This window comes from Paenibacillus sp. FSL K6-1096, assembly GCF_037977055.1.
Taxonomy (GTDB): domain Bacteria; phylum Bacillota; class Bacilli; order Paenibacillales; family Paenibacillaceae; genus Paenibacillus_AQ.
Map to the genome: position 1 here is coordinate 1,557,130 of NZ_CP150274.1, position 57,671 is coordinate 1,614,800.

44 protein-coding genes (1 of these 44 running past the window's edge) are annotated in these 57,671 nt (G+C 53.0%); 10 read left to right on the forward strand and 34 right to left on the reverse strand.

What is annotated here, in order from left to right; genetic code table 11:
* The 4 genes from MHI24_RS06925 to MHI24_RS06940 all read right to left on the reverse strand — a co-directional run.
* Nucleotides 1-582 carry the 5' portion of a sugar ABC transporter permease gene (locus tag MHI24_RS06925; RefSeq protein ID WP_340024855.1) on the reverse strand. The gene continues 285 nt to the left of window position 1, outside the view, so the window shows 582 of its 867 coding nt (coding positions 1-582); its start codon is at nucleotides 580-582; its stop codon lies beyond the left edge, outside the window.
* 68 nt (nucleotides 583-650) lie between these two features.
* Nucleotides 651-2,033 (reverse strand): extracellular solute-binding protein, encoded by a 1,383-nt coding sequence (locus MHI24_RS06930; protein ID WP_340024857.1) that lies wholly within the window; start codon nucleotides 2,031-2,033, stop codon nucleotides 651-653.
* A 150-nt stretch (nucleotides 2,034-2,183) separates the two neighbouring features.
* On the reverse strand, nucleotides 2,184-3,470 hold the full coding sequence (locus MHI24_RS06935; protein ID WP_340026624.1) for a glycoside hydrolase family 125 protein: 1,287 nt from the start codon (nucleotides 3,468-3,470) through the stop codon (nucleotides 2,184-2,186).
* Between the two features lie 235 nt (nucleotides 3,471-3,705).
* A complete protein-coding gene (locus MHI24_RS06940; protein ID WP_340024858.1) occupies nucleotides 3,706-4,851 on the reverse strand; it encodes a GntR family transcriptional regulator in 1,146 nt (381 codons plus the stop codon).
* A gap of 157 nt (nucleotides 4,852-5,008) precedes the next feature.
* On the opposite strand from MHI24_RS06940, the gene MHI24_RS06945 reads away from it, so the two are divergent.
* Complete coding sequence (locus tag MHI24_RS06945) at nucleotides 5,009-6,670, forward strand: ribonuclease J (protein WP_340024859.1); 1,662 nt, start codon at nucleotides 5,009-5,011, stop codon at nucleotides 6,668-6,670.
* 430 nt (nucleotides 6,671-7,100) lie between these two features.
* Here the strand turns inward: MHI24_RS06945 and MHI24_RS06950 are convergent, their stop codons facing one another.
* Both MHI24_RS06950 and MHI24_RS06955 read right to left on the reverse strand, forming a co-directional pair.
* Nucleotides 7,101-8,408: an MFS transporter gene (locus MHI24_RS06950; RefSeq protein WP_340024860.1), complete on the reverse strand. Its 1,308-nt coding sequence runs from the start codon at nucleotides 8,406-8,408 to the stop codon at nucleotides 7,101-7,103.
* Between the two features lie 45 nt (nucleotides 8,409-8,453).
* Entirely contained in the window at nucleotides 8,454-8,915 is a 462-nt protein-coding gene (locus MHI24_RS06955) for a CBO0543 family protein (RefSeq protein WP_340024861.1), read from the reverse strand.
* Between the two features lie 158 nt (nucleotides 8,916-9,073).
* Here MHI24_RS06955 and MHI24_RS06960 point away from each other — a divergent pair, with 158 nt between their 5' ends.
* Nucleotides 9,074-9,595 carry a DUF3231 family protein gene (locus tag MHI24_RS06960; RefSeq protein WP_340024862.1) on the forward strand — a complete coding sequence of 174 codons (522 nt, stop codon included), beginning with the start codon at nucleotides 9,074-9,076 and terminating at the stop codon, nucleotides 9,593-9,595.
* Nucleotides 9,596-9,660: 65 nt separating this feature from the next.
* Here MHI24_RS06960 and MHI24_RS06965 read toward each other — a convergent pair whose 3' ends face one another.
* The 4 genes from MHI24_RS06965 to MHI24_RS06980 form a co-directional block, all read right to left on the reverse strand.
* Nucleotides 9,661-10,449 (reverse strand): hypothetical protein, encoded by a 789-nt coding sequence (locus MHI24_RS06965; RefSeq protein WP_340024863.1) that lies wholly within the window; start codon nucleotides 10,447-10,449, stop codon nucleotides 9,661-9,663.
* 128 nt (nucleotides 10,450-10,577) lie between these two features.
* A complete protein-coding gene (locus MHI24_RS06970) occupies nucleotides 10,578-11,330 on the reverse strand; it encodes a hypothetical protein (protein WP_340024864.1) in 753 nt (250 codons plus the stop codon).
* Nucleotides 11,327-12,721, reverse strand: coding sequence for an ATP-binding protein (locus MHI24_RS06975; protein ID WP_340024865.1), 1,395 nt, complete (start codon nucleotides 12,719-12,721; stop codon nucleotides 11,327-11,329). Before MHI24_RS06975 ends, MHI24_RS06970 begins: the two co-directional genes overlap by 4 nt.
* Nucleotides 12,718-13,377, reverse strand: coding sequence for a response regulator transcription factor (locus tag MHI24_RS06980; protein ID WP_340024866.1), 660 nt, complete (start codon nucleotides 13,375-13,377; stop codon nucleotides 12,718-12,720). The genes MHI24_RS06975 and MHI24_RS06980 overlap by 4 nt, the downstream gene beginning before the upstream one ends.
* Nucleotides 13,378-13,632: 255 nt before the next feature.
* Between MHI24_RS06980 and MHI24_RS06985 the strand changes: the two genes are divergently transcribed.
* Nucleotides 13,633-14,265, forward strand: a complete 633-nt coding sequence (locus MHI24_RS06985; RefSeq protein WP_340026625.1) for a LysE family transporter — start codon at nucleotides 13,633-13,635, stop codon at nucleotides 14,263-14,265.
* Here MHI24_RS06985 and MHI24_RS06990 read toward each other — a convergent pair.
* Both MHI24_RS06990 and MHI24_RS06995 read right to left on the reverse strand, forming a co-directional pair.
* Nucleotides 14,262-15,704: an amino acid permease gene (locus MHI24_RS06990; protein WP_340024867.1), complete on the reverse strand. Its 1,443-nt coding sequence runs from the start codon at nucleotides 15,702-15,704 to the stop codon at nucleotides 14,262-14,264. The two genes, MHI24_RS06985 and MHI24_RS06990, sit on opposite strands and share 4 nt — an antisense overlap.
* Before the next feature lie 76 nt (nucleotides 15,705-15,780).
* Nucleotides 15,781-16,713: an NAD(P)-dependent oxidoreductase gene (locus tag MHI24_RS06995; protein ID WP_340024868.1), complete on the reverse strand. Its 933-nt coding sequence runs from the start codon at nucleotides 16,711-16,713 to the stop codon at nucleotides 15,781-15,783.
* 222 nt (nucleotides 16,714-16,935) lie between these two features.
* Between MHI24_RS06995 and MHI24_RS07000 the strand changes: the two genes are divergently transcribed.
* Genes MHI24_RS07000 through dmpG form a run of 3 tightly spaced genes read left to right on the forward strand, consistent with a single transcriptional unit; the run spans nucleotide 16,936 to nucleotide 20,605 of the window.
* Nucleotides 16,936-18,705 carry a thiamine pyrophosphate-binding protein gene (locus MHI24_RS07000; protein WP_340024869.1) on the forward strand — a complete coding sequence of 590 codons (1,770 nt, stop codon included), beginning with the start codon at nucleotides 16,936-16,938 and terminating at the stop codon, nucleotides 18,703-18,705.
* A 5-nt stretch (nucleotides 18,706-18,710) separates the two neighbouring features.
* On the forward strand, nucleotides 18,711-19,601 hold the full coding sequence (locus MHI24_RS07005) for an acetaldehyde dehydrogenase (acetylating) (RefSeq protein WP_340024870.1): 891 nt from the start codon (nucleotides 18,711-18,713) through the stop codon (nucleotides 19,599-19,601).
* Nucleotides 19,602-19,603: 2 nt separating this feature from the next.
* Entirely contained in the window at nucleotides 19,604-20,605 is a 1,002-nt protein-coding gene (dmpG, locus tag MHI24_RS07010) for a 4-hydroxy-2-oxovalerate aldolase (RefSeq protein WP_340024871.1), read from the forward strand.
* Between the two features lie 63 nt (nucleotides 20,606-20,668).
* On the opposite strand, the gene MHI24_RS07015 is transcribed toward dmpG, so the two are convergent.
* The 20 genes from MHI24_RS07015 to MHI24_RS07110 form a co-directional block, all read right to left on the reverse strand.
* A complete protein-coding gene (locus MHI24_RS07015) occupies nucleotides 20,669-21,799 on the reverse strand; it encodes a glycosyltransferase family 2 protein (protein ID WP_340024872.1) in 1,131 nt (376 codons plus the stop codon).
* A 97-nt stretch (nucleotides 21,800-21,896) separates the two neighbouring features.
* Nucleotides 21,897-22,412 (reverse strand): hypothetical protein, encoded by a 516-nt coding sequence (locus MHI24_RS07020; RefSeq protein WP_340024874.1) that lies wholly within the window; start codon nucleotides 22,410-22,412, stop codon nucleotides 21,897-21,899.
* A complete protein-coding gene (locus tag MHI24_RS07025) occupies nucleotides 22,409-22,780 on the reverse strand; it encodes a hypothetical protein (RefSeq protein WP_340024875.1) in 372 nt (123 codons plus the stop codon). Before MHI24_RS07025 ends, MHI24_RS07020 begins: the two co-directional genes overlap by 4 nt.
* Before the next feature lie 606 nt (nucleotides 22,781-23,386).
* Nucleotides 23,387-24,262: a glucose-1-phosphate thymidylyltransferase RfbA gene (gene rfbA, locus MHI24_RS07030; protein WP_340024876.1), complete on the reverse strand. Its 876-nt coding sequence runs from the start codon at nucleotides 24,260-24,262 to the stop codon at nucleotides 23,387-23,389.
* 103 nt (nucleotides 24,263-24,365) lie between these two features.
* On the reverse strand, nucleotides 24,366-24,932 hold the full coding sequence (locus MHI24_RS07035; protein WP_340024877.1) for a hypothetical protein: 567 nt from the start codon (nucleotides 24,930-24,932) through the stop codon (nucleotides 24,366-24,368).
* Between the two features lie 70 nt (nucleotides 24,933-25,002).
* Nucleotides 25,003-26,262 (reverse strand): hypothetical protein, encoded by a 1,260-nt coding sequence (locus MHI24_RS07040; RefSeq protein ID WP_340024879.1) that lies wholly within the window; start codon nucleotides 26,260-26,262, stop codon nucleotides 25,003-25,005.
* Between the two features lie 31 nt (nucleotides 26,263-26,293).
* The gene (locus MHI24_RS07045) at nucleotides 26,294-27,496 is read right to left on the reverse strand and encodes a hypothetical protein (RefSeq protein ID WP_340024880.1); all 1,203 of its coding nucleotides are present in this window, start codon (nucleotides 27,494-27,496) and stop codon (nucleotides 26,294-26,296) included.
* Nucleotides 27,497-27,560: 64 nt separating this feature from the next.
* On the reverse strand, nucleotides 27,561-28,799 hold the full coding sequence (locus MHI24_RS07050; RefSeq protein WP_340024882.1) for a hypothetical protein: 1,239 nt from the start codon (nucleotides 28,797-28,799) through the stop codon (nucleotides 27,561-27,563).
* A gap of 126 nt (nucleotides 28,800-28,925) precedes the next feature.
* The gene (locus tag MHI24_RS07055) at nucleotides 28,926-31,247 is read right to left on the reverse strand and encodes a hypothetical protein (protein WP_340024883.1); all 2,322 of its coding nucleotides are present in this window, start codon (nucleotides 31,245-31,247) and stop codon (nucleotides 28,926-28,928) included.
* Between the two features lie 31 nt (nucleotides 31,248-31,278).
* Nucleotides 31,279-32,499 (reverse strand): hypothetical protein, encoded by a 1,221-nt coding sequence (locus MHI24_RS07060; RefSeq protein WP_340024885.1) that lies wholly within the window; start codon nucleotides 32,497-32,499, stop codon nucleotides 31,279-31,281.
* Nucleotides 32,500-32,562: 63 nt separating this feature from the next.
* Complete coding sequence (locus tag MHI24_RS07065) at nucleotides 32,563-33,801, reverse strand: hypothetical protein (RefSeq protein WP_340024886.1); 1,239 nt, start codon at nucleotides 33,799-33,801, stop codon at nucleotides 32,563-32,565.
* Between the two features lie 303 nt (nucleotides 33,802-34,104).
* Nucleotides 34,105-35,292 (reverse strand): collagen-like protein, encoded by a 1,188-nt coding sequence (locus MHI24_RS07070; RefSeq protein WP_340024887.1) that lies wholly within the window; start codon nucleotides 35,290-35,292, stop codon nucleotides 34,105-34,107.
* A gap of 28 nt (nucleotides 35,293-35,320) precedes the next feature.
* Nucleotides 35,321-36,514 carry a collagen-like protein gene (locus MHI24_RS07075; protein ID WP_340024888.1) on the reverse strand — a complete coding sequence of 398 codons (1,194 nt, stop codon included), beginning with the start codon at nucleotides 36,512-36,514 and terminating at the stop codon, nucleotides 35,321-35,323.
* Between the two features lie 196 nt (nucleotides 36,515-36,710).
* Nucleotides 36,711-37,607, reverse strand: a complete 897-nt coding sequence (locus MHI24_RS07080) for a hypothetical protein (RefSeq protein ID WP_340024890.1) — start codon at nucleotides 37,605-37,607, stop codon at nucleotides 36,711-36,713.
* 6,978 nt (nucleotides 37,608-44,585) lie between these two features.
* On the reverse strand, nucleotides 44,586-45,752 hold the full coding sequence (locus tag MHI24_RS07085) for a collagen-like protein (protein WP_340024891.1): 1,167 nt from the start codon (nucleotides 45,750-45,752) through the stop codon (nucleotides 44,586-44,588).
* A 29-nt stretch (nucleotides 45,753-45,781) separates the two neighbouring features.
* Complete coding sequence (locus MHI24_RS07090) at nucleotides 45,782-47,494, reverse strand: glycosyltransferase (protein WP_340024892.1); 1,713 nt, start codon at nucleotides 47,492-47,494, stop codon at nucleotides 45,782-45,784.
* A gap of 224 nt (nucleotides 47,495-47,718) precedes the next feature.
* Complete coding sequence (locus MHI24_RS07095) at nucleotides 47,719-48,768, reverse strand: sugar phosphate nucleotidyltransferase (protein WP_340024894.1); 1,050 nt, start codon at nucleotides 48,766-48,768, stop codon at nucleotides 47,719-47,721.
* 19 nt (nucleotides 48,769-48,787) lie between these two features.
* The gene (locus tag MHI24_RS07100) at nucleotides 48,788-49,561 is read right to left on the reverse strand and encodes a hypothetical protein (RefSeq protein ID WP_340024895.1); all 774 of its coding nucleotides are present in this window, start codon (nucleotides 49,559-49,561) and stop codon (nucleotides 48,788-48,790) included.
* 31 nt (nucleotides 49,562-49,592) lie between these two features.
* The gene (locus MHI24_RS07105) at nucleotides 49,593-50,852 is read right to left on the reverse strand and encodes a glycosyltransferase family 2 protein (protein ID WP_340024896.1); all 1,260 of its coding nucleotides are present in this window, start codon (nucleotides 50,850-50,852) and stop codon (nucleotides 49,593-49,595) included.
* Nucleotides 50,849-51,973, reverse strand: coding sequence for a glycosyltransferase family 2 protein (locus tag MHI24_RS07110; protein WP_340024897.1), 1,125 nt, complete (start codon nucleotides 51,971-51,973; stop codon nucleotides 50,849-50,851). The genes MHI24_RS07105 and MHI24_RS07110 overlap by 4 nt, the downstream gene beginning before the upstream one ends.
* 178 nt (nucleotides 51,974-52,151) lie before the next feature.
* Between MHI24_RS07110 and MHI24_RS07115 the strand changes: the two genes are divergently transcribed.
* The 3 genes from MHI24_RS07115 to MHI24_RS07125 all read left to right on the forward strand — a co-directional run bounded on the left by MHI24_RS07115 (nucleotide 52,152) and on the right by MHI24_RS07125 (nucleotide 56,179).
* The gene (locus MHI24_RS07115) at nucleotides 52,152-53,339 is read left to right on the forward strand and encodes a glycosyltransferase (RefSeq protein WP_340024899.1); all 1,188 of its coding nucleotides are present in this window, start codon (nucleotides 52,152-52,154) and stop codon (nucleotides 53,337-53,339) included.
* A 23-nt stretch (nucleotides 53,340-53,362) separates the two neighbouring features.
* On the forward strand, nucleotides 53,363-55,546 hold the full coding sequence (locus MHI24_RS07120) for a glycosyltransferase (RefSeq protein ID WP_340024900.1): 2,184 nt from the start codon (nucleotides 53,363-53,365) through the stop codon (nucleotides 55,544-55,546).
* Between the two features lie 66 nt (nucleotides 55,547-55,612).
* On the forward strand, nucleotides 55,613-56,179 hold the full coding sequence (locus MHI24_RS07125) for an acyltransferase (protein ID WP_340024901.1): 567 nt from the start codon (nucleotides 55,613-55,615) through the stop codon (nucleotides 56,177-56,179).
* 33 nt (nucleotides 56,180-56,212) lie between these two features.
* Here the strand turns inward: MHI24_RS07125 and MHI24_RS07130 are convergent, their stop codons facing one another.
* Both MHI24_RS07130 and MHI24_RS07135 read right to left on the reverse strand, forming a co-directional pair.
* A complete protein-coding gene (locus tag MHI24_RS07130) occupies nucleotides 56,213-56,776 on the reverse strand; it encodes a hypothetical protein (RefSeq protein WP_340024903.1) in 564 nt (187 codons plus the stop codon).
* The gene (locus MHI24_RS07135) at nucleotides 56,766-57,044 is read right to left on the reverse strand and encodes a hypothetical protein (protein WP_340024904.1); all 279 of its coding nucleotides are present in this window, start codon (nucleotides 57,042-57,044) and stop codon (nucleotides 56,766-56,768) included. The genes MHI24_RS07130 and MHI24_RS07135 overlap by 11 nt, the downstream gene beginning before the upstream one ends.
* 211 nt (nucleotides 57,045-57,255) lie before the next feature.
* Between MHI24_RS07135 and MHI24_RS07140 the strand changes: the two genes are divergently transcribed.
* The gene (locus MHI24_RS07140) at nucleotides 57,256-57,618 is read left to right on the forward strand and encodes a hypothetical protein (protein WP_340024906.1); all 363 of its coding nucleotides are present in this window, start codon (nucleotides 57,256-57,258) and stop codon (nucleotides 57,616-57,618) included.
* Nucleotides 57,619-57,671: the final 53 nt, after the last annotated feature.

The following is a 57,671-nucleotide window of genomic DNA, read 5'->3' on the forward strand; positions in this document are numbered from 1 at the left end:
TGCCCCGTCAATCGTGGCGGCCTCCTCAATATCCTTAGGAATCTCATCCAGCGCAGATTGATAGACCATCATCGAGAACGCGGTGCCGTGCCAGATGTTGGCAATGATGACACTCACCATCGGGAAGCTGAACAGCCAGGAGACCGGGCTAATGCCGAACCAGCCGATGATCTGATTCAAGGTCCCGTTATCACTGAAGAACGCTACCATACAGAAGGCGACTACGATCTCCGGTGTCACCCAGCCCGCAATTACAATAATGCCGATGATCCGGCGGAAGGTTATATTCTTCTCTTTCATTAATAAGGCCAGAATGAAGCCGAGTACAACCTGCCCGATGACCGCTGAGAAAATCAGGAACACCAGCGTTCTCCAGACACTAATCCGGAAATCCGGGTCCTGGAACATATTGGTAAAGTTCTGGAAGCCGATGAATTGCAGATTACGGGCGGCACTGCCCGTCAGAGCCATATTGGTGAAGGCGAAGCAAATGGTCAGAATAATCGGTACGATAAAGAATATCAGCAGCAGCAAGACAGAAGGCGTCAAGAATAAAAATGCGCCCCGTGGCTTCCTTTTCATAGGTCACTCCCCCTCCAAATCCGAAAGAGGAGAATCGCTTCTCCTCTGCGCTCGAATTCTCAATTCCTCTATTTGACTTCTACTTTATCTTCGCCAAGCGCGCGGACTACATTGTCCTTCAGTTGCTTCACAGCATCCTCCGGTGACAGCTTGCCGGAAGCAATGCTCTCGACAATGCTCTGAAGCTGGGCGGATACGGTAGCGTACTCGTCATTGGCCGGGCGGAATTTCGCCACCTCCAGCAAGGCCTGCGCTTCGGCGGTATACGTGCGGTCGGTATAGCCTGCTACGTCCACAGAGTCATTACGCGGGCTCAGGTTCCCCTCGGCCATTACGCGTCCGGTCGCATTCTCCTGGTTCATCAGGAACTCCATGAACTTCCACGCAGCTTCCTTGTTCTGCGATTGTGCCGGAATCGACCAGGCCCAGCCGCCGGACATGGTGATGGCTCCAGGCTCTTGTCCGTTCTGCGTCGGGAATGGCGCGAAGCCCATTTTGTCTGCTACATTCTCAATCGGTGCCGCACCGTTCTCGAACCAGGTCGATCCGGCCCAGCTTCCGTCTACAGCCATCGCCAGCTTACCTTGCGGGAACAGCTGCTGGAAGGCAATGCTGCCGGCTTGTCCGTTCAGCGCTACCTGCATCGTCGGTCCTGTCTTATCTACATTGAACAACTGATCAATGAATTTGAAGGAATCTAATAGTCCAGGGCTGCTGACAACCCATTTCTTGGTTTCATCGTTGTAGAGCGTGTCGTTCGTACCATAGAGAAGCATCTCCAGCGTCTGCATCGTTACGCCTTCACCGCTCGATTTGCCTACGATCATATTCAACGGGGTTACGCCCGGCAGCTTATCCTTGATGGTACGCGCTGCTTCCAGCACCTCATCCCAATTCGCAGGCTTGAACGGTACCGGTAATCCCGCTTGCGCCAGCAGTTCCTTGTTATACCAGATGCCGCGTGTATCTGAGGTCGCAGGAATACCGTAGATTTTGCCGTCCTCACCGGTCACACCAGCCTTAAGATTCTCAATGAACTTGTCCTTCCAGTCACTCCAGCCCGCCACCTGTGTATCGAGCGGCTCCAGATATCCGGCTGCGGCATCCGATTTAATAATGGAGGTATCTTCGGCTACAATGTCCGGCGCGGTATCGGGCGACTTCATCTGCAGGACGATCTTGGAGGTGTAATCCCCTTCACTGGCCAGCACCGGAGCGATCTTGATCTTGATATCCGGGTTGTCCGTTTCGAACTTCTCAATCAGGCCGGATTCAAAATATTTCGTCAATGTATCCTCTGAACCGGACGAACGGAAGGTAATCGTGACCTCCTGCTTTCCTTCGGCTGTGCCCGAACCGGAATTGGAATTGCCGCTTGAACAGGCTGTTGTTAACAGAAGAAGCGAAGCCATTGCCGCAGTCATCGAAACTTTAAGTTTATTTGCTTTCATTTGGTCTGTGCCCCTTTGATTGTAGTTTCACAAGTGGATAAGTTATCGTGTGCAACATATAAATTGTTATATTTTAACGCTTTCATAAAAGCCTCAAGCGGAAACGGCTTTGCCGTCCTTGGAAGGACGACGCCGTTTCAGCGAGGAATTCTACTTCACTACCCGCAATCCGCAAACATCCATAATCAGCTCACTGAACAGCATATTCGACCAGGAGAACCATGGACGGGTGAAGGCTGTAGCATCATCGACGGAGAAGCCTTCATGCGTCAGGCCTGTTCCACCATCTGTGTCCTGGATCAATTGCAGTAAGCGTTCCTTCTCACAGCGCTCCGGCGACGTAAGTCCTTGCATCGACAAGGCGATGTGCCAGATATACCCTTCCGGGGTATGTGGGCTGCCAATGCCTTCAGCGATCTGTCCTTTATAGTAATAAGGATTGTCCTCGCTAAGGATGAATCTCCGGGTATTGCGGTACACCTCGTCATTCTCGTCGGTGTAGCCGAGGTAAGGCAAGGACAGGAGGCTTGGCACATTGGCATCATCCATCAGATTATAGTGGCCCAGCCCATCCGTCTCATAAGCATAGATTCTCCCGTAGACCGGATGATTATAGATGCCATGCTCCTGAATCCCCTGGTTGATCTCCTGGCCCAGCTTCTGGGCAGCGGCCGCAAGCTCCTGATCCCCGTAGATCTCTTGGGCGATCTCTTCAAGATAGCGCAGGACTACCACCGCGAACATATTGGACGGCACCAGATAGCCATACTCACAGCAATCATCGCTTGGCCGGAAGCCCGACCAGGTCATCCCGGTGTAAGCCGTCTCACTGCCCTTGCCCTCCCGGGTCAAGGTATCCGTGAGCGGTGCATCCAGCCGCTGGAACGTATAGGGCGACTCCGTCTCATGATGCTGCTCCACTCTCCACAGCTTGATAATTTCAAGCGCGGCCTTGCGGAAGGCCTCATCAAACTGCGTGACGCAGCCGCTGTTCTTCCAGAGCAGATAGCTGAGCTGGATCGGATATGCCAGCGAATCAATCTCATACTTGCGCTCCCAGATCCACGGATTCATAGCGGTAAGATCCGATTGGTGGCCGTGGCCGTTCGCCTCCTCATTGAAGGCATTGGCATACGGATCGAGCAGAACATAGTTCATCTGCCGCTTCACCAGCCCCGCGATCATCGCTTCCATGTTCGGGTCCTCTGCAGCAAGCAGCAGATACGGACGAACCTGGGCAGCGGAATCACGCAGCCACATAGCTGGTATATCACCTGTTATAACGAAGGTGGTGCCATCCGCTTTCTGCGAAATAGTCGTGCCAATAGTATTGATAATGCAGTCCTCAAACATCTTGGCCAGCTTGGAAGAGTCTGGCAGCTGTCCCTTTACTTTGCCGATCAAATCATGTACAGACTTGGGAATTTCATTCTGCAGCTTCAAGAGTGTATGTTGCACCTCCAAATGGTATATATCATGATTTCAAACGCTTTCATCATAGTAAACAAATAATATTAATATGTCAATATATTATTGGTATATTTATAGAATAGTATGTTCTATTGGTATATTAATAATGTTCGATTGGATGGTGAACGCAGCAAAAAAGCCTTCGTAACGAAGGCTCATTTCATTTCGATTATGATTAAAGCTGTCTGTCGCAGTAAGCTCATTACTTGCGGACCTGCGCGGTAGACCGGCCTGTCACTAATACCGCCGGCAGAAGAATGCGGGTAATCGGCTGTTCATTCCCTTGCATGGTAAGCACATTCTCGAACGCCTGTTTGCCGATGCTGAACTGATTCTGCCGCATATGCGTAATCCGGCAGCCCTCATGCGGCTCGGGACTGTCGAAGCAGATGACCGATAAGTCCTCCGGAATCCGCAAGCCCAGCCGGCCGGCCGCCTCCTCCACCAGCAGCGCGATGTTATATTCGGCAGCGAACAGGGCGGTTATCTGGGGATGCTGGCGGAGATGCTCGACCAGCCTGTCCACATCCTCTATGCGGGCCTGCGGGTCAAACACATTCGGCATCGTAGAGGTGATCGTCTCCATCCATAATTCACGGTTCACCAGTAAGTTCTGCTCCACATGGGCTTCGATAATTCCTTCAATGCGTTCCTCAATAGCCGTTGTATTCGCCGGGGGCGGCGCCAGGAATCCGATATGGCGATGTCCCAGCCCGAACAGATAGCGGGTGGCCTCCTTGGCCGCTTGAATATTGTCGGTGCTCACAGAGGAAGCCGGAATTCCCTTCAAGTACCTGTCAATCATCACGAACGGGAACTTCTGAATCACCAGCTTCAGGATCTCCGCACTGAAATATTCACCTTGTGCCGGGAAAATAATCAGCCCGTCTACACCGAGTCCCAGCAATTGCTGTATCGCCTTCTCCTCCAGCTCCGGAATCCCGAAGGACCGCCGGACGACGAGGAAGGCGTCATGGTCACGCGAGGCCTCTTCCATCCCGTAGATCAGCTCGGTTCCATACATATCACTGAAATGGGTAATCACCAGTCCGATAATCCGTTTCTTGCCGGTTGTCCGCACCGTCTGCGGAAGTTCAAACGGTTTCATAACTAAGGAATTCGCATCCGCTACGAATGATCCCCTGCCCGGCTGGCGGACAATCAGATGTTCATCGGCCAGCATCTTTAGTGCTTTTTTAGAGGTAATCCGGCTCACTCCGAACTCATTGCAGAGCTCTTTCTCCGAGGGCACCCGTTCCCCGGCTTTATATTCATTCTTGTTGATCCGCTCGCGCAGCGTCTGAAAAATCTTCTCGTACATCGGCATCGAGCCTGAGTCGCCCGCCATGGTCAAGCACCTCCATTACCGCTTTCTCTCGGAAAGACATAACCTAATATACCATGTTATATTAGGATTGTGAAGAAACAAGAAACTTCCCCGGTCCCGGATAGTTGGCTCCTCCTCCAAACATAATAAGAAGAACGCTACGAGGAGGTTTGTAACCATGGCAAAAGAACGTTTATGGATTGCCGCCCTGGGCGGTGTCCATGAGATAGGCAAGAATATGTACATGCTGCAATACGGGGACGATATTATCGCCATTGACTGCGGGTCCAAATTCCCTGATGAGAGCCTGCTGGGGATTGACCTGATCATTCCCGACATCGCCTACCTGCTGGACAATAAGGATAAAGTTCGGGCTCTGATTGTCACCCACGGACATGAAGACCATATCGGCGGCATTCCTTATCTGCTTAAGCAGATGAATATCCCGCTCTATGCCTCCCGTCTGACCCTCGGTCTGATCGAGACCAAGCTGAAGGAGCACGGGCTGCTGCGGGATGCCCAGCTTCACTGCATTGATGCCGATTCGGCACTGACCTTCGGTGCGGTGACGGCCACCTTCTTCCGGACCAACCACAGTATTCCGGACTGTCTGGGCGTGGTGTTCGATACGCCTGAAGGCACGGTTGTCCATACGGGAGATTTCAAATTCGATATGACCCCGGTGAACAAGCAATACCCTGATATTCACAAAATGGCTGAAATCGGCACCAGAGGCGTCCGCTTTCTGCTCTCTGAGAGTACGAATGCGGAACGGCCCGGCTTCACCCCCTCCGAGCAGCTGGTCGGCGCGCATATGGAGGAAGCCTTCAAGCACGCCGAGCGCCGGATCTTCGTCTCGACCTTCGCCTCCAACGTCCACCGGCTCCAGCAGATTGTCGATGCTGCCGGACTTACCGGGCGCAAGCTGGCCCTGCTGGGCCGGAGCATGGTCAACGTGGTCAACGTCTCCAGAGATCTGGGCTATCTCAACATCCCAGAGGGAATGCTGGTCGAGCCTGCGGAAGCCGCCAAGCTGCCGCCGGAGCAGGTTGCCGTACTATGTACGGGCAGCCAGGGTGAGCCGATGGCTGCCTTATCGCGCCTGGCCAATGCCAGCAACCGGCAGATGGAGATTCAGGCCGGGGATACGGTGCTGCTTGCAGCGAATCCAATCCCGGGCAATGAACGCAATGTATCGCGGATTGTCGATAATCTCTATATCCTCGGGGCCAAGGTCATCTATGGCTCACGCAGCGAGCTGCATGTCTCCGGCCACGGCAGTCAGGAGGAATTGAAGCTGATGCTGACCCTGATGAAGCCGGAGTATTTCATTCCGATTCACGGCGAATACCGGATGCTGCATCATCACCGGCTGCTGGCTGAAGGGGTCGGGGTGCGGGGCGACCATATTTTCCTGCTGAAGAACGGTGATCTGGTGGAATCGGCAGACGGTGTGGTCCGCCAGTCGGGCCGGATTACAGCGGGACAGATCTTCGTGGACGGGCTGGGAATCGGCGATATCGGCAATGTGGTGCTGCGGGACCGCCGCCAGCTCTCGGCTGACGGAGTGCTGATTACGGTCATTACCTTAAGCCAGGCCGACGGACGGCTGCTGAATGAGCCGGATACGATCTCCCGCGGATTCATCTATGTCCGCAATTCGGACAACCTGATGGATGAGATCAACCAGCTCGTCAAGACCACACTGCAGAAAATGAGCAGTGCCGATCTCGGCCAATGGAGCCTGATCAAGCAGACGCTGAAGGACACGCTCAGCAAATTCCTGTATGAGCGCACGAAGCGCCGTCCGATGATCCTGCCGATTATTATCGAGGTGTGAGTGAAGAAACACTACAAATTAGACTTCAGGTATGCTACTTCACTGTGCTGAACATTTGGAGTTCCAGCCGCTTCTATGCTGAGCAATGTTGCACATTTTGCAGGATTTCTTTATCCATGTTACTGGCTGGGGAGTAATGTTGCATTATTTGCACAAATTCCGGTGTTTAGAGCAAGTTAGCGCTGGATTTGTTGCAATTTGTGCAGGATTTCAGGATAGGCCATTTCTATGGGGGTAGGATGTTGCATTTGTTGCAGGATTTCTTCTCAGCTGTTACTGGCTGTGAAGCATGAGGCGCATCGCTCACCGTATTAGCACCCATTATATTCGGTATTTCGCGTAGATTTTGCCCACGCTCTTGCTGGCAGTAGATTGTATTCACTTTTCCGCATTAAGAAGGGGCGCCCCATATGGGACGCCCCTTCTTACTTTACCGCGCACGCTGCCGCAACACACCGCCCTTTTTTGCCTTGAACGGACTCCGATCCGTTTGCCCCCCGCCTTCTGAATTCTCCTTGCTCGGAGTTACGGCGAAGAAGCTCAGCAGCCCGCCCACAGCACCGACACCGGCCATCGTGCCGAACAGCGTCCAATGCCCCCGGTTCATCAGCAGCGAGACCACCGGCGGGCCCAGCGCCACCCCGATGAACCTCATACTGCTGTAGAGGGAGGTGATGGTGCCCCGGTTCTCTTTCTCGATGCCCTCCGTGATCAAGGCGTCCATGCAAGGGAGAACTACCCCGATCCCGATGCCGGCCAGGCTTAGGAGACCCACCATGAAATAGATGTTCTGGCTGAAGCCGGTGATCAGCATAGCAGCTGTCAGCAGTGCCATGCCGCCGAAGCCGAGCCATTTCATCAGCGGTTTGTTCTTGCCGATGATCTTGCCGCTCCCGTAAGAGGCCAGACAGAGCAGGGCAAGCGGGATGGCCAGCACGAAACCCTTGGAAGCCCCATGCAGATTATATCTGGACTCCAGAATCTCCGATAGATAGAACAGTACCCCGAAGGTTGCAAACATGCAGATGCCGCCGATGGCGAAGATGGCGTACAGCCAGCGGCCCCGTTCGCGGAGAATTTCCTTAATTCCGCTCAGGAATTGCCGCAGGCTCTGCTTATCGGCTTCTTCATCCTTCTTGGGCGTGCGGACAAGAAAGATCACCAGCGCGCAGGAGATTAGGCACAGCACAGGAATCGCGATGAAGGGAGCATACCACAGCAAGGTGCCCAGGTAAGCCCCCAGGATAGGACTAAGCACTTTCCCGAAGGTATTGGAGGTCTCGATGATCCCCAGCCCTTTGCTGACCTCCTTCTCATCTCTGAACAGATCGCCTACGAACGGAATGACTATCGGGAAGGCACCCGCTGCTCCAATGCCCTGGACGAAACGTCCTGCCAGGATAATCCAATAAGCCGTGCTTCCGCTGAAGAACCAGGCCGCGGCCACACATCCGGCTCCACCCAGGGCAGCCAGAATCAGGCTCGGGAGAATGACCATTTTGCGGCCGAAGCGGTCTGACAAATAGCCGGCGATGGGAATCATCAGGATGGCAATCAGGCCATAGACCGTGATGATCATACTGACCTGAAAAGCGCTCACCCCGAGCTGCTTCGAGATCTGAGGCAGAATCGGCAGCAGCATGGAGTTGCCCAGTGTCATAATGAGCGGGATGGATGCCAGCGCAATTAACGCTGCTTTTGAGCCTTTTTCCCCTTTGGACGCTTGAGACGCATTCATGGACGAACCACCTTCATTTATTTTTGCATCCTGCTTATTGTCGGTCTAACCGCTGTATTTATACCCTTGGAGCCTGCCTTTAACAATTAAATACCAGCCGAAGCACAACGAACAGGCGAGCAAATAAGACACGAAGGTCCAGCCCAGGTTCCAGCCATGATCATAGATCACTTTCCCGGCAAGCATTAGACAGAGTTCCATCAAGGTTTTGCAGATCGTAGAGATCAGGAGAAGGAGCAGCGGGTTCAGGGATGACCTCCTCACCGTATAGATGAGCAGACAGGGGATCACCGGAAATACTCCCAGATTATACGGAAGAATAGATAAGACTCCCCACCCGGTTGGCGTAACTCTCCACCACTGCATCTGGTACCCCACCTCGTTGAAGACAAAGGCGATTACAATGGCAATTGGGGCGATATGAAGGAAGACTGCGCTGTCTTTGCGGAGAAAATAACTTCCAATACACCAAGGAATAATCCATCCGAGGATTACATTCATAAGCATTTGCTCCGATGCCTCCATCCGGCTTCACATCTGCCTATTATGGCTTAAAGAGCAGCCCCTTATCCGTGTAAACAAATTCAGGGCGACGCTTTGTAATATCTCCTCCTCCTGCGGGTATGCTACTCCTTGTTCAAATCCAACTGTAAAGGAGCTTACTTATGACAGGAATTCTAGGCGGCAACCCCAAGGATGAACCGTTGCATTATGGTGAGATCTTCACCCTGTGGCAAACCTCAACGGCAGCAAAGGGCGCTTTATCCGGCTACAGAGCTCATATGTATCACGCCGGAGACAGCGATCTGAAGAAAATCATCGCAGCAATGATCGACCAGGCGGAGCTGGAGATTAGCGAATGCGACTCGCTGCTGGCTGAGCAAGGCATCGCTGCTGCTCCGGCGCTCCCGAACCGGCCAGAAGCCAAACTGGAGGATATTCCGGTCGGTGCACGGTTCACAGACCCTGAGATTGCTGCAATGATCGCAGCGAATCTGGCGGTTGGGCTGGTGGCGTGCAGCCAGGCGATGGGCCAGTCCATCCGTGAGGACATTGGCGCATTGTTCGCCAAATATCATCTGACCAAAGCAGCCATCGGCGTGAAGAACCTGCATCTGCTGAAGAAAAAAGGCTGGCTGATTCCTCCGCCGCTGCTCGTCAAGAGACCGGAGCCGGTCCACGCGTAACGCAGCAGTCCCCGGATGGATGCAAAAGACAAGGCCCGCGGTCAGCCGCGGGCCTTTGCCTTGTTTCACTGCTTATCTGCGCCATGAATCCACTGTAATTGGCTATACTCCTTCATGGGGATGCCAGATGTATTAAATACATCCTTGTCATTCACATATTTATGCTCATAAGCTACCGAATACTGCTTCTCCTGCTGTCCATTGTATTCTGCGAAGGCTTCAAGCTTCACCGGCAGGCCCAGATCTGTATCGAGCGTTGCATATTCATGAACAACCACCTTGCTGCCCTCCGGCTGCCGGTCTTCCTCCAGCATGTCCTTGCCGGAGAGCTTTACCTGTTTCGTTCCGTCCTTGGCTGTCGTAACACCTTCGTTCTTCCAGCCGGCCCGGGCGAACTCAGCCTGCCGCTCAGCGAAGGATTTCCAGGTGTCCACACGGAGAGCTTCCTCAGCCGTCAGTTTAACGAATTTCCCGCTTACCGCCTTCCCGCTCTTGTCTCTTGACACCTCTACCCATTTCGTTCCCTTCTCCTTCAGATAATGGCTGACCGGATGGATCGTGCCGTCATCTTCTTTGGCCATCATGTCGATTCTCTTGTCCTGCGTAAGCGGATCAACCCAAGTCTCTACTACAGCGTTGACGCTGCCATTGTCCAGATAGGAAATCTCCTTGGTGTATTCAATCCCCTGTTGCGTCTGCGCGGCGGCGGACCGGGGAGCGGTGATTGCTTTTTTGACAGGCTGAGCTTCGGTTACCGCGTGCATTGTCAGATCTCCTGAGGCTGCGAAGGCTCCTGTTGCAGTAACCGCCAGGGATGCCATAATCGTAGAGGCAATAAGTATTTTTTTCATCATCGTGATCTCCTTTGAGTGAATGATTCAGAAACGGCCGGCCGCCTCTGTAACCCAAGAATATCAGGCGTCTGCATCCAATACTCATCATAAGCCCATCATTTTGGCATCATTTCAGCGGTCCAGCCCCTTTAGGAGGATGAAGACAGGAGAATCGTAAACCGCTTGCCGTCATTGGCCAGGAAAAAAGAATAGGAAATACTCTGCGCACCATCGGTATACTCATAAACCGCCAAAGGTGTAACCTGTGAGTCAGGGGCTCTGGGTCTGACTAACTCACCGGCGGAAGCCTCTGCATCGGACGGTACAAGCTTTAGACCTGTATACGTCTGCCAGTGCAGATAGGCATTGCCGATATCGATGGCCAGCGCCCCTTCGTCTGAATTGATGTTCAGCTCGTATATTTGATTGGTCTCCGCATCCACTGTAAACGAAATCCGGTACGCATGAACCTGTAGCGTTATAGCATAGAACGTCACGACCCGCTCCGGGTTCGTCGTATCATAGACTGTATATGAAGTTCCCGTATATCCAGTATTGCCGAAGCCGTCTTCTATTCCCGGCAACAGTCTTGTCTCCCTCAGCTTCTCCAGTTCGGTCCGGCAATTTGCGCCAAGCTTCTCCATGTCTGCCGCGGATAATTGTGCATTCTGAACGACTACGATGTCCGGGGAACCCATACTTTTCTCATAGAGGAGATGCATCTTGTCTATCATGCTGTAGGACACATTCTGGCCGTCTGGTTGCTCTTCAAGGGTCCGGATCTGGATCTGTCCCAGCACCCGCTGATCATTAATCTTGGTGAACAGCAGCGGAAGCAGCGCAGAGCAGGCCATTAGCAAGAGTGGCACCAGATACAGGATCATCCTTCTGAAGGCGCTCATACGCCACCTCCCTTAAGCAGAATTGAGACGGAGGTTCCCTTACCGGGAGTACTGTCAAAAGCCATCTCGGCCTGATGAATGCCGATAATCTGCGAAGCGATGGTCAGTCCCAGCCCCGCACCGCCCTTGGCTCTGGACCGCGATTGATCCGCCATATAGAAGGCTTCTGTAATTCTGGACAGCTCCTTCTCCTCAATTCCTTTTCCGTTGTCTGATATAGTGATTCGGTATCCTCCGGCCTCAGCCTTGCCCGTAAACGAGATATGCCCGCTGCTCTCGATCGATTTCCTGGCATTATCCAGCAGATTGAGGCACACCGTCTTCATCAGGTCCGGTTCAATCCATAATGGCGCCTCCTCGGCAGCCATGGTCAGCCCGATCCCCTCTTGGTCCAGTATAGGGGCGATTGCTGTCTGCACGGATTCAAACAAGCGGGTGGCCGGGACTTTTTTCAGCGTAAAATGCTGCTTCTTCAGCACAATCAGCTCCATTAAGGTCAGCGACAGGGCTTCCAGTCTTCTTCCTTCCTGAACAATATGATTGGCATACCGGATCACCTGCTCCTGCTCCATATTCCTCGAACGCAGCATATCGGCGTATCCGATGATGGAAGTCATAGGTGTCTTCAGCTCATGTGCGAAGCTGGCAATGAAATTCTCCTGCCGGTGCGCCGCCTCCTCCAGCTCCCCCACCATCCGCTCCAGACTCTTCGACATATGGCTGAAGGCCTTGGAGAGCTGACCGATCTCGTCATTGCTGTTATGGAAGGACGGAAGCCGGAAATCCCCCTCTGCGATCTTCAGGGTGGCCTTGGCCAGCGTATGAATCGGCCTTGTCAGCCAATAGGCGACGAACGAGATCAGCACGAAGCTGATTCCCAGCATCCCGGCGATCAGGCCGTAGACAATCTGATATTGGTTCTCCCTGCTGGTGAAGATGGAGGTAATGTCGCGGTACGTCTCCAGAAAATACGTCTCCCCGCCGGATTCCAGAGAGCTGGCTACCCGGATGAAGTACTTCTGCCCGCCCGCAGGCACGACTTCATGGGCTTGGGTATTGCGTTCCAGCTTACGGAGCAGCTGATGATCCATTGCCGGCGCCCCGGTTGTATACAGGGTCTCATAATTACTGTAGCTGACCCGGAACGGTACGGTACCGCCCGAAGTGCTTACGGTAATCGACTCCAGCGCGCTTTTCATCCGGCTGTCCGGCTGCCCCCGTGCTGCACGCTTCAGAGCCTCCCGCAGAATATCGTTCTCACGGATGGAATAGCCGGTCTCCTGCTTCAAGGCCGACTGAAACAGGGTGTTGATCATGATGGTGCTGCCCAGGCTGAAGAGGAACAGCGCAATGATGCTTGTACTGAAAAAAAACTTCCAGAACAGCTTCATGGATTCACCACAAACCGGTAGCCAACCTTATAGACAGCGATGATTTTATCCTCCCAGCCCATCTTTTTGCGCATCCGCTGCACATGGAGGTCAACGGTCCGGCTGTCGCCCATATATTCGTCGCCCCATATTTTCTCATAGATCTGCTCACGGAACAGGGCGATGTTCTTGCTCCGCACGAAGAGCAGCAGCAGCTCATATTCCTTCAGGGTCAGAGGGATCGCCTCCTCTCCTCTGTTAACGGTCCTCGATAAGGTGTCGATGGTGATACCGGCGATTTCGAGGTAACGGTCACTTTTTTTGTTGCGCCTGAGCACGCTTTCGACCCGGGCCAGCAGCTCAATGATCTCAAAGGGCTTCACCAGATAATCATCCGCTCCCAGCCTAAGCCCCTTCACCCTGTCCTCCACGCCCGCTCTTGCAGTAATGAAGATCACGGGAATATCCCGGGGCTGGATATACTCCAGCAGCTCATACCCGTTAATGACAGGCAGCATAATATCCAGCAGAATCAAGTCGAAGCTGCCGGTCTCAATCAGCCCGGCCGCCGCAGCTCCGTCATAGGCACAGATACAGTGGTACCCGGCATCGGTCAGATTGATCCGGATCAGCTCGGAGATATTCTGCTCGTCTTCCACAATAAGAATAGTAATCATATATATCGTTCCCCCAACGCCGCAGAATAAATATAGTTATACTTCAGAATTGTATCATAGTTGCATCATGATGCAGCCGCATCCCCCCACAAAGTGAGGCTTTGGCTTCGATGATGACTCAGGTACTTTGCGGGGACCCCAAAACATATTTAACAAAAAGCCCGCGATTCTTCGCGGGCCTTCTTCAGGTCTGGTTGTCCTATTCTTCCCTCCTGCGGAATAAGCTTTCTATATAGAATAAAGGAGGAGGACATCATTAACATTTTCATAGGTTATATGGTGCTGGGGTTATCCCTGTCTGCACCCATAGGCCCGATTAATGCTGCCCAATTGGACAATGGGCTGCGCGGAGGGTTCATGCCGGCCTGGGCAGTGGGCCTCGGGGCGATCAGCGCCGATATCATCTACATGCTGCTGGTCTATCTGGGGATGATTCATCTGCTGGATGCCCCGTTCGTCAAGGCCTTCCTGTGGCTGTTCGGCTTCTTCGTGCTGGTCTATACCGGCATCGAGAGCATCATGCACTCTGGGAAAATCACGGCAGCAGAAACGAGGGGCAACGGGGTCTCCCTGTCCAAATCCTTCGTATCGGGCTTCCTGATGTCGCTGTTCAACCCCTTGTCCATCCTGTTCTGGCTGGGCATCTACGGCTCGATTTTAGCCAGAGCAGTCAACGAATACCCGATGCAGCAGCTCCTGATCTACAGCGGAGCCATTGTCCTCGGCATCCTGCTCTGGGATGTGACCATGGCAGCAGCCTCCAGCATGTTCCGCAAATTCCTGACTTCGCGGGTGCTGAAGGCCATCTCCGTCCTGTCCGGCCTGTCGCTGGTCGGCTTCGGCTTCTATTTCGGGATTCAGGCCGCCCGGCTGCTCTTCTTCCATTAGATTTTGTTCTTCCGCAGCCGGATGCCCTTAATCCGGAAGCCCGGCCCTCCCTGCAAGGAATGGAAGCTTCCTGTATGCGCTTCCGCGCTCTGCTCCTTGTCTGCTGCCTCCTGCCCGTGCTTCCTGCGGTAACGCTGGAGTATCCAGTCACTCAGCGCAATCAGGGCTATAATCAAGAGGCTGATGTAGAAGCCCGGGCGGCTAAGCTTATGGAACAGGGTGCCGGTAACTGCAGCCAGAATCAGCACCAGTCCGCTCCACCGCTTCACGCCGCTCAGCAGGCTCCCCTTTAGCAGCTTGCCCGAGGAGAGCAGGATGAACGCCCAGTTATAGAGAATCATCAGCCCGGCGGCGGTGGTGACGTATTCATAGACTTTTCCCGGCAGAAGCAGGGCCATAATTACCGTACTCGTCAGACCGCCCGCAATCAGGCACAACGCCAGCAGCGGATACTTGTCCTTCCACTTCCTGGAGAACACCTTGGGCGCATCCCCCTCCTGGGCCAGCGTAATCATCATCGAGGTAATCGCATACAGCGACGCCGTCATCGTGGAGAACCCGGCAATGATCAGCACGCCGTTGAACATATGGGGCACGAAGGCCAGATGATCGCTGCGCAGGGCCAGCACAAACGGACTCTCCTTCGGGTTAAAAGCGCTAAGCGGAACCATAATCACCGCCAGTCCAATGGACAAGATGTATACCGTTCCCAGCCCTAGCAGCATCACCTTCCCCGCCTTCGGCGCTTCCTCCGGCTTCTGCAGCCGGTAAGACATAATCCCCAGCACCTCAATCCCGCCATAGGCATAGAACGCGAAGATGAAGGCGGACCATAACCCGATGCCCCCTGACGGGAACAACGCCTTGTAGCTCATTGGCACCTTCGGGGTGAACTTGCCGCCGCCAATCCAGCCTGCCAGCAGCATGACCGCAATCACCAGGAACATAAGAATAGCCGCCACCTTGATGACGGCCAGCACGTTCTCCACCCGGTCGAAGCCCTTGTTGCCGAAGAATACAATCCCCAGCGCGACCACCGCATACCCCGCTGCAAATATCCACAACGGTACGCCTGGGAACCAGAACCGCGAGAAGATCGCCAGCGCAGTAAGCTGGCTGCCCATGATGAGCAGCTCCGAGAACCAGTACAGCCAGCCGCTGCCGAAGCCCGCCCAGTCCCCGAAGGCCTGCTTGGCATAAGAGCGGAAGGAGCCTTGCTCCGGCTGCGCCGCCGTCATCCGGGCCAGAGCATCAAAGACCGCATACGTTCCCGCCGCCGCGAGCAGATACACCAGCAGCACCGCTGGCCCGCCAATCGAGATAGCCAGACCCGAGCCGAGGAAATACCCGGTACCGATCGTCCCCGCAATGCCGAGCAGGCTGAGCTGCCACCACTTCAGTTTCTTGTCTTTGCCCTTCGATCCAGAAGTCTGCTTCATGAACTCCGTCCTTATCTTGTCAGAATTAGAGAGGTCTCTCAGGGTTATGATTCCCTGAGGGCGGGGATTCATGAATTTAAATTCGGGACAGATGGTCATAGCCGGTTTGTATGCTCTGCAACGAGGTGTAGTGTGGTTGGTAGCCTATAAGGGAAGCCCGGTCGTTAAGGGAATAGTAGTTATTTTTGGAGCCTGTAATAGAGTTATAGGAGGAGTTATCCTGTATTTCATACTTCAGACCATGGTAATCTGCGAAGTAGTCCAGAATCTCAAACTTCGTCGCAGGCTTCAGCGAATACACATCATAGGCTTTATTCCCGACATCTTCCTGCATACACAGCTTGATCAGCTGAACGAAATCCCAGGGATGCACATAATCTCGGATGATGTTGTCCGCTGAAGTGCGCAGAATCTCTCCCTTCTTCAGGTGATGAATAATATCCGTCAGCAAATAACGGGAGTCCAAATCAATGAACGCGCTAAAAAAGCCGAAGATCCGTAAGTCCACAATACGGTGCTGGCTCAGACTTCTGTGTTTAGCCTCCATATTCAGCTTGGTAATCCCGTAAAATTCCTGAGTGGACAGATGATTGGGATCAAGCTTGAGCCACTTCCCGTCTGTGGCAGGCTGATCAAATTCAGACCCGTACACCGCCCCGCTGCTCAGATTGATGTATACAGCAGCCGGATTCTTGTGGAAGTAGTCCAGGATCAAATTGTCGTATCGCTCTGTAACCTGAAAGACCTGAAACGGATACTCCATCAGATCATGCGGGTCGCCAATCCCCACTCCGTTAATCATCACATCATAATCCGCCGCATGGGCAAATTCATTGTATTCACAGAGCCAGATATGCTCCTGAAGCTGGTTCTCCGCCAGGAAAAGCGCCATCCTGTCTCTGGACCGTGAGAATAAATACAACTCATACTCCTGCGCCGCTGCAAGACCGACAATCAGATTTTTGGCGATATGACCTGTGGCTCCCAGGATGGCAATTTTTATTTTCATCCCGTTCAGATCCCCCTTTCCGATTCAGTTTATGTTCATTCAATAACCAAGATATTCGCAGACAGGCCAATTTATACAATATGTCGGACCGGCAAGTCCGGTAAATATTCAGGATGAAGTGAATCTTATGGACCTATTCCTGAAAAATCCGCATATAAATAAGCTTATCAAGTGAAGCAGGCAGGTTGGGGATAGCTATGTTTCAGGAAGGAGGAGACATGAATGAGAATGAGAGTAGCGGATTATATCACGCACTCTTTATATGATGAAGGCGGAGAGACCGTGTTTCTGGTCACCGGTGGCATGATTATGCATCTGACCGACGCGCTGTACCAGCATGGCAAACAGGAATATGTCTGCTGCCATCATGAGCAAGCTGCCGCCATGGCGGCTGAAGCCTACGGCAGGATGACCGGTAAGCTTGGCGTCGCCTATGTTACCGCAGGGCCCGGAGCGCTAAATACCATTACAGGTGTAACAGGAGCTTATGTCGATTCTTCTCCGATGGTTGTTGTCGGGGGGAACTCTAAGGTTGCACTTGCCCAGGTGAAAGGACCACGCCAATTTGCCCTGCAAGGCTTCGATTCTCTGGATATTTTCCGCCAGATTACCAAATATGCAGTCAGACTTGAGGACATCTCGCAAGTCCGTTATGAAGTGGAGAAATGTATCTATCTGGCCAAGAACGGCCGGGTAGGTCCGGTCTATCTGGAAGTGCCGGTGGATCTCCAAGGCGCAGCCTTTGACCCGAATGACTTCCCGGGATTCATAGAACCACCCGCCATGGTGCCTGAGATCACAGATGCTGAGCTGGACCAGGTACTCGCTGCGCTGAAGCGCAGTAAGCGGCCCTGCCTGCTGGCAGGTGCTGGCGTCCGGCATGGAGATGCGGTAGAAGCGATGCATCAATTCGCCCAAGCAACCGGGATTCCTGTGCTGACCTCCCGGCTGGGAATGGACCTGATAGACCATGAGCATCCCCTGTTCGTCGGCCGTCCCGGCACGTACGGTGACCGCCCGGCGAATTTCACCGTGCAGAATTGTGATCTTCTGCTGACCGTGGGCTGCCGGCTGGGCATCGGACTGGTTGGTTATGATTTTGCCGATTTTGCCAAGAATGCGTTCAAGATCCATGTTGATATTGATGCCAGAGAATTGAATAAGCCCTCGGTCGTTCCAGACATCCCGGTGCAGGGAGATGCCCGCGATTTCTTCAGAAGGCTCACTGCGTTATGGAATGGAGAAGCCTCCTATACCGGGTGGGTCCGGCAGACACAATACTGGAAGCAGCGTTATCCTGTTGACTTGCCTGAATATGACAATGACAGCAGCGGCATTAATTCATACCGGTTCATGACCCGGTTCTCGGAGCTTGCACCGGAGGATGGCTTGTTCGTTGTGGACACCGGCTCCTGCTTCCATGTCCATGCCCAGGCCTTCAAGGTCAAATCCGGGCAACGGCACATTATTACTGGCGGGCTATCCACAATGGGTTACACACCTGGAGCCATAGGCGCATCGGTAGCCGCAGGCTGTAGAGAGGTCTTCTGCATTACAGGCGACGGTTCATTTCAGATGAACTTACAGGAGCTGCAGACCATTCGTCATCATCAGTTGCCTGTGAAGTTCATTCTGTTCAATAATGGCGGCTATCTGCTGATCCGGCATACTCAGTCTAACTTCATGGGTGGACGTTACCTGGGGGAAGGACCTGATTCCGGGGTAAGCTTCGTTCCATTTGAACGGATGGCCGAGACGTTTGACTTCGGCTATCTGAGAATCTCGCAGCTTGACGAACTGGATGATCAGCTTAACAAGCTTTTCCGCCTTCCGGGGCCATTGATCTGCGAGATTATGACTCCAACCGATCAACTGCTCATTCCCCGGGTGTCCTCCCGCCAGTTGGAGGACGGAACGATGATATCTACAGCTTATGATGATATGTTCCCTTTTCTCCCGAGGGATGAATACCAATCTAATTGCTTGGAGTGACTGCCATGCGCACGAATCAACTGAAGGTTGCCATTCTGGGAAGCGGCAATATCGGTACCGACCTGCTAATCAAAGTTCTGCGCTCCGAATACCTGACCTGCACCCTTTTCACAGGGAGAAACCCGGATTCTAGAGGACTCCAGGTTGCCAGGGAGCTTGGTGTGCAAACATCCTATCGGAGTATTGATGCCATTCTGGACAATCCCGATTGCTGCGACATTGTGATCGATGCTACCTCCGCTGCTGCCCATATCCGCCATTATCCCTTGCTCAAGGCATTGGGCAAGTTCGTAATAGATATGACACCCTCTCAACTAGGCACATCGTGTATTCCGGCTGTGAACCTACAGGAGAGTCTCCATAGTAATAATGTAAATATGATTACCTGCGGCGGGCAGGCTTCTGTGCCGCTGGCCTATGCCATTGCCCAATCCCAGCAGGAAGTTTCGTATATAGAAGTCGTATCCAGCATTGCCTCCCTGAGCGCAGGGCCTGCCACAAGAATCAATCTCGATGAATATATTGAATCTACAGAGGATGCTCTCCGCAGCTATACCGGCTGCACACGGACCAAAGCTATTCTTAATCTGAACCCCGCTATTCCCAGTATTGACATGCAGACCACACTCTTCGCCGTTGTCCCTGAACCCAACATGGATAATATTACCAGGTCAGTAGAGGAAATGGTCACTCGCATCCAGCATTATGTCCCCGGCTATCAGCTCATTGTACCTCCGGTCATAGAGAATGGCCGAATCGCCATGATGGTCAAGGTACAGGGGCTCGGCGACTTCCTCCCTACCCATGCTGGAAATCTGGATATTATCAATTGCGCGGCGATTGCCCTGGCAGAAGAATATGCCAGACGCTCGCTTGCTGTGCGCCAAGGAGGTTGACCATGCATCCACTTATCATTAGCGATCCTACATTAAGAGACGGCTCTCATGCTGTGAAGCACCAGTTGACCCGGGAGAATCTGGAGCTCTATTCACAGATGGCGGAGAAGGCAGGACTGGCCGTGCTGGAGGTGGGACATGGTAACGGTCTCGGCGCCTCCTCTCTTCAGCTTGGTGAAAGCCTGCTGTCGGATGCAGAGATGCTGTCTATTTGCCGAAGCAATCTCCGGCGTACCCTATTGTCTATCCATGTTATCCCGGGCTTTGCTACGATTAACCGGGATTTGCAGGCTGCACTGGGGCTGGGCGTCGATATCGTGCGTGTTGCCTCCCATTGTACGGAGGCTGACCTGACGAAACGTCATATCGAATATGTGCGCAATCAGGGCCGAACAGCCTACGGTGTTCTTATGATGTCACATATGGCACCCGCTGAGGTCTTGGGCATCGAAGCTCTAAAGATGCAGAGCTACGGTGCCCAGGCGGTCATTCTGATGGATTCGGCAGGGGCATATCTTCCGGGGGATGTGACTGCGAAGATTCAATACTTACGCAGCATTCTGGATATTCCTGTCGGCTTCCATGCGCATAACAATCTTGGCCTCGCCATCGGCAATTCGCTTGCGGCTGCTGAGGCTGGGGCAACCATACTTGACGGTACAGCACGCGGATTCGGGGCCGGGGCTGGCAATGCCCAACTGGAAGCACTGGTGGCGGCACTGCATCATTCCGGCTGGGATACGGGAATCGAACTGTATGCCTTGCTTGAGCTAGCCGAACAAGCGGAGCTTGCCTTCGCCAAGGCTCCCAAGCTCGGCAGCATGAGTATTGTCAGCGGCATGGCCGGAGTGTTCTCAGGCTTCGTGAAGCCGGTGGAACGGATTGCCAAGGAATACCATGTCGATCCCAAAGCGGTTATGGTCGAGCTCGGACGCCGCAAGGTTGTGGCCGGGCAAGAGGACCTGATTCTTGAGGCGGCGCTAACCCTGTCACAGCAATCCTGACATATCCAGAATTCATATATAAAGAAGCAGGCAACTGTAATCTTCCAGCCGCCTGCTTCTTTATTATTCTTTCCCTTGGCGCTTCTCTTCAAGCACCTGCTGTAATTCGCTTCTTTTGCCCAGCAAGACCTGATTCCCCGGCAGGTAAGCCAAGGCCTGCTCATTATGCCGGTAAGCCTGCTGCCATTCTCCGGCGGCGGCGAAGCAGCGGCTGACCAGGACATGGGGCAGCCAGGTGTAACAGGCCTGGGAGACCGGTCGTTCTCCCGGAGGTACAGTCTGCCGGTCGATTGCCTGTAGATACCAGTAGATTGCACTCTCCCACTCCCGGCGTTCCTCGAAGAATCCGGCTATAGCGCAGCAGACATCTGCCTGGGGCAACCCGAAGCCAAAAGAGCGGAAGAGACTATTCAGCCTGAGCTCCGCTTCACCTAGCTCCCGGTAGCATTCTGACAACCGCAGACAACTTGTAATCCTCTCCTCCTTGCAGCGGCTAGGCTCGCGTATTACCTGTTCATAGGAAGCAGCAGCAGCTTGATAATCCCGGGCATCGAAGCAATCATTCGCATAGTGGATGAGCAGCCTTCCTTCAGCCTTGCCTTCCTCAGCGATCCAGCGCTTTAGAATCTGCAGATTGCGTTCCGTATGAACAGCGGACGGACGATGGTCAATGCAGATGTCCGTGTTCATAGGGGAGCTTGCTCCAATAACCAACTCTTCATGGACCCGTCCCTGCCAGCGGAAAAGCCCGCGCCTAACAACACGGGGACGGCGCTCCGGATACACCGGCACAGCAGCGGGAGCAGCTTGTGAAGACTGCGGAGATAGGCGGGTCCGCAACCAGATCACTTCTACCCCCTCTTGCTCCTGTGCAAGCTGCTGCTTCAGCCGGGCCAGCTTCACAGCTTCCGGCGCGGTCAGTAGCTCATCCGCATCCATCCAGATGACATAAGGCATCGTCGCCTGCTCGTAGGAATAGTTGCGGGCGGCTGCGAAATCCTCATCCCACGGATACGCAAATACCTTCTCCGTATACCAGCCTGCCACTGTAACTGTCCTATCTGTTGATCCTGTATCCACAATAATAATCTCATCCATCAGGTCTCTGACCGAATCCAGACAACGTCCTAAGACAGTTTCTTCATTCTTCACAATCATACACAGACTGAACAGACCCTGCTGTTCTGCTTCCATCACTTACGCCTCCTGAGAATGATCCGATATACTTAAAGAAGCCATCCCGTGAAGGATGGCCTTAAACTGCTTATAAGTGAAGCCGATCCTTCGAGGATCAGGTTAATCTGTGAACAGACCATACTACGCCAGAAGTTGTAGCACCTAAATCCACATCAACCGCCAAACCATTAGACTGATAGATCAGACTGATCACATCACCTGCTGCAAGCTCCACCTCACCGGCCAAGGTGACTGTACCACTTCTAAGGGGTGCTCTGAGGGTCGTTCCTCCAACATTCACATCCAATACTGGCAGCAATCCCGTAACCAGATTTGTAACTGGAGCGGGTGTTGTTCTTTGTACCACTAAAGACGGATTCACATCCGGGCCTAATGCTGTGACGATCGCTGCGGTAAAGGCAAAGTTGACAGTAGCTTCAACCGAATATCTGCCTGCTTCTGGAACAGTATATTCACCCAAAGCCTGGTCGAATGCCGCATTACCGTAATAAGGCGCTGTTTCTTCCCAACCAGTAAATGTAGCTGTGGTTCCAGTCACCAGGGTAGGCAAGAATACAGAGAAGCCTTCAGTTGCCAAAATGGGACCCGTCGTTCCTGTGACTCCTGTCATTCCTGTAAGCCCTGTAACTCCTGTAAGCCCCGTAACTCCCGTAACTCCCGTAAGCCCTGTAACTCCTGTAACTCCTGTAACTCCTGTAACTCCTGTAAGCCCAGTATCACCCCGGTCTCCTCCTCCGGGACCTGTGGTTCCTTGAGGTCCTTGGAATCCTGTAGTCCCTGTAGGTCCTGGGGCTCCTGTAGTCCCTGTAGGTCCTGTAGATCCTGTGGCTCCTGTTGCTCCCGAATCTCCTCCCCCTGGCCCGGTCGCTCCTGTAGGTCCTGCCGGCCCTCTCTCTCCTGCAGGCCCTCTTTCTCCTGCAGGGCCTGTAGGTCCCGCAGGTCCTGTTGCTCCGCCACCACCGCCACCTTTGTCTGCACCCAACAATTCTTCCGATACTAACCGGTGTGCGGTTACCAATTGTCCCGATGCATTCTTGCCCCATAACGAGATCTGCACCGGCTCAACTTCCTCCGATGAATCCGGTGAGGTAATAAATGTGAATTCATAAGCATTGACGTCAGCATAGTAATTCTTCGTAATGACTTGATTCGCTGCAACGTTGAGCAATTCGCTTACGTACATTACTCTCGTTCCGCCAGTCAATTGATAACCCTGAATGGTGAGTGAGTAAGCCGAAGTCTCGCTGCGGTTATCAATTTTGACAGTAACCTGCTGAGTAGGTCTTGCTCCATTCACAGGGTTATTCTCAATAGGTCCTGTTGATAAGAAAGCCATTACATGGTCACATCCTTACAGATTTGGATTTCATTCCAGTATGCGCCGGGAATCATGCTAAATCTGCATGATCAGCGTGATTCCCTGGTCAGCAGCATACTTAATGATTACTATAGTAGTATTCATACATAGAGGTTTGGTGTGGACTTAGTGGATGGCCTCGTCAGAATGGGCTTCATCCCCATCCGCCAAGTATCTCTGCTCTGTGAATACCACTATATGCGCCAAGTCCGGAATGTGTCCGTTGGTCAAGCCGGATTATCCTCTGCTATGCTTGACAAGTATTGCCCGTAGGCCAGCTTGCGCAGCGGCCTTGCCAGCTCCAGAAGCTGCTCCCTCGAGATGTACCCTTTATTGAAAGCAATCTCTTCAATGCACGCCACGTACAGCCCTTGCCGCTTCTGGACCGTCTCCACCAGATTGGCAGCCTCCAGCAATGAATCCGGCGTCCCGGTATCCAGCCAGGCCATTCCCCGGCCGAATAACTCCACGTTCAGTTGGCCTCTGCTTAAATACTCCTGGTTAACATCCGTAATCTCGATTTCACCGCGCCGAGAAGGCTTAATATGTCTTGCAATCTCCACCACCAGCTGGTCATAGAAATACAAGCCTGGCACTGCATAATGGGAGCGGGGATACAACGGCTTCTCCTCCAGTGCAACCACTTTGCCCGTGCTGTCAAATTCTACAACGCCATAAGCAGAAGGATCTTGTACCCGGCAGCCGAAGATCGTGGCGCCCTCCTTCTGCCGGACGGCTCGCTCCAGAATAGAGCTGAAGCTCTGTCCATAGAAGATGTTGTCGCCCAGAATCATGCACACCTGATCTGCTCCAATGAATTCTTCTCCGATCAGGAACGCCTCGGCAAGTCCGCGCGGCTGCTCCTGCACTGCATATTGGAAGGACAGGCCAAGCTGCCCGCCGTTGCCGAGAAGATCCTGGAACAGCCGGATGTCTCTCCCGGTGGAGATAATCAGGATATCCCGGATGCCTGCCAGCATTAAGACAGACAGAGGATAATAAATCATCGGCTTGTCATATACCGGCAGAATCTGCTTGGAGATCGACTTCGTCAGCGGATGCAGTCTCGTCCCCGAGCCGCCCGCCAGAATAATTCCCTTCATCCGTCCAGCCTCCCAGTTCTAATCATTTCTGAAGACAATCCCCGCGGTTTCAGGAACCACAAGGATTGATCTAAGCACTTCTTGTGCAGCGGGTATCCTCGCTTTATTTACTTTGCAGTTTGTAGGCTCCGTTGGTGAGGGAATAGAACAGCGGCTGATTCTCAGCTTCAGGCGGAAGGTCAAAGGTGCGGACAGTAAGGTCATTCACGCTTACCGTGTATATATGTCTGGTTCCAATCACGACCACATAATGGCTGTCCCTCGTGAATTTGATTCCACCCTGAAACTTGTAAGCCGTCATGGGGACGGTTCGTAAGGTCTTATAGCTGGTCGAAGAGTCAGGGCCCTGAATGCATATCCACTGTTCATCTGGGGATAGCACCATGGAAAATTGATCGGGTACACCACTATAGATTTTTTGCCCAGTGCTATTTAACAAAACGATATTATATGACTTGTCGAGGTATACCCAGACCAATATATAAGAATCACCATTGCTTAATTGAAGTAAACCGGTAGATATACTATCTAGCCTAGAATAAGAGTAAATACCAAAATCCTCAATATTAGCAACATAGTAGTATACACTTTCATTATTGAAGACGTATCTGCTGTCGGGAGACACCGCCGAGAAGAGAACATGCGAATTCAGGGCCAGCGGTTCGCTCATATGCTTGTTCAGCAAGTCATAGACCAGGACCTGTGGACTTGATCCATCCGGGATGAAGAGATACCTCTGATCAGGTGTTAATAACAGTTCCGCTTCCCACAACCTCTGCAGCCAAATAGCGTTGCCTGACGATTATCCCAGCACCAGTAGCATTCGGTACATCAACATCAGGATTGAACTGCACCTGAATATCATAGACTCCCGATCCAGATCCGGGGGTATGCATCAGGTTGAACGAGAATGGAAAAGTGCGGGTGAATAATAAATTATTGGAGTCCGCTTGTTGGAGAATTGTCCGGAAGTCAAATCTGCGGATCACCTCGCTGTTGTAGCGAACATAAATATAAAGAGCGAGTTGTGCGACTACATCACCCGGGAAATTGTAATCAGAGAAGCCGAGATATCCCTGTAGCTGTACGTGTTGTCCTGCCTTAGTCGTCAAAGCGTCCAGATAGGTAACAGTAACAGTTGGTGTATTATAAAAAGAAATATGATCTATACCGCCAAAATAATAATACAAGGGAGGGGGAACAGGCTCACCTGTAGCTCCAGTTGCACCTGTAGCTCCTGCCGGACCCGCCGGGCCTTTACCGCCAGTTCCTGTTGGTCCCTGCGCGCCCTCTGGACCCTCAGGACCCTGCGGGCCTTGCGATCCCTTCACACTGTACCCTGTCGTGCCTGTTACCGCTATGCCGGTGGCACCCGTTGGGCCGATTCCGGTGTTTCCCGTCATCCCGGTCGGACCCGTCGGACCATGGCCTGCTGCGCCAGTGACAATGGCGGGAGGCCCAGGTTCACCTGTCTCTCCTGTCGGACCGGTCGATCCGTAGCCTGTCGCCCCCGTCATACCCTTCTTACCGGAACCGCCGCCATCGCCCAACCGACCCTGGGTCCCCGTTGTTCCTGTCGGTCCGGTTGGTCCGGTCAGTCCTGCCGCAGTTCTACCTGTATTCACAGAAGCAATCCCTGCCACAGCTCTGCCTATAGAGGGATGGGCCTTGACATTAATATAGCTGACTATCCGGGCCCGGATCGTGTAGGCATACGTTCCCGGATATGCCGGATGGTTGACCGTCACCTGTATTGTTCTGACGGTCTCCTCCGCTCCGGTATGGGACAGTGTAACCAATTGAGTCTGCAATACATTGCCGGAGAGCATTGTTTCCAATTCTACCCGCAGTAAGGATGGACCGGAAGTGACTCCCTGGAAAACGACAGGGATCTGGAACGTGACATACGCCTGGGACTGCACTGCGACAATCTCAAGCGTCTCCGCCAGGTGAACAGCCGGTCCTGCCGTCCCCAAGGGAAGAGTGGTTAAATTCGACATAATTTCACCGCCTTTTATATTTACTGCAACATCAGAGGGTATTCGGTATTACTGTAGCCGTTAAAATAACTGTCTTTGGTAAAACACTCCATTGAGCCTGAGGGGCAGCAGTAACCGAAAAATGTAACTTGAGAGTGGTCGATGACCCATCATAAATATAGTAAATTGGAATTGCAATTTCTCTACTGTAATAGAAGGAACCAATATGATACCAATAATCAGTGTAATCATACAGTCCTTTATCATCAGAATCTTTAAGAGTGATTGTTATTCCAGCTCCAAGAGAGTCCATATTAGAAGTCTCGATAGATGAAGTTAAAGAAAAATCCACAATCCCCTCTACCAGCCAACGCCCCTCACTAGGATCTATTTCCAGAGTCGCAGTAAAAGCTTCATCAATTTGTGACGATAGAATGGTGTAGGTCAATGTTGGAATGAACGCTTCATTCGCAGCCGCCCCTGTTAGCCCTGTGGCACCCTCTGGTCCAGGATCCCCTTTCTCACCACTTCCCTCGGGACCGGTGAAGCCTGTGGGACCGGTTGAACCGTCGGGACCCGTGTCCCCTATAATTACTAAACCGGTGGCTCCAATGGCCCCTATACCTGTAGGTCCTGTCGCACCTGAAATTCCTATTCCCGTTGCCCCGGTCATTCCGGTGAGGCCAGGAAATGCTGCATAGCTAGTTTCCCCTCTTGGTCCTGTGGGGCCTGTGAGGCCGGTCGGGCCGGTAGCCGCCGCGAATCCAGCCGCCCCCCTTCCCCCTGATCCTCCCGAAATTCCGGTTTTTCCGGTGAGGCCAGTGGGTCCTGTTGGTCCTGGAGGACCTATAGGGCCGTTGAAAATCACAGGGCCTGGTCCCGAACCGATCAGAGGAGAGGCGACCCGGATATCCGAAGCGATATTCTCAGAATGGAGCAGCTTCATTCTGAGCTCGTATTGATGAATGCCTGCGGGCAGTTCATCACCAAATCTAACCGTAGCTTCAGTCTGAATCATTCCGGCGGCCAAGGCTGTGGATTCGATTGACACATCACGCGTTTCAACCTGCGCGTTCCCCCTCCACAGCTCAACATTCAAGTGCACATGATAATAACCGGGGGATTGGATATCCAGCAGCAAGGGAATCAATAGCTCTACTTCCGCAGATGCATATGGCTGTTCCACGTCAGTCAGGATATCCGTAAGCACCAACATATTTCCGCCCCCGAGAGGAAGCGAAGAATAGATAGTCATTTTTTTCAACTCCTTTATTTCTCAGATGCTATTGCTCTATTGCAGCTTTTACAGATCGTTAGCATCAGTTCCTTTTCTGAAATACTTTCGCCGTGGCGAAGAATGTTTTATAGCTGATAGTAGTACCGTCAGATAACTGTCTAGCATCAACAAACAGACTATAGGTGTGTAAGCCCATCGTCGGATTCTCATCAATGGCATAGAAAGCCAGTGACTCATCAGAAGGAATATTGTATTGATATATTGCATTATCGCCATACTCTAGATACTTTGCCCACGTAAATAAACTGGCTGGAGGCGGAAGATTCGAACCATCACGATACACCCGATATAGAACACTGTTCGTGTATTTATGATCAGCGGGATTCTCGAAGCTAATCTGTAAAGTGCCCGATATCACTACACATTGATCGGGTGAGGTAATCTGTAAAGGAGGGAGCTGGCCCACTATATCACCAGTGCCTTCTGTAGGGCTGCTCAACAGGAGATCATTACTCACAACAATCGGTAATGCCCGGCTGGGCCCGGTCGCACCCGTTAGACCGGTTGGACCCGTATCTCCGGTAACCCATGAATCAGGACCTGTATCCCCGGTCACGCCTCTTGCTCCCGTCGTCCCTGTCGGTCCCTGCGGGCCATATCCGGTCATCCCGCTAGCTCCAATTCCGGTCATTCCGGTTGGACCGGCAGGTCCGATCCCGTCAGGTCCCGTAACGCCGGTTGCCCCTGTCACGCCTCCAATTGCCACAATCACACCGGTCGGGCCAGTGGGGCCCTTGGGGCCCTTCACGCCTTGGATGGCAGCGCCGGTTGTTCCCGTTGGACCGGTGCTTCCGGTCGGACCTTTAGGTCCCTTCGTCCCCCGTGGACCTTGCGGACCCGTCGGCCCTGGCGGACCCACCTCAACCTCGTCCGCCGCCACTCCCTGGACGGAGACTGCCGGGAGTCCGGCCAGCGGATTCACCGCAATATTCTGGAATGACAGAACCTGAAGCTCCAGTTCAAAGGACTGTCCGCCTTGACCGAAGCTGCCTGCAATCCTTGCATTCACATCTGCAATAAGTGTCTCCCCGGCATCGCCGCTGCCGATATAAGGCTCGGTAAGGGTATGGATGATATCTCCATCCTTCAGCACCGATAACTCGACGATCAGATGATAATTGCCGGTCACCACCGGCTTGAACGATAGCGGCAGACTGAAATCAATCTGGAAAGAGGGATGACTCTCCTCCAGCAATACCGGACTCGCCAGCCGGATGGCCGGTCCCGGACTTCCCAGTTGCACCGGAATTAATGCTGACATCTGAACACAACCCTTCTATAACTTAATCATTCGCCTTGTCCCTTTGGTATGAAATGAAGACAATCCCCGCGGTTTCAGGAACCACAGGGATTGCTCTAAGCACTTCCCATGTGCTCTTATCTTGCTTTATTTACTCTGCGTTTTGTAGGCTCCGTTAGTGAGGGAGTAAGATAGCGGTTGATCGGCAGGATCAGTTGGAAGGTCAAAGGATAGGACTGGGAAAAATTCCCCTTCTAATTCTATGGCGTAAACATGCTGGGTTCCGATTACGATGACATAACGGCTATCCCTGGTAAAACTCAGCCCGCCCGGTACGGCAACCTCATTTAATGTAATTGTATTCCCAAAATTTAGCGTACTTGTATTCCTTATTACTATTTTCGCACCGTCTTGGGCACACAACCATTGGTCATCTGGTGAGATAGCCATGCTTCTTAATTGATCATGTTGCTGCAAATATATTCTAAGCACACTTCCATCTGGAAGAACACGTATGACAAAGTCTCCCAGAATACCGTCTAAGGAACATAATATGAACATAACTCCATTACTCAACAGCTTAATTCCCCACGGAGTAGCATCAGGGGTAGTTACGATGCCATTGTTATTGAAGTCTCCAATCTTGGAGTAAGCGTAGAGAATGCCTTGAAGTCCAGGTGTAAACCTTACCTCCGTACTGTCATTAGAGACCACAAGAGGATTTATAGATCCTGGAGAAGACGCATGCTCAATAGGTTCATAGGCTCCATTGAAAATATTACGGGTAATCGCCCCGGTTGCGACCTCATAGGCATGAACCTGGCCTGAATCAACATAGAAGAAGACAAACTTGCTATCTGGAGAAGCAGCCGAAAATAGAACCTTCGTTGTCAAATTCAAATTTCGGACGAAACGCCTGTTCACCACATCATAGATCTGAACTAGGGGAGTGGATTCATCCGAGATGAACAGATATTTCTTATCTGGAGTCAGCAACATATCTGCTGCTTGCATGTCCTGATTCAGATCTACTCCCCAGCCCACAGCTTGTGCATTGGTGTCAAACTGATATAACCTATCTTGCACCGCGAAGTAAATAATTCCGCCATCTGATGCCGCAAAGGCAGCCATCAGCGGAGAGCGAATATTGGGGTCCATTGCTTTCAAATGAATGGGACCGCCCAAAGCGTTAAAGATCTGAACCCCACCATTAGCAAGGAAATAAACATCTTCATCTTGAAAATAGGGGGCCCCGCTTCCTAATGCCTCTGCCGCAAGATATCGGTCCTCCACTGTAAGCGGGAAGCCAGGTACAGTAATATTCGTGTAAGCTTGTATAGAATACTCTGCCTCTTCAAGGTCAGGGGTGTGGATAAGGCTAAACGGGAATTCCACACTTGCCCTTTGCCCGGGGTCAGATATGCCGCTCCCGTAACCCTGGACTATAGTCTGGAAGTCTAGCCAGCGGAAAGGTGCATTACGGTAAATAATATTAATTGTGAACGGAATTCTTACAGCGTCTGCGTGTGGAAGATAGGTGACACTGACATTCCCCTGTAGTAGAACACGTTGCCCAGGCTTAGTCTGCACAGAATTCACGGTGAGAATCGTTTGTGGATCAGTGGTCAATGGCTGTGGGCCCGTAAGATGTTGATATTGGACCGGGTATACTGTTGCACCTGTAGCTCCAGTTGCACCTGTAGCTCCTGCCGGACCCGCCGGGCCTTTACCACCAGTTCCTGTTGTTCCCTGCGCGCCCTCTGGACCCTCAGGACCCTGCGGGCCTTGCGATCCCTTCACACTGTACCCTGTCGTGCCTGTTACCGCTATGCCGGTGGCACCCGTTGGGCCGATTCCGGTGTTTCCCGTCGTCCCGGTCGGGCCAGTTGGACCATAGCCTACAGGGCCAGTGACAATGGCGGGGGGACCAGGTTCACCTGTCTCTCCTGTCGGACCGGTCGCTCCGTAGCCTGTCGCCCCCGTCATACCCTTATTACCGGGATTGCCGCCATCGCCCAACCGACCCTGGGTCCCCGTTGTTCCTGTCGGTCCGGTTGGTCCGGTCAGTCCTGACGCAGCTCTAGGTGTATCCACAGAAGCAATCCCTGCCACGGCTCTGCCTATAGATGGATGGGCCTTGACGTTAATATAGCTGACGATCCGGACCCGGATCGTGTAGGCATACGTTCCCGGATATGCCGGATGGTTGACCGTCACCTGCATTGTTCTCACGGTCTCCTCCGCTCCGGTATGGGACAGTGTAACCAATTGAGTCTGCAATACATTGCCGGAGAGCATTGTTTCCAATTCTACCCGCAGCAAGGATGGACCGGAAGTGACTCCCTGGAAGACGACAGGGATCTGGAACGTGACATGCGCCTGGGGCTGCGCTGCAACAATCTCAAGCGTCTCCGCCAGGTGAACAGCCGGTCCTGCCGTCCCCAAGGGAAGAGTGGTTAAATTCGACATAATTTCACCGCCTTTTATATTTACTGCAATATCAGTTATTATTAGATATTACTGTAGAAGTCAGTATACATTGGTTAACTATAGTAGACCATCTGTCCTGTGCATCACCAGTAACCGATACAGTTAGATTCAGAGTAGTAGCTGGACCTTCGTAAATTACCATAAATGGAAATTCGCTTTCCATTGAGAAAAAATCAGAAAACTGCTTCTGCCAATAATTGCTGTACTGATACAATGGGTTTCCAGCAGGTTCAGCAGCATCAGTGAGTGTGATGGTTATCCTGAATCCGCTTGTATTTATTCGAGGACCCGGTTTAAAACACTGAATATCCAAAATGCCTTCTACCTGGCAGCGCTCATTTCCAGGATCCACCGGAATAGATGCAACCAAGGCAGGTTCATTAAGCAACACACCCGATCCCGGTGAGATATAATAAGTCAGTGTTGGAATAAACGTTTCATCCGCTGGTACACCTCTAGTTCCCCTGGGACCCTCGGGTCCGGTTTCCCCCTGCCCACCGCTTGCCCCAGGTGAACCCGTGAAGCCCGTAGGACCTGTCAGCCCGTCGGGTCCTGTATCTCCTATAATTCCTACACCGGTGGCCCCCATGGCCCCTATACCTGTAAGCCCGGTTGCTCCTGTAATTCCTATTCCTGTTGCCCCGGTCATTCCAGTGGGGCCAGCGAATCCTCCTGCATAACCTGTTTCCCCTGTTGGACCGGTGGGGCCGGTTAGGCCGGTCGGGCCGGTAGCTGAGAATCCCGCCGCTCCCCTTCCCCCGGAGCCTCCCGCTATTCCGGTTTTTCCAGTGAGGCCAGTAGGTCCTGTTGGTCCTGGAGGTCCTATAGGACCATTGAATATGACTGGTCCTGGTCCTGTCCGGATAAACGGGGATCCGACCCGGATATCCGATGCGATATTCTGATAATGGAGCAGCTTCATTCGCAGTTCGTATTGATGAATGCCTACCGGCAATTCATCACTGAACCGGACTGTGGCTTCAGTCTGAATGAACCCGGGAGCCAAGGCTGTGGATTCGATCGACACATCACGGGTTTCTACAAGCGCATTAGCCCTCCACAGTTCAACATTTAAGTGCAGGTGATAATAACCGGGGGACTGGATATCCAGCAGCAGGGGAATCGATAACAGCAATTCCGCAGATGGATACGGCTGCTCTACATCCGTCCGGATATCCGTAAGCACAAGTTCGCGGCCGCTTTCAAGGGAAAGCGACGAATAGATGGCCATGTCTTTCAACTCCTTTATTTCTCAGATGCTTGTTACTCTAACCCGGCTTCACGATGGATAGCATTAGTTGCCTTTACGGAATACTTTCGCGGCGGCATTGAATGATTTGTAACTGATTGTTGTATTTTCACTTAACTGATTAACCCCAACAGCCACCGTATAATTATGAAGACCCAATGGCGGATTCTCATCGATCATATAGAAGGGCAACGATTGCTCTGATGGGATGGAATTAAATTGCGGATTATTTGAATAATTGTAATACATTTGCCAAGCCAGAACGTTACCTTGTGTTGGAAGGACGTTCTGACCATCTCGCTCTACATAAATAAACAAATAGTTCTTGTAATCATAATCTGCCGGATTCCCATAGCTAACCTCGAGAGTGCCCGATATCACTACACATTGATCGGTCGAGGTAATCAGTACCGGCGGGAGCTGGCCTACAGTGTTCCCCTCAATAGGACTGCTCGACAGCAAAGTATCACTCACAACAAGCGGTAAGGTCCGGCTGGGTCCGGTTGCCCCTGTGGGACCGGTTGGCCCAGTATCGCCGGTAGCCCCTGAGCCAGGACCTGGAGGTCCTGTCACGCCCCTTGCTCCCGTCGTTCCTGTCGGTCCCTGCGGGCCATATCCGGTCATCCCGGTGGCTCCAATTCCGGTCATTCCGGTTGGACCGGCGGAGCCTATCCCGTCAGGCCCTGTAACGCCCGTTGCTCCCGTTACGCTCCCCGCTCCAGTTGCCACAACCACACCGGTCGGTCCAGTGGGGCCCTTAGGTCCCTTCACCCCTTGGATGCCAGCGCCGGTTGTTCCCGTTGGGCCGGTGCTTCCGGTTGAACCATTAGGACCCTTCGTCCCCCGTGGACCTTGCGGACCCGTTGGCCCTGTCGGCCCCCTCTCCTCCTCGTCCGCCGCCACTCCTTGAACGGAGACTGCCGGATATCCGGCCAGCGGATTTGCTGCAATATTCTGTGAAGACAGAATCCGCAGCTCCAGTTCGAAGGACTGCCCCCCCTGGCCGAAGCTGCCTATAATACTTGCATTTACATCCGCAATGAGAGCTTCCCCTGCATTCCCGCTCCCGATAAAGGGTTCGGTAAGGGTATGAATGATCTTTCCGTCTTTCAGCACCGATAGTCCAACGATCAGGTGATAATTGCCGGTCCCCGCCGGCTTGAACGACAGCGGCACACTGAAATCAATTTGGAAGGAGGGATGACTCTCCTCCAGCAATACCGGACTTGCCAGCCGGATGGCCGGTCCCGGACTTCCCAGTTGCACCGGAATTAAGGATGACATGTGAACACAACCCTTCTTTCACTTTATATTGCTTGCCATTTGCGAACGGCAGTACTATTTAAACAACACCCCCAATACCAGTTTATGCTGCCTATAGATTGTCCAAGTCCACGATATGCAGAATATTTCATAGACCTCTTGCAGATCCGGCAACACCTGATATTCTATGCTTGTGAAATCAGTCCAGCCTGGACAATTCCTCTAAATATTTCGAAAGAGGCCAATCACCTCTCTGTTCTGGACTTTTAGACGCAGCAAAGCGCCAGAATTCAATTCTGGCGCGCTCGTTATACTATAGATATTTTAATTAATCCTGATCAATTGAATATTGGCAAAGAATTGATCAGGATTACCGCCAATAGTCTCATTACTATCATTGTACAATGCCACCTGCGGTGCTATTCCTGTTGTTCCTATGATACCGGCTCCTGCCACAGTTGAATAGGCGGTGACCACTGACGAAGTTGATTGAGAACCAGGAATAGGGGCAACCCTGGTTTCACTACCAGGATCTACAGTGTATAACTGGAAGACCATTGGGTTAGCGCCTAGCTCAGGCACGCCATTGACATAATATTGGATTAGAACTGTAGCATTAGTAGGCAGGTTAAAGAATTGAGCTGTATCATTTAAAGTAATATCTCCGCTACTCGGTCCAGTAATGCTCCATGTCACGGCATCTCCAGGGGTAACTTGGTCCACTAGAGATGCAGCCGAGTTATACTCTGCGAAGAAGGCAAGACCTGTTAAGCCGGTCATCCCGGTCATCCCGGTCATCCCGGTCATCCCGGTCATCCCGGTTAGCCCAGTCAGGCCTGTTAAACCCGTCAGCCCGGTCAAACCGGTTAAGCCGGTTTCTCCCGTTTGACCGGTTTGACCAGTCAGTCCAGTTAAGCCAGTCAACCCAGTCAAGCCGGTCAGTCCCGTGAGTCCGGTCTCTCCGGTTTGCCCTGTTAAGCCGGTCAGTCCGGTCAAACCAGTCAGACCCGTGAATCCGGTGGCCCCCGTCTCTCCGGTGAGACCTGTTAAGCCAGTCAACCCAGTCAAGCCGGTCAGTCCCGTGAGTCCGGTCTCTCCCGTTTGTCCGGTTACTCCCATTGCACCTTGGATCCCCTGAATTCCCTGGTCGCCTTGAGGGCCTTGAGGTCCGCCGGGGTTACCCGTAGCCCCTGTTGCGCCTGTAGGCCCTACCATAATGGATGCATTGAGGACGGTCTCCAGCTTGTTGGTGAGAATGAATTCCTTCTTGACAATATCCCGCATCATATTTCTTACACTATCATTCATAGCCAGCACATCTTCAATCGTTGCATCCGGAGCGTCAACTCCAGGTAAAGTACCCAGGATATATTGCAGCTTCTCCCCCTCGGCATTGATAATATGGCTGAGTCCCAATTCTTCCATTGCAATGGAGGACAGCAGCAGGTTAACAGCATCATCCCGGGCAATGCTTATGGTCGGGGTGATATTAGGCAGATTCGCCTGAGACATGAGATCAACTCCTCTATGTTAGATTGGATTAAAGCAATTTAACAATGGATATCGTGCCCGTAATATCACTAATATTCCCGGGGCCATTATTAATCAGAGCCAGTGCATTAACAGTATCAGCGGTAACCGTCGGAAAAATACTGCCCCCCACTGCCAGAGTTGAAGTAGCTCCAGGCACCGAATTATAGGCTGTCGATTCGCTTGCTGGAATCGGTTCTGAGTTAAGAGTAAGGGCAACGCTCATACTCGCCCCTGTTGCTGCATTAGCATTTACTGAATAATGAACGTAGTATAGAGCCGGTTCCAGACTAGCTCCAGCACCGTTATTCTGTAGATTGTAACCACCTGGGTTGAGGGAGATAGCAGATCCAGTGAAATAAGCATGAGTGGTAAAGTTTATTGGAAGCCCTGCTCCGATCGGGCCTGCTTCAGCACCGTTAAAAAAAGACAACCACCGGTCATCAGCAGGCACTCCTGTACCACCGGTTGCTCCGGTCATACCGGTCATGCCGGTCACTCCAGTCAGACCCGTGAGGCCAGTTAATCCCGTCTCTCCGGTTTGCCCTGTCATACCAGTTTCACCTGTAACTCCAGTCAGACCCGTGAGGCCAGTCAATCCCGTCTCTCCGGTTTGCCCTGTCATACCAGTTACCCCTGTAACTCCAGTCAGACCCGTGAGGCCAGTTAATCCCGTCTCTCCGGTTTGCCCTGTCATACCAGTTACCCCTGTAACTCCAGTCAGACCCGTGAGGCCGGTTAATCCCGTTTCACCTGTAAGTCCTGTTAAGCCGGTAAAGCCTCTGAATCCCGTGGTACCGGTAGGACCATCGTCTCCAGTATCGCCTGCTGGACCCTGCGGTCCCTGTAGACCGCGCGGCCCCTCGTCTGGACCCGTTACTCCTGTCGCTCCGGTACCGCCATAATCAACGGGCGCTGCAAGCAGACTCTCTAACTGGCTGGTCTGCAGCCAGGCGCTTTTTACTGTTTCCCCCAGCATACCGCGGATACTATCAGTGATGTCCTGAATATTGGAGATGTTCACCACCGGAGCGGCTGCTCCAGGAAGAGTGCCGAGCGCGTATTGCATCTTCTCCCCTTCTGCATTAATTACATGGCTAAGTCCTAACTCTTCCATGGCGATGGCTGACAGCATCATGTTAATGGCATCGCTACGGCTGAGTGTAATGGTAGGTGTAATGTTAGGCAGATTAGCTTGAGACAAATCAATCCTCTCCTTTCTTGATTAGAATAGTCCATCATATGCCGCTCCGAATGATTGGTTCAGCATTTCGTCCAGGCTATGTAAGAAAAAACTAATCTTTTTGACTGCTCTGCACCTACACATGCGTGAAGACCAGCCTGCATCAGGCTGGTCTTCATGGTAGGCAAAAAATTAATGGTCACATTCTAGAGAAAGATCATAACAACTGAACAATAGTAACCTTAGCTGCGCGGAAATCGCCATCTGCCCCATTCACATCTTTAGTTACAGAAGTGCCTTCGTACATAAGCGCCAGTTGAATGGTTGTCGGCTCATCAACCGCTAAAATACAAGTTCCATATAGATTAGAGGGAACCGCACTAATTGATGAGAGAACTTGTGTTTTAGCATCATAATTACCATTAATAAGCAACTCCAGACCGGCTGCTTTGGTATCAGTGGAAAGAACATTAGCTTGATACAAAATCAAGTAGCTTCCTGGCTCTACCGTAAATAAATCAGTATTATTAGTCTGTGGTCCAATAGAGTCCCCAGTAGTAGATTGAAAAATAACGGTAAATCCTGGGATAGGGAAATGGTCACTTGTTGCTACATCTTGCCAACCCTGGTACACAAACTGAGCGTAGTTCATGGATAGAACACCAGTCGCTCCCGTTTGACCCGTGGCACCAGTTTCACCTGTCAAGCCGGTGACGCCAGTGAGGCCGGTCACTCCTGTGAGACCCGTGACCCCGGTTTCACCCGTCATACCGGTGAGGCCGGTTAATCCCGTCAGACCCGTGACCCCAGTTTCACCCGTCATGCCGGTGAAGCCGGTTAATCCCGTCAGACCCGTGACCCCAGTTTCACCCGTCATGCCGGTGAAGCCAGTTAATCCTGTCAGACCCGTTTCACCCGTCAGACCGGTGAGGCCGGTTACTCCGGTAAGCCCAGTTTTCCCTGTTAAACCATCACCTCCTGCTATTCCTCCGCTGCCTCTAGGGCCTCTTGCACCTGTTGTTCCCGTTGGGCCTTGGGGTCCCGTTGTTCCTGTTGGACCAGTTAATCCCGTTTGACCTAAAACTGTTCCGGTAGGCCCTGGTGGACCAGTCATACCTGTCAGACCCGTGGCTCCCGTCTGTCCTGTCAGACCCGTGGCTCCTGTTTCACCGGTGAGCCCTGTTGCTCCAGTCTCTCCCGTTTGACCCGTGGCTCCCGTTTCACCGGTGAGCCCTGTTGCTCCAGTCTCTCCCGTTTGACCCGTTGCTCCTGTTTCACCGGTGAGCCCTGTTGCTCCAGTCTCTCCGGTCAGTCCCGTTGCTCCGGTCGTTCCGGTCAACCCTACTGGCCCTGTCGTGCCCGTTAATCCTACTGGGCCGGTCGTTCCGGTCAACCCAATTGGTCCCGTTGTTCCCGTCAGCCCAACTGGGCCAGTGGTTCCTGTCAACCCAATTGCTCCGGTCGTTCCTGTTAACCCGATTGGTCCCGTCGTTCCTGTTAACCCGATTGGGCCCGTCGTTCCTGTTAACCCGATTGGTCCGGTCGTTCCTGTTAACCCGATTGTTCCGGTCGTTCCTGTCAATCCAATTGCTCCGGTCGTGCCCGTTAACCCGACTGGGCCCGTCGTTCCGGTCAACCCAATTGCTCCGGTCGTTCCCGTTAATCCTACTGCTCCCGTCGTTCCTGTCAGTCCGATTGGTCCGGTCGTTCCCGTCAGCCCGACTGGGCCCGTCGTACCCGTTAATCCTACTGCTCCGGTCGTGCCCGTTAACCCGACTGGGCCCGTCGTGCCTGTCAACCCAATTGGACCTGTCGTTCCCGTTAATCCTACTGCTCCCGTCGTTCCTGTCAGTCCGATTGGTCCGGTCGTTCCCGTCAGCCCGACTGGTCCCGTCGTACCCGTTAATCCTACTGCTCCGGTCGTTCCCGTCAACCCGACTGGGCCCGTCGTTCCCGTCAACCCGATTGGGCCCGTCGTGCCCGTCAGCCCTATTGGTCCGGTCGTTCCCGTCAGCCCTATTGGTCCCGTCGTTCCCGTCAACCCGAATGGTCCCGTCGTTCCTGTTAACCCGATTGGTCCCGTTGTTCCTGTCAACCCAATTGATCCGGTCGTGCCCGTCAGCCCTACTGGTCCCGTCGTTCCGGTCAATCCAATTGGTCCCGTTGTTCCCGTCAGCCCAACTGGGCCAGTGGTTCCTGTCAACCCGATTGGTCCCGTCGTTCCTGTCAACCCAATTGGTCCCGTCGTGCCCGTCAACCCGACTGGTCCCGTCGTTCCTGTTAACCCGATTGGTCCGGTCGTTCCTGTCAACCCAATTGGGCCCGTCGTGCCCGTCAACCCAATTGGTCCCGTCGTTCCCGTCAACCCGACTGGGCCCGTCGTTCCTGTTAACCCCACTGGTCCGGTCGTGCCTGTTAACCCGATTGGTCCCGTCGTTCCCGTCAACCCAACTGGGCCTGTCGTGCCCGTCAACCCGATTGGGCCCGTCGTGCCCGTTAACCCTACTGCTCCGGTCGTGCCCGTCAACCCAATTGGTCCTGTCGTGCCCGTTAAACCTACTGCTCCGGTCGTGCCCGTCAACCCAATTGGTCCTGTCGTTCCTGTCAATCCAATTGGTCCCGTTGTTCCCGTTAACCCGACTGGTCCCGTCGTTCCCGTCAACCCAATCGGTCCCGTCGTTCCTGTCAACCCAATTGCTCCGGTCGTTCCTGTCAATCCAATTGCTCCGGTCGTTCCCGTTAATCCTACTGCTCCCGTCGTTCCTGTCAGTCCGATTGGTCCGGTCGTGCCCGTCAACCCTACTGGGCCTGTCGTTCCTGTCAATCCAATTGCTCCGGTCGTGCCCGTTAACCCGACTGGGCCCGTCGTTCCGGTCAGCCCAATTGGTCCCGTCGTTCCGGTCAGCCCAATTGGTCCCGTCGTTCCGGTCAGCCCAACTGGGCCAGTGGTTCCTGTCAACCCAATTGCTCCGGTCGTTCCTGTCAATCCAATTGGTCCCGTCGTGCCCGTCAACCCGACTGGTCCCGTCGTTCCTGTTAACCCGATTGGGCCCGTCGTTCCGGTCAACCCAATTGCTCCGGTCGTTCCGGTCAATCCAATTGCTCCCGTTGTTCCCGTTAACCCGACTGGTCCCGTCGTTCCGGTCAATCCAATTGGTCCCGTTGTTCCCGTCAGCCCAACTGGGCCAGTGGTTCCTGTCAACCCAATTGGTCCCGTCGTTCCGGTCAATCCAATTGGTCCCGTTGTTCCCGTCAGCCCAACTGGGCCAGTGGTTCCTGTCAACCCAATTGGTCCCGTTGTTCCCGTCAGCCCAACTGGGCCAGTGGTTCCTGTCAACCCAATTGGTCCCGTCGTGCCCGTCAACCCGACTGGGCCCGTCGTTCCGGTCAATCCAATTGGTCCCGTCGTTCCCGTTAACCCTACTGGGCCAGTGGTTCCTGTCAACCCGACTGGGCCCGTCGTTCCTGTTAACCCCACTGGTCCGGTCGTGCCTGTTAACCCGATTGGTCCCGTCGTTCCCGTCAACCCAACTGGGCCTGTCGTGCCCGTCAACCCGATTGGGCCCGTCGTGCCCGTTAACCCTACTGCTCCGGTCGTGCCCGTCAACCCAATTGGTCCTGTCGTGCCCGTTAAACCTACTGCTCCGGTCGTGCCCGTCAACCCAATTGGTCCTGTCGTTCCTGTCAATCCAATTGGTCCCGTTGTTCCCGTTAACCCGACTGGTCCCGTCGTTCCCGTCAACCCAATCGGTCCCGTTGTTCCTGTTAACCCGATTGGTCCCGTCGTTCCCGTCAACCCAATCGGTCCCGTTGTTCCTGTTAACCCGATTGGTCCGGTCGTTCCTGTTAACCCGATTGCTCCGGTCGTTCCTGTTAACCCGATTGCTCCGGTCGTGCCCGTTAATCCTACTGCTCCGGTCGTGCCCGTCAACCCAATTGGTCCTGTAGTTCCTGTCAATCCAATTGGTCCTGTGGTTCCCGTTAACCCTACTGGTCCCGTCGTTCCTGTCAACCCAATTGCTCCGGTCGTTCCTGTCAATCCAATTGCTCCGGTCGTTCCCGTTAATCCTACTGCTCCCGTCGTTCCTGTCAGTCCGATTGGTCCGGTCGTGCCCGTCAACCCTACTGGGCCTGTCGTTCCTGTCAATCCAATTGCTCCGGTCGTGCCCGTTAACCCGACTGGGCCCGTCGTTCCGGTCAGCCCAATTGGCCCCGTCGTTCCGGTCAGCCCAATTGGTCCCGTCGTTCCGGTCAGCCCAACTGGGCCAGTGGTTCCTGTCAACCCAATTGCTCCGGTCGTTCCTGTCAATCCAATTGGTCCCGTCGTGCCCGTCAACCCGACTGGTCCCGTCGTTCCTGTTAACCCGATTGGGCCCGTCGTTCCGGTCAACCCAATTGCTCCGGTCGTTCCGGTCAATCCAATTGCTCCCGTTGTTCCCGTTAACCCGACTGGTCCCGTCGTTCCGGTCAATCCAATTGGTCCCGTTGTTCCCGTCAGCCCAACTGGGCCAGTGGTTCCTGTCAACCCAATTGGTCCCGTCGTTCCGGTCAATCCAATTGGTCCCGTTGTTCCCGTCAGCCCAACTGGGCCAGTGGTTCCTGTCAACCCAATTGGTCCCGTTGTTCCCGTCAGCCCAACTGGGCCAGTGGTTCCTGTCAACCCAATTGGTCCCGTCGTTCCCGTCAACCCGACTGGGCCCGTCGTTCCGGTCAATCCAATTGGTCCCGTCGTTCCCGTTAACCCTACTGGGCCAGTGGTTCCTGTCAACCCGACTGGGCCCGTCGTTCCTGTTAACCCCACTGGTCCGGTCGTGCCTGTTAACCCGATTGGTCCCGTCGTTCCCGTCAACCCAACTGGGCCTGTCGTGCCCGTCAACCCGATTGGGCCCGTCGTGCCCGTTAACCCTACTGCTCCGGTCGTGCCCGTCAACCCAATTGGTCCTGTCGTGCCCGTTAAACCTACTGCTCCGGTCGTGCCCGTCAACCCAATTGGTCCTGTCGTTCCTGTCAATCCAATTGGTCCCGTTGTTCCCGTTAACCCGACTGGTCCCGTCGTTCCCGTCAACCCAATCGGTCCCGTTGTTCCTGTTAACCCGATTGGTCCCGTCGTTCCCGTCAACCCAATCGGTCCCGTTGTTCCTGTTAACCCGATTGGTCCGGTCGTTCCTGTTAACCCGATTGCTCCGGTCGTTCCTGTTAACCCGATTGCTCCGGTCGTGCCCGTTAATCCTACTGCTCCGGTCGTGCCCGTCAACCCAATTGGTCCTGTAGTTCCTGTCAATCCAATTGGTCCTGTGGTTCCCGTTAACCCTACTGGTCCCGTCGTTCCTGTCAACCCAATTGCTCCGGTCGTTCCTGTCAATCCAATTGCTCCGGTCGTTCCTGTCAATCCAATTGCTCCGGTCGTTCCCGTTAATCCTACTGCTCCCGTCGTTCCTGTCAGTCCGATTGGTCCGGTCGTGCCCGTCAACCCTACTGGGCCTGTCGTTCCTGTCAATCCAATTGCTCCGGTCGTGCCCGTTAACCCGACTGGGCCCGTCGTTCCGGTCAGCCCAATTGGTCCCGTCGTTCCGGTCAGCCCAATTGCTCCGGTCGTTCCGGTCAATCCAATTGGTCCCGTTGTTCCCGTTAACCCGACTGGTCCCGTCGTTCCCGTCAACCCAATCGGCCCGGTCGTTCCCGTTAATCCCACTGGTCCGGTCGTGCCCGTTAATCCTACTGGTCCCGTCGTTCCGGTCAATCCGATTGGTCCGGTCGTGCCCGTCAGCCCGACTGGTCCCGTCGTTCCCGTCAACCCAATTGCTCCGGTCGTGCCCGTTAACCCGACTGGTCCGGTCGTGCCCGTCAACCCAATTGGACCTGTCGTGCCCGTTAACCCGACTGGTCCCGTCGTTCCCGTCAACCCAATTGCTCCGGTCGTGCCCGTTAACCCGACTGGGCCCGTCGTTCCCGTCAACCCAATTGGACCTGTGGTTCCCGTTAATCCCACTGGTCCGGTCGTTCCTGTCAATCCAATTGCTCCGGTCGTTCCCGTCAATCCAATTGCTCCGGTCGTTCCCGTTAATCCTACTGCTCCCGTCGTTCCTGTCAATCCGATTGGTCCGGTCGTGCCCGTCAACCCGATTGGGCCCGTCGTGCCCGTTAATCCTACTGCTCCCGTCGTTCCTGTCAATCCGATTGGTCCGGTCGTGCCCGTCAGCCCGACTGGTCCGGTCGTGCCCGTTAATCCTACTGCTCCCGTCGTTCCTGTCAATCCGATTGGTCCGGTCGTGCCCGTCAACCCGATTGGGCCCGTCGTGCCTGTTAACCCGATTGGTCCGGTCGTGCCCGTCAGCCCGACTGGTCCCGTCGTTCCCGTCAACCCAATTGCTCCGGTCGTGCCCGTTAACCCGACTGGTCCGGTCGTGCCCGTTAACCCGACTGGGCCCGTCGTTCCCGTTAATCCTACTGGTCCCGTCGTTCCGGTCAATCCGATTGGTCCGGTCGTGCCCGTCAGCCCGACTGGTCCGGTCGTGCCCGTTAATCCTACTGCTCCCGTCGTTCCTGTCAATCCGATTGGTCCGGTCGTGCCCGTCAGCCCGACTGGTCCGGTCGTGCCCGTTAATCCTACTGCTCCGGTCGTGCCTGTTAACCCGATTGGTCCGGTCGTGCCCGTTAACCCGATTGGGCCCGTCGTGCCTGTTAACCCGATTGGTCCGGTCGTGCCCGTCAGCCCGACTGGTCCCGTCGTGCCCGTCAACCCGACTGGTCCCGTCGTTCCCGTCAACCCAATTGCTCCGGTCGTGCCCGTTAACCCGACTGGTCCGGTCGTGCCCGTCAACCCAATTGGACCTGTCGTGCCCGTTAACCCGACTGGTCCCGTCGTGCCCGTCAACCCGACTGGTCCGGTCGTTCCCGTCAACCCAATTGGACCTGTCGTGCCCGTTAACCCGACTGGTCCGGTCGTTCCCGTCAACCCGATTGGTCCGGTCGTGCCCGTCAACCCGATTGGTCCGGTCGTGCCCGTTAACCCGACTGGGCCCGTCGTTCCCGTCAACCCAATTGGACCTGTGGTTCCCGTTAATCCCACTGGTCCGGTCGTTCCTGTCAATCCAATTGCTCCGGTCGTTCCCGTCAATCCAATTGCTCCGGTCGTTCCCGTTAATCCTACTGCTCCCGTCGTTCCTGTCAATCCGATTGGTCCTGTCGTGCCCGTTAATCCTACTGCTCCCGTCGTTCCTGTTAACCCGATTGGTCCGGTCGTTCCCGTTAATCCTACTGCTCCCGTCGTTCCTGTTAACCCGATTGGTCCTGTCGTTCCTGTTAACCCGATTGGGCCCGTCGTGCCCGTCAGCCCTACTGGTCCCGTCGTTCCAGTCAACCCAATTGCTCCGGTCGTGCCCGTCAACCCGATTGGGCCCGTCGTGCCCGTCAACCCGATTGGTCCCGTCGTGCCCGTTAACCCGATTGGGCCCGTCGTACCCGTTAACCCTACTGCTCCGGTCGTGCCCGTCAACCCAATTGGACCTGTCGTTCCTGTCAATCCAATTGGTCCTGTGGTTCCCGTTAACCCTACTGGTCCCGTCGTTCCCGTCACCCCAATTGGACCTGTCGTTCCTGTCAATCCAATTGGTCCTGTGGTTCCCGTTAACCCTACTGGTCCCGTCGTGCCGGTCAATCCGATTGGTCCCGTCGTTCCCGTCAACCCAATTGGTCCTGTGGTTCCGGTCAACCCAATTGGTCCGGTTGTGCCCGTCAGCCCAATTGGACCTGTCGTTCCTGTCAATCCAATCGGACCTGTCGTGCCCGTTAATCCCGTTAATCCCGTCAATCCGGTCATTCCCGTAAACCCTCTCGACCCTCTAGCACCTGGAGTCCCTCTTGCGCCTGAAGTACCTGTAGGCCCGGTTGTTCCTGTAGGCCCTGTAGGCCCGGTTAATCCTCCGACTCCCATTAAGTTGTCAACCCCTCGCTGTTACAGAATTACAATCCACAAAAATACCTCCAACATTATCCATTTTTATCAATAAATTAAGAAACGGGTACTCATCCTTAGAAAAGGAAGGTATCCGTTTCAATATTATTTGAATGAGAGAGAAGTACACTCTGACAATTAAGTCAAGGCGAAAATAGTCACTTGACCATAAAAATTACCGCCCGGGCTATTTAGAATATCGTTTGTTATAGAAGTAAGAGGTTCAACGAGCCAAAACTGCATATATACGTTGCCGCCTAGAGCATCTACAAGCAACACTGCAGACACTGGAGTCACAGGATTACTGATGCCAGGCACCTGAGCTCCTGAAGAATACCTATTATAAGAATCGGCATCAAAACTATCAGGAACATCATCACTCAAAGCTACTCCAATCACCGGTGCACCATTCGGAGCATCCGTATAGCCAACATTAAAGTTAAATGAGACCTGGTAGATATGTCCTGCAGGCAACATAAATGTATTGCCTTTGTCTACATTTTGAAGTTCAGGATCAGGGAAAAGGTAAAGCTGAATCAAATTTTCCGGATCAGCAATCCATCTGTTGAAACCTTCGATGATAGTATTAGGGGTCTCAGATGGATACGTGATTTCATTAATTACATATGTTCCGAAAATAGAGGTAATTGATCCTGTAATTCCAGTATTACCTGTGACTCCTGTGACTCCTGTAACTCCTGTAACTCCTGTAACTCCTGTAACTCCTGTAAGACCTGTGTGTCCCGTTAATCCTGTATGCCCAGTAAACCCTGCACCTGTTGTTCCCGTTACTCCCCCTGGCCCAGTTGTTCCCGTAACCCCTACTCCTGCTGGTCCCGTTGTTCCCGTTACTCCTACTCCTGCTGGTCCCGTCGTTCCCGTTACTCCTACTCCTGCTGGTCCCGTTGTTCCCGTTACTCCTACTCCTGCCGGTCCCGTTGTTCCCGTTACTCCTACTCCTGCTGGTCCCGTCGTTCCCGTTACTCCTACTCCTGCTGGTCCCGTCGTTCCCGTTACTCCTACTCCTGCTGGTCCCGTTGTTCCCGTTACTCCTACTCCTGCCGGTCCCGTTGTTCCCGTTACTCCTACTCCTGCTGGTCCCGTTGTTCCCGTTACTCCCGTTACTCCTGTATTCCCTGCTCCCGTTGGTCCCGTCATGCCTGTGTAACCTGTGAGACCCGTTACTCCAGTCTTACCTGTATTACCAGGTCTACCTGACCCCCCGTCTATTCCTCCACTTCCTCTAGGGCCTCTTGCACCCGTTGTACCCGTTGGTCCTGTCGGTCCAGTTATTGATACTGCCATTATTATTTATCCCCTTTCAACACTTAGTTTCAATTTTCTTCTATTGTTGAAGGCTTCCGTCTCACAAGGGTAATCTCACTGCTCTCCATGAAGGCTTCAGGCAATGCAATAAACTCTCCGCTAATTGGATTACACCCTAGAATTGTCTCACGTGCTGCCAGCCGATTTCTCCTAACCTTCCAGTATGCCTGTTCTACTTCACCTTCCTGTAAGCATAAATTAAGAGAAAGCATAGAATGTAGACTGGCTTGTGAACTCTTCATTGCAGCTAATGCTTCCCGGTCCTCTCCATCCACTTCATCGTAGGGATTCAGCCATAGTACATAAGGGGATGTCAATAGTCCTTCTAACCTCTCCCAAAGCTTAGACGGTTCTTCCTCGGAGGGGAGAGGAAGAACCGTCGCCCCCAATTCACCGGCAAGCTTATTAGCTTCCTCTTCTATTCCAGCACCGATTACAATCCACTGATCTGCGAATAGCTGCCAGTTCGCTGCCCACTTCCGCAGCGCTGATAACGGACCATCTTCCTTGCAGAGCAGTGTGATTACAGACCAGGAATTCTCTCGAGTTGTATTGCAACGAAGGGAGGTTTGCTGCAGATAAAGTGAACAAAAGCTGTGGTTACCCGAAGAATCATCTTCTACCGCCCGCATTTCTTCTTCCAGATGCGATAGCTTCTCCGACGCTTCCGTGAATGAAGGGGAATACTCTAACGCCCTGCGGTACCAGATGCTGGCCTCACCGGACATACCGCACAGCACATAACAGTTCCCGATATAATAGCAGGGATAGAAGGTTCCCGCACCTTTGAGAACCATATACTGAAGAGCATTCTCTCCAAGCGTAAGACAATGCTCGAAAGCGGAGATCGCAGCCTCTATCTGGCCGGTATGCATCAGAATGCAGCCCTTATACAGATGCAGGTCCACATAATCCGGGTAGAGGCTGATAGCCTTATCAATGCCTGGCCAGCCTTCCTTGAAGCTGCCCATCGCCACCAGACAGCCATACTTGAGCTTGTAAAAAAGCGATGGCGGTAACCTTGTCTGCCCCAGCGAAGCGGCAATGGCCAAATTAACCTGCTGGAAGGCAAGTGCATACTTCCCCACCCGCTGATATTCACTTGCTATATGGTAAAGACTCCACGGATCGGGGTTCGGATGATTTGTCACGGCCTCCTGCAGCAGCTTCAGATTGCGATCATGCTTGGACTTCAGGGATGTTACGGACTGCAGATAGCCATAATGGAGCAGCCGGACGGGAAGCTGGAACGGAGTGCTGGTATCTTCCCGGTTATTCGTCCCGGGCCAGCTTAATTGCTCATGAATAACTCCGGTGAAATGAACCCCCTCTCCGTTACGAAACAGGCGGCACTGGGACAGCCGGTAAGCTTCATCTGCCTGGGGCCGGTATAACCCATTGAAGTGGATCGTTTCCAGAGCTGCCAGTTTGTAATCCTGCAGGGTACTTACTATCTGAAGCTTAAGTGCATCGCCAGCAGCGAGCTCTTCATCTGCATCCATCCACAGGATCCATTTCCCTGTTGCATGAGCGAGGCTGTAGTTGCGTGCTTCCGCGAAGCTCTCCTTCCAGGGGAATTGAAGAATGGTTGCACCGAAGCTGCGGGCAATGTCCAAGGTCCTGTCACGGGAGCCTGTATCCGCCACAATTATCTCATTTACCCCTTCGTGCACACTCGCCAGACAGCGTGCAATCCACGGCTCTTCATCCCTGACGATCATGCACAGAGAGATTAATGGGACGTTCTCCCTCGCTGTGTTCAGCCATCCTGGGACTACCTCCCTTCCATAATGGACTTACCGGACCATGCGGACGGACCGGGCAGGTGGATGTTCACATCGCGATTAACATCACCCCTTTACCTTATGACGGTTATCGCCCGCATAGAACATTGTCGGATAAAGTCGGACAATCTAGATATGAAATTAATGAGGTACTGCCTGCCTCATTCGATGGGAAGGTACTCCTTCCGGTCCTCCGGGTCCGGCCCGGGAAGCAGATGCTTCAGATGGTCTGCTGCATCTTTACGGGCGACCAGAATGCCGCCGGGGCCTGCTGCCACGATTACATCATCCAGCCCGACAAGCATGACCGGAATATCCAACTCGTTGACAATCTGGCAATTCACAGAGTCTGCACTGACCTGGCCCCATCCCAGAACAGAGGAAGCTAATTCTTCAGAGAGCGTGTTCCAGGTTCCTAAGTCCTTCCAACCGTCGTGATAGGGCACACAGATCAGGCGGCTGTTGCCTTCCAGCACCTCAACATCGAAGCTGCTCTTGGGCAGGCGGTGATATTGCCTTTGCAGCTCTGCATAATCCTTTGGATAGCCCGCAGCTTCCAATCTGTTCAACTGGTCGCATAACCGGAAAGCGAAGATGCCGCAGTTCCACATCGCCTGCTGCTCCAGCAGCGCCTCGGCTGCCTTCTTGTCTGGCTTCTCCACGAAGCAATCCACCGGCACATAGGCCGGGTTCTCGGGCTTCCCTGTAATGGCGGCAGAGAGGAGGGACGGAACAATATACCCATATTTACCTGAGGGTCCATCCGGCTTCACTCCGAGCAAGGCAATTTCCGCACCGGACTGCCGCAGCGCCCGGTCCAGCTCTGCCAGCTTGAAGAAGAATTCGTCGTTCACATACGCATCAACAGGCAACACTATGACAGTCTCATCGGGGGGAATCTTCTCTACCGAATATAGATAGACCGAGGCGAGGCTGACTGCCGGAAAGGTATCTCTGCGCCTCGGTTCAATAATAACCTTAGGAGCCGTGCGGAGCTGTTTACGGATCAGCATCTCTTGTCCGCTTGAGGTTGCAATATAGACTTCATGGTCAAGACCCGCTGCCGATAACTGCCGCCAGATCCGCTGAAGCATGGACTCTCGCCCGCCTCCCGGAGCAGGCAGCACCTGAAGGAACTGCTTGCTCCGGATACTGCTGGAGAGCGGCCATAAGCGTGTGCCGGAGCCGCCAGATAGAAGCACCAGCTTCATGGTTCATTCCTCCCTTCCATTATTGGAAGTCGTCTGCCGTCAGATTGACTGTGCTGAACTGCTCTTCGGTATCCCAAAAGGTCAGCATCCCGTACTTTTTACGGTTATCCAGGTATTGGGGGATTCCCGCCTTTCTCAAACCATCGCTCATAATGACATATTCGTAGCGGGGAGTACCGTCATCGTACCGGACATGCTCCAGAATGTCCCGGCGTATCAGATAGGTGCAATGGATGACGTCAACCTGCACCAGACCTTTCACAGTCTGATACAAGTAATAGAAATATAAATCGTTACTCTTGAAGTAACCATCTTCGTGCACCATATTATGATAGTTGGAATACAGACTTAAAGGGGATTCAGCGACAGTAAGCAGTGGACCGACTACTGGCAGATTTGTTAAGAGCAGGCTCTCGAGTGTATCCGAGGCAATGAAATTATCACAATCTGCTACAAAATAATGGGTGTTTCTTAATTTAGCCCATTCGATAGACTCTTGACGCAGCCTGCCAATTACTTTTAAGCGCTCATAAGTCCATTCATGCGGAGCATAATTCTGCACAGGCTCTTCCACATCACTGGTATTCAAGCATACCTCATTGTATCTCTCGCCCACCCGTTCGACCCATTCTCTAAGAATCTCTTCGGTCCGGTCATTGTTGTTGTTGGTCCGAATGTACAGTTTGATCTTTGAGGCAGGATATGACTGCCGCTCAATAAGCTCCAGATAGAGCGGCAGTACATGTGCCTTGTCCTTTGCTAGTATAGCGATCGTTACCAGATCTTGTTCCATGATTGTCCTCCTGTCCGAAATGAGCTTCGCTTTATATTTCTATTGAGGATGTAGCATTCTCACGGTCACGGTCTGCAGAGGCCGCGCGGGCACTGATGGTAGCACCGCTGACTAAGCCGAAGAACGGACTCTGCATCGGCTGTTCAATATCCTCCGGATAGAGCATGGCGCTATCCTGTCTGATCATGTACCGCGCACCTTCCCCACAGCGAAGAGAGACCACTTGGTATTGATGGAATAAGGACAGCTTCAGCCCAGTGAATCTCCGGCGCTCATCCGGCGTGAGGATATCGCCTTCCTGCAGCCAGAGAATATAAGGCTCAGTTGCCATATGACTGATCCATTCCCGCAGCATACGCATATCATGCTCCCCTTTCACGGTGTAGACCTGCGGTGTATAGCGGGCTGCGGTTTGCGCAATGCGTTCATTGCCGGATGGGTCCACCACAATCATTTGTTCCACTATCCCTGCAAATGAAGCCAGCGTCTCTTCCAGTGCAGCCTCGTCTTCGGGTGCAATAATTCCCACACATACCCCTACGGCCGGAGTATAGATCAGATTATGGATATCTGACCCCCATTTCTGGAAAGCCTTCTTCTTGTTCTGTTCTAGAAGTGTATTCAGATCGAAAGAAGATTCCTGCCCCATACTGGCATGGCCGATATGGTGAATGAATGAATCCAAGGCAATCAGCAGCTTATAGCCATGCTGGAGTGCCCGCAGACATAAATCGTCATCTTCGTAATTCCCCAGGCCATACCGTTCATCGAACCAGCCAATCTCCTCCAGAACACTGCGTTTAACCAGCAGACAGAAGCCGATCAGGCGTCTTACCTCCTGCACCTGGCCGCGCTTCGACTCACAGTACTCTGCCGCGAACGCCTCCATATCCTTGAGTTCACTGTAAGTCACCGGTATACATTGATGTCCGCTAATGTAATTCGTAACAGGTCCTGACATGCCTGCCATGCTGTCGCTGTTCAATGCATGAAGCATAGGCGCCAGCCACCCGGGAGGAACTACGGTATCATTATTAAGGAACAGAATCGCCTCACCTTCCGCGAGCTCTCCTCCCTGATTGCAGCCTTTGGCAAACCCCAGATTCTCCTGATTCTCAATTAGCTTCAGTTCAGGATAATGTTCCTTCAGGTATTGCACCGTTTCGTCACTTGAGCCGTTGTCAACGATAATGATCTCATGCTCCTCAGGTGTATTACGCTTGATGCTCTCCAGACATTGAATGGTTAAGGGTAACTTATTGAGAGTGAGAATAATAATACTCGTCTTCACTGGACCAACTCCTTTTGTTCTTCAGGCACGTAGACATTAATCTCGACATGTTTGTCTCCCAGCAACTTCGTATAGTAATCCCTGTTGTATATACTACTGGCGTTTTCTGGATATAGTGCAAAAGAAATTTCATTTCTAAAGTCAGCATAGGTGTGATCACCCAGCTTATCGTAGCAGACACAGAGCTGCAGATTCGGGAGCCACGTGCTTGCAGAATAAATCTCTGTGCCCGGTTCACTGATCTTAGGGAGAGACGGTGCAAGCTTGAACCAGTAGACTGCTTGTTCGTATTGCTCTAATTCCATGTAATAAAAGCCAATTCTACAGCACACATCCGGGCGCGGGAGACTATAGTCAAACGTGCGGCACAGGGCGAGGAGCTGCTCCTGCTTGTTTCCAAGCGCTCCATGGCTGTCCGACAGCCTCAAGCACGCCTGAATATTATCCTCTATCCAGCCTTCGCCTTCAGATAAGAAGCGCTCATAGTTCTCCACCGCCTCAAGGTAGAATCCATGATCGTATAGTTCATTGGAGTAATAGATCCGGTCCCTGGCGGTAAACGGCTTATCCTCAGCGATCATCTTACGGTAGATATTAAGGTTACGCTGCGTATACTCCTTGTCTTTCTTATGTGTAACACAGACGTCGCTCTCGAGTATAGGCGCTGTGACCTCAATATACTCATGAACAGCGCCGAACCACTTGAATCCGCAGTCGCGTCTGATCAGACGGTTGCGTCTGAAGCTGTAGAGTGACTTCCCATGCTCATCCGTTATGAGAATATAAGACATGGATATGGCATGATATTCGGAAGTCATTGTAGCCTTCAGCCTCTTGAACCGCTCCCGGTCGATCTCCTCAATGACATCATCTGCATCCAGCCACATGATATACTCACAAGCCGCTTGGGCGAATGCATAATTGCGGGCGGCTGCGAAATCATCGATCCATTCAAAATCATAGATCGTGGCACCATATTCGGCCGCTATCTCTTTGGTACGATCTGTTGAGCCTGTGTCTACGATGATGATCTCATCCACAATATCCGCAACCGATGACAGGCATCGTCCCAGGCTCTTCTCTTCATTGCGTACAATCATACACAAGCTAATGGTCGGCAAATCTTCTCCTCCTTCATGCAAATTCTGAATATCCGGACTTACCGGATTTCTCGTATATGTATATGCCGGTCTTGCTGGATCATTCGGCCGGATTTCCCCGCATGAATTCCATTCCGGTTCATAAGCTAGTACAGATACCCCTGCAATAATTTGTCCACCAAGATTGAAGGAGGAACATATGCATACGATTCCCGCCTCGCTCCATAATCGTTTATACCGTTATGGCACCAGATGCAGGATTTCCTCTGATGGTGTGTTATCGTTGCCGGAACAGACAGCAATCGGCTCCGGTGTGCTGGTACGGGAAGGCTACCGGTGGGATATTCCATCTCCCGCCAAGGATGGCTTACCCCGGATTGTGATCGGTGACCGCTGTGAATGCAATCGGTTCCTGACGATCCATGCAACAGGCAAGGTGGAATTGAAGGCAGATGTAATCACAGGCCCGCATGTGTATATATCTGACACCATGCAAGCCTGGCAGACTGAAGCTAGTGTCTCTACGGTAACAATCGGTGAAGGCTCTTGGATCGGCGCGCATTCCTCTATTCTGGGCCAAGTGAGGATTGGAAGAGGCTGTGTGGTCGGTGCAGGCAGCGTAGTTCTCCGGGATGTGCCGGATTATTGCGTGGTCGCCGGTAATCCGGCCAAGTTCCGCCGGGTCTATGAGCCGTCTAGCGGGGAGTGGGTTAAGGTACATACCGAGGCAGAAGCCAGGGAGGTACTTGTACGCAGAAGCAAGGAACCACTGCTGTCCATATGCCTGCCGGTACGCAATCAGGCCGGAGAGCTGCGGCGCTGTCTGGAGTCCATCTATGCCCAGACGGATGATGACGGATTAATTGAGGTCTGTGTTCTGGACGCTGCCCAGGCAGAGGAAGCAGATCAGGTGGCGCGTCATTTCGGAGATCTGTACCGCAGCTTCTGCTACCACCGCAATACGGCTTCTATTGATAGCAGTCATCTTAACCTGCATGCTGCAGACATGGCCCGCGGGAAGTTTATCTTGCTGCACGAGCCGGGAACATCCTTCCATCCTAATACTCTTACTCCACTTCTGAATATAATTCATACTCATCCTGACTGTGCTGTCATCCTGCTTCAGCCTGCGCTCATCCGAACCACTCCACAGTCTGAACGGCTTGAAGGACTAACCGAATTCGTCAAGCGTACAGCTTCATCTTCTTCTCTTCCGGTAATTCTGAACCGGAGAGAGTGGGAGCGTACTGGCGCTTCTGCACAAGCGAAACATTATCTGAATCCATGGTTATCCCGGCAGCATGCTCTATTACAAGCAAATCCCCAGTTCTGCCTGTGCCGTTATACCCTGACCAAGACTGAGGAAGCTTCCCCATCAGCTCCCTAATTATTACTTGCAGTAAAAAATGCTTGGCACAAAGAATCAAGGAAGGAATGACCAGCGACATGGATGACCGTAAAATTTGTTTCATCATGTGTGTGAATAATGAGGAATTAGCAGAACGCAGCCAGCAAAGTCTAAAGCAATTAATCAAGCCCGACGGATTCACCGTAGATCTCCAAATCGTTAGGAATGCTTCGGGACTGGCAGCAGGGTACGATCAGGCGATGCGCCAGTCGGATGCCAAGTACAAGGTATATCTTCATCAAGATGTCCATATCCTGAATCCCCAATTTCTTGGAGACCTCGTGCGGCTGTTCTCCGATTATCCCTCACTCGGCATGATCGGGGCTGTCGGGGCGAAGATGCTGCCGTCTTCCGGGATATGGCAGGCTGCTTCACAGAAATACGGTAAAGTGATCGATAGCCATACAGGTGCGACTCAGTCTACTGAATTCATGCAGCCGGATGGTGATTATGAAGCTGTAGAGACGATCGGCGGACTATTGATGGTTACACAATACGACCTTCCCTGGCGCAGGGACTTGTTCACAGGCTGGCACTTCTACGATGCTTCCCATTGCCAGGAATTCATCAGCAGCGGTTATGAGGTAGGTGTTCCCAAGCAGCATTTGCCTTGGTGTCTGCATGACTCTGATACCCTGGACCAGACCGATGCTTATGAAGATGCCCGGCGGATATTTCTGGAATATTACGGATATGGCAAAAACCATGGACAGCACCGGCTCCACCGACTTGGCAGCGGCTGCAACATCCATCCCACCTGTGAGTTATCGGGGGCGGCCGGGATCGCCTTGGGCAATGAAGTTAAGCTGCAGGCAGATTGCAGCATCGCGCTGCCCTACAATAATATTGTCAGCGAGCCGCGTATCCAAATTGGCTCCGGTAGTGATATCGGACGACGGTGTAGCCTATCGGCAGTGAACCGGATTGTTATTGGCTCACAGGTGGCCATCTCAACTGATGTGCATATCTCCGATCACAACCTTGCCTATGAGAACATCCATCTTCCTATCATGAAGCAAGGGGTAGATTCGTGGAGCCATACCATAACGATCGGCGCTGGAAGCTGGATTGGTGCCAACACTGTTATCGCCGGAGAGGTATCGATCGGCAAGGGCTGTGTCATTGGCGCTGGCTCGGTAGTTGTATCAGGCACAGTAATTCCCGACTATTGTGTAGCTGCAGGTATGCCTGCCAGAGTAATCAAGCAATATGATCCCGGCTCCCGGAAATGGCTAAGGACCGTTGTATCGCCCGGTACGGAAGCTGACCGTCCCGCTGACGAGACGCCTGTGCAGCCGCTAATGAGTATTTGCATCCCTGTTTATAACTGCGGACAAGAGCTCGAGCTTTGCCTGAAGAGTATTTACAGCCAGAATGCCAGGGCGGATGATTTCGAGGTCATTGTATCCGACGATGCCTCCACAGATCACACGGAGGAGCTGATGCGGGGGTATCAGGAAAATTATTCAAACCTCCGCTACTACCGTAATGAACAGCACGTAGGGGCAGACGGCAATACCCTGAAATGTGCCGGTTATGCCAGGGGAGAATTCATCAAGCTGCATAGCGGCGAGGATTACTGGCTCCAAGGCTCCATGGATGCCTTGTGTAATCAGATCGAACAGAACCGGGATTGCAGCCTGCTTTTCCTTGATATCCTTAGTAACTCCGGAGTCGTGAACCGGGGATCGGGAATCAGTAATTATGTGGAACAAGTCTCGATCTACAGTACATTTCTATCGGGAATCATTATGCGGAGGAAAGAATTCGAACAGATTGCCGCGCCTGAGCTTTTCATACATTCGAATCTGATCCAAGTCTATCTGGAGCTCTCAATACTGGAGATTAATCCGGATTATTGTGTGTATCACCGCAAGCTGCTGGCCAGCAGCGACAAGGTTGCAGGAGGATACAGCTTCGCTCAGACCTTCATTAATTCATACCTGGATATTCTTAATCACTTCCTATACACAGGATTGGATGCAGCCGTACTGGCAGCCGAGAAGAAGCAGATCGCCCATACCTTTCTGCTCTGGTGGTACAATTACATGCTGGAGAAGAATCTTGAGCAACTGCAGCCCGGAGATTTCGCACAGATCTTCGTTGCAGCCTACCAGGATGAATCCTATTATCCAGACCTGCACGAGCGGTTGCATAGGATTCAGGCCAAGCATCTAAAAATTTGAGGCCATATAACCGCCGGGCAAGCCCCCTCAGGCTTGTCCGGTCCATCAGAAAGGAGACATCAGAACATGGAAAATGTCAGCCCGGAATTTCAAAACCGCTTCATTACCTTCGGACCCGGCAGTCTCATCATGCTTAAGACCGATATCAATTGTCCGGAGAAAGTCGCTATCGGCCGTAATGTTCTTATTCAAGAGAATAGCTGGTTCACGGTTGTTCATCCCGGCCAGGGGGAGCCACCCGCAATTTCGATCGGAGACGGCTGCAGTTGCAGCCGCAATCTGATCATTACTGCTGCGAACAGCGTCATTCTTGAAGAGAATGTCATCGTCGGTCCGGATGTCTACATCGCCGACACTGACCATCAGTACCGTCAAGTCGGCATCCCCATCCGTGACCAGTGGATTACCTCCCCTAGCCAGCAGGTGCGGATCGGTGCCGGCAGTGAGCTTGGCGCCCACTGCGTCATTGTGGGCAACGTGACGATTGGCAAGGGCTGCAGAGTCACACCAAACAGTGTAGTAACTCGTGATTTACCGGACTTCTGTGTCGCGGCGGGCAACCCTGCCAGAGTGGTGGACACTTACGACCCGGAAGCGGGGGAATGGCAAGTCTCCGGTGAGGACGGAGGCTGAGAGCGATTTGGGCCAGCAACCCATACAGTATGCCTACAAGGAACGCTTCAGATTGGACGAGGTCCGGATGCCTGAGTAGTCAATGGGCTGGGCTGCATTCACTGATTGCACTCGCTTAGGCTGCTGGAGCTCCACAGACTTCTTCGGCAGCTTAGGCTGAAGTACGGGCTTCGTCTGCGGCCGCTGTAGCCGCTTGTGTTCGCCTGATGCACGCGCTCCTGCGGTCTGTCCCCGCTTGTTGCGGGACGTCCGTTTGCGGATGGCCTGTTCGGAGCGCCGCTGAGGGAAGCGGCCGGACTTGCCCGAAGCATAGGCAATCTTACGCCCGGCGACATAGGCAGCCGCAGGCCGGACAGTCTTCTTAATGAGTGCAGAAGCCTGAATTGAGCGCTCAGGCTCTTGCCTCACTGCTTCCTGGACGGGAGACTGAACCCGCTCAAGCAGCCGCTCGGTCTCGCGCATGAACAGCTCCAGTTCCGCGTCCGCATTAACCGAGAGCCGCAGGCAAGCCTGTTTCAACTGCTCCATCTGCCCCATCGTTTTATGAATCGCCTGCACCAGCAGCTCATCCTCCGATTTGCGGACTTCAGCCTTCATACCCATTCACCTCTCGCGCCAGCCGCCTGCTGATCTCCAGCGTCCGGCAGATCATCGCCTGATGCTGCGCCAGGGCAACGATAACTCTGGCTACCGCCTCCTGAAGAGCATCAAGACGTACCGGGTCTAGTTCTTCCTCCCAGCCGTCATCCCCATCTACCATATATTCCAGCTTGCGGATTTCAGCCGCGATCAAAGCAGAGACCGCCTCTTCCTCGAGAGCCGCAGCCATCATAATCGCTTTGATCAACCGTTCCCGCTTTAGCATCGCTTCCTCACCTCCGCCGCTTGGCTCAATTTCTTTACTGTTATATATATGTTCTTTTGACTTGTCCCTATCACCTATAGTCCAAGGTATATCGGATTTGCCGGATTTCAGAGAATAACAGGAATAGGACAATCTGTGCCTGGTGTATACATAACTATAACCGGACCGTTCCAAGCGTAAGGCAACCTTTAATCTTCTGGAGGAGATTTGCATGTCCATGCCCCACATTCCCAACATCACCCCTGATATCTCACTCACGCGGGAAGAGAGCATCTCTCTGCTGTTAACCTCGATTGCCATCAACGAGATGTCCCTGTCTCACATCATCAATGCCGAAGCGGAAGCGATGCAGGCCTTCGTGCAATCCAACCCCGGCAATATGAATTTCCGCAATATGATCCAGTTAAACAATACAACCGCTAGGCTGCTAGAAGAAATCACCAGAGGCCAGTGGTTAAGTCTAAGCAAAATGGACCGGATTCTGCGGCTGCTGGGCGATTCTGTAAGTCTCTCAGAAAAATTGATAGATGAACTCACCGAAACCGAGACAGATGTAGAAGAGGATGAAGAATAACGGGCCTCCGTTGTTCTTCAGCAGGGTTGACAGGCCGGAGAAGTCCGGGATCG

Bases quoted from the DNA above. Each gene is read 5' to 3' on its own strand.
- MHI24_RS06930 (WP_340024857.1), bottom strand. From the start codon at position 2,033: ATGAAAGCAAATAAACTTAAAGTTTCGATGACTGCGGCAATGGCTTCG.
- MHI24_RS06940 (WP_340024858.1), bottom strand. From the start codon at position 4,851: ATGGCGGGCGACTCAGGCTCGATGCCGATGTACGAGAAGATTTTTCAG.
- MHI24_RS06945 (WP_340024859.1), top strand. From the start codon at position 5,009: ATGGCAAAAGAACGTTTATGGATTGCCGCCCTGGGCGGTGTCCATGAG.
- MHI24_RS06950 (WP_340024860.1), bottom strand. From the start codon at position 8,408: ATGAATGCGTCTCAAGCGTCCAAAGGGGAAAAAGGCTCAAAAGCAGCG.
- MHI24_RS06955 (WP_340024861.1), bottom strand. From the start codon at position 8,915: ATGCTTATGAATGTAATCCTCGGATGGATTATTCCTTGGTGTATTGGA.
- MHI24_RS06960 (WP_340024862.1), top strand. From the start codon at position 9,074: ATGACAGGAATTCTAGGCGGCAACCCCAAGGATGAACCGTTGCATTAT.
- MHI24_RS06965 (WP_340024863.1), bottom strand. From the start codon at position 10,449: ATGATGAAAAAAATACTTATTGCCTCTACGATTATGGCATCCCTGGCG.
- MHI24_RS06970 (WP_340024864.1), bottom strand. From the start codon at position 11,330: ATGAGCGCCTTCAGAAGGATGATCCTGTATCTGGTGCCACTCTTGCTA.
- MHI24_RS06975 (WP_340024865.1), bottom strand. From the start codon at position 12,721: ATGAAGCTGTTCTGGAAGTTTTTTTTCAGTACAAGCATCATTGCGCTG.
- MHI24_RS06980 (WP_340024866.1), bottom strand. From the start codon at position 13,377: ATGATTACTATTCTTATTGTGGAAGACGAGCAGAATATCTCCGAGCTG.
- MHI24_RS06990 (WP_340024867.1), bottom strand. From the start codon at position 15,704: ATGAAGCAGACTTCTGGATCGAAGGGCAAAGACAAGAAACTGAAGTGG.
- MHI24_RS06995 (WP_340024868.1), bottom strand. From the start codon at position 16,713: ATGAAAATAAAAATTGCCATCCTGGGAGCCACAGGTCATATCGCCAAA.
- MHI24_RS07000 (WP_340024869.1), top strand. From the start codon at position 16,936: ATGAGAATGAGAGTAGCGGATTATATCACGCACTCTTTATATGATGAA.
- MHI24_RS07005 (WP_340024870.1), top strand. From the start codon at position 18,711: ATGCGCACGAATCAACTGAAGGTTGCCATTCTGGGAAGCGGCAATATC.
- dmpG (WP_340024871.1), top strand. From the start codon at position 19,604: ATGCATCCACTTATCATTAGCGATCCTACATTAAGAGACGGCTCTCAT.
- MHI24_RS07015 (WP_340024872.1), bottom strand. From the start codon at position 21,799: ATGGAAGCAGAACAGCAGGGTCTGTTCAGTCTGTGTATGATTGTGAAG.
- MHI24_RS07020 (WP_340024874.1), bottom strand. From the start codon at position 22,412: ATGACAGGAGTCACAGGAACGACGGGTCCCATTTTGGCAACTGAAGGC.
- rfbA (WP_340024876.1), bottom strand. From the start codon at position 24,262: ATGAAGGGAATTATTCTGGCGGGCGGCTCGGGGACGAGACTGCATCCG.
- MHI24_RS07035 (WP_340024877.1), bottom strand. From the start codon at position 24,932: ATGAGCGAACCGCTGGCCCTGAATTCGCATGTTCTCTTCTCGGCGGTG.
- MHI24_RS07040 (WP_340024879.1), bottom strand. From the start codon at position 26,262: ATGTCGAATTTAACCACTCTTCCCTTGGGGACGGCAGGACCGGCTGTT.
- MHI24_RS07045 (WP_340024880.1), bottom strand. From the start codon at position 27,496: ATGACTATCTATTCTTCGCTTCCTCTCGGGGGCGGAAATATGTTGGTG.
- MHI24_RS07050 (WP_340024882.1), bottom strand. From the start codon at position 28,799: ATGTCAGCATTAATTCCGGTGCAACTGGGAAGTCCGGGACCGGCCATC.
- MHI24_RS07055 (WP_340024883.1), bottom strand. From the start codon at position 31,247: ATGTCGAATTTAACCACTCTTCCCTTGGGGACGGCAGGACCGGCTGTT.
- MHI24_RS07060 (WP_340024885.1), bottom strand. From the start codon at position 32,499: ATGGCCATCTATTCGTCGCTTTCCCTTGAAAGCGGCCGCGAACTTGTG.
- MHI24_RS07065 (WP_340024886.1), bottom strand. From the start codon at position 33,801: ATGTCATCCTTAATTCCGGTGCAACTGGGAAGTCCGGGACCGGCCATC.
- MHI24_RS07070 (WP_340024887.1), bottom strand. From the start codon at position 35,292: ATGTCTCAGGCGAATCTGCCTAATATCACCCCGACCATAAGCATTGCC.
- MHI24_RS07080 (WP_340024890.1), bottom strand. From the start codon at position 37,607: ATGACTGGTCCACCAGGGCCTACCGGAACAGTTTTAGGTCAAACGGGA.
- MHI24_RS07085 (WP_340024891.1), bottom strand. From the start codon at position 45,752: ATGGCAGTATCAATAACTGGACCGACAGGACCAACGGGTACAACGGGT.
- MHI24_RS07090 (WP_340024892.1), bottom strand. From the start codon at position 47,494: ATGATCGTCAGGGATGAAGAGCCGTGGATTGCACGCTGTCTGGCGAGT.
- MHI24_RS07095 (WP_340024894.1), bottom strand. From the start codon at position 48,768: ATGAAGCTGGTGCTTCTATCTGGCGGCTCCGGCACACGCTTATGGCCG.
- MHI24_RS07100 (WP_340024895.1), bottom strand. From the start codon at position 49,561: ATGGAACAAGATCTGGTAACGATCGCTATACTAGCAAAGGACAAGGCA.
- MHI24_RS07115 (WP_340024899.1), top strand. From the start codon at position 52,152: ATGCATACGATTCCCGCCTCGCTCCATAATCGTTTATACCGTTATGGC.
- MHI24_RS07125 (WP_340024901.1), top strand. From the start codon at position 55,613: ATGGAAAATGTCAGCCCGGAATTTCAAAACCGCTTCATTACCTTCGGA.
- MHI24_RS07130 (WP_340024903.1), bottom strand. From the start codon at position 56,776: ATGAAGGCTGAAGTCCGCAAATCGGAGGATGAGCTGCTGGTGCAGGCG.
- MHI24_RS07135 (WP_340024904.1), bottom strand. From the start codon at position 57,044: ATGCTAAAGCGGGAACGGTTGATCAAAGCGATTATGATGGCTGCGGCT.
- MHI24_RS07140 (WP_340024906.1), top strand. From the start codon at position 57,256: ATGTCCATGCCCCACATTCCCAACATCACCCCTGATATCTCACTCACG.